The sequence below is a fragment of the Rhodobacter sp. P1_C2 genome, assembly GCF_056406375.1.
The window spans coordinates 274,999-329,601 of the sequence record NZ_JBFUAG010000004.1; the positions used below are offsets into that span (position 1 = coordinate 274,999).

55 protein-coding genes, 1 other RNA gene and 1 pseudogene are annotated in these 54,603 nt (G+C 66.1%); 24 read left to right on the forward strand and 33 right to left on the reverse strand.

What is annotated here, in order from left to right; all coding sequences use genetic code 11:
* Positions 1 to 86: 86 nt before the first annotated feature.
* The gene (locus tag AC1DZT_RS08465) at positions 87 to 1,244 is read left to right on the forward strand and encodes an MFS transporter (RefSeq protein WP_478006177.1); all 1,158 of its coding nucleotides are present in this window, start codon (positions 87 to 89) and stop codon (positions 1,242 to 1,244) included.
* Here the strand turns inward: AC1DZT_RS08465 and ruvB are convergent.
* Genes ruvB through ruvC form a run of 3 tightly spaced genes read right to left on the reverse strand, consistent with a single transcriptional unit; the run spans position 1,241 to position 3,447 of the window.
* Positions 1,241 to 2,266, reverse strand: a complete 1,026-nt coding sequence (gene ruvB, locus AC1DZT_RS08470) for a Holliday junction branch migration DNA helicase RuvB (RefSeq protein ID WP_478006178.1) — start codon at positions 2,264 to 2,266, stop codon at positions 1,241 to 1,243. The two genes, AC1DZT_RS08465 and ruvB, sit on opposite strands and share 4 nt — an antisense overlap.
* A complete protein-coding gene (gene ruvA / locus AC1DZT_RS08475) occupies positions 2,267 to 2,938 on the reverse strand; it encodes a Holliday junction branch migration protein RuvA (protein ID WP_478006179.1) in 672 nt (223 codons plus the stop codon). It abuts the gene before it with no gap.
* Positions 2,935 to 3,447, reverse strand: coding sequence for a crossover junction endodeoxyribonuclease RuvC (ruvC, locus tag AC1DZT_RS08480; RefSeq protein WP_478006180.1), 513 nt, complete (start codon positions 3,445 to 3,447; stop codon positions 2,935 to 2,937). The genes ruvA and ruvC overlap by 4 nt, the downstream gene beginning before the upstream one ends.
* A 302-nt stretch (positions 3,448 to 3,749) precedes the next feature.
* Between ruvC and AC1DZT_RS08485 the strand changes: the two genes are divergently transcribed.
* Positions 3,750 to 3,953 carry a DUF1127 domain-containing protein gene (locus AC1DZT_RS08485; protein ID WP_478006181.1) on the forward strand — a complete coding sequence of 68 codons (204 nt, stop codon included), beginning with the start codon at positions 3,750 to 3,752 and terminating at the stop codon, positions 3,951 to 3,953.
* Positions 3,954 to 4,085: 132 nt separating this feature from the next.
* Here the strand turns inward: AC1DZT_RS08485 and AC1DZT_RS08490 are convergent, their stop codons facing one another.
* A complete protein-coding gene (locus tag AC1DZT_RS08490) occupies positions 4,086 to 4,436 on the reverse strand; it encodes a hypothetical protein (RefSeq protein WP_478006182.1) in 351 nt (116 codons plus the stop codon).
* Between the two features lie 104 nt (positions 4,437 to 4,540).
* Positions 4,541 to 5,428, reverse strand: coding sequence for a 50S ribosomal protein L11 methyltransferase (locus tag AC1DZT_RS08495; RefSeq protein WP_478006183.1), 888 nt, complete (start codon positions 5,426 to 5,428; stop codon positions 4,541 to 4,543).
* A gap of 191 nt (positions 5,429 to 5,619) precedes the next feature.
* On the opposite strand from AC1DZT_RS08495, the gene AC1DZT_RS08500 reads away from it, so the two are divergent.
* Positions 5,620 to 6,294, forward strand: coding sequence for a TetR/AcrR family transcriptional regulator (locus AC1DZT_RS08500; protein ID WP_478006184.1), 675 nt, complete (start codon positions 5,620 to 5,622; stop codon positions 6,292 to 6,294).
* 25 nt (positions 6,295 to 6,319) lie between these two features.
* Here AC1DZT_RS08500 and msrA read toward each other — a convergent pair whose 3' ends face one another.
* Entirely contained in the window at positions 6,320 to 6,976 is a 657-nt protein-coding gene (gene msrA / locus AC1DZT_RS08505; protein WP_478006185.1) for a peptide-methionine (S)-S-oxide reductase MsrA, read from the reverse strand.
* Positions 6,977 to 7,221: 245 nt separating this feature from the next.
* Between msrA and AC1DZT_RS08510 the strand changes: the two genes are divergently transcribed.
* Positions 7,222 to 7,977 carry a hypothetical protein gene (locus AC1DZT_RS08510; protein WP_478006186.1) on the forward strand — a complete coding sequence of 252 codons (756 nt, stop codon included), beginning with the start codon at positions 7,222 to 7,224 and terminating at the stop codon, positions 7,975 to 7,977.
* A gap of 38 nt (positions 7,978 to 8,015) precedes the next feature.
* The gene (locus AC1DZT_RS08515) at positions 8,016 to 8,405 is read left to right on the forward strand and encodes a hypothetical protein (RefSeq protein WP_478006187.1); all 390 of its coding nucleotides are present in this window, start codon (positions 8,016 to 8,018) and stop codon (positions 8,403 to 8,405) included.
* Positions 8,406 to 8,544: 139 nt separating this feature from the next.
* Here AC1DZT_RS08515 and carB read toward each other — a convergent pair whose 3' ends face one another.
* Positions 8,545 to 11,874 (reverse strand): carbamoyl-phosphate synthase large subunit, encoded by a 3,330-nt coding sequence (gene carB, locus AC1DZT_RS08520; protein WP_478006188.1) that lies wholly within the window; start codon positions 11,872 to 11,874, stop codon positions 8,545 to 8,547.
* A 231-nt stretch (positions 11,875 to 12,105) separates the two neighbouring features.
* On the reverse strand, positions 12,106 to 13,665 hold the full coding sequence (locus AC1DZT_RS08525) for an amino acid permease (protein WP_478006189.1): 1,560 nt from the start codon (positions 13,663 to 13,665) through the stop codon (positions 12,106 to 12,108).
* A gap of 253 nt (positions 13,666 to 13,918) precedes the next feature.
* Here AC1DZT_RS08525 and AC1DZT_RS08530 point away from each other — a divergent pair, with 253 nt between their 5' ends.
* Entirely contained in the window at positions 13,919 to 15,049 is a 1,131-nt protein-coding gene (locus tag AC1DZT_RS08530) for an aminodeoxychorismate synthase component I (RefSeq protein ID WP_478006190.1), read from the forward strand.
* Positions 15,007 to 15,642, forward strand: a complete 636-nt coding sequence (locus AC1DZT_RS08535; protein ID WP_478006191.1) for an aminotransferase class IV — start codon at positions 15,007 to 15,009, stop codon at positions 15,640 to 15,642. Before AC1DZT_RS08530 ends, AC1DZT_RS08535 begins: the two co-directional genes overlap by 43 nt.
* Before the next feature lie 85 nt (positions 15,643 to 15,727).
* On the opposite strand, the gene AC1DZT_RS08540 is transcribed toward AC1DZT_RS08535, so the two are convergent.
* Positions 15,728 to 16,945, reverse strand: a complete 1,218-nt coding sequence (locus AC1DZT_RS08540) for an aminopeptidase P family protein (protein WP_478006192.1) — start codon at positions 16,943 to 16,945, stop codon at positions 15,728 to 15,730.
* Positions 16,946 to 17,367: 422 nt separating this feature from the next.
* On the opposite strand from AC1DZT_RS08540, the gene AC1DZT_RS08545 reads away from it, so the two are divergent.
* Positions 17,368 to 19,140, forward strand: coding sequence for a hypothetical protein (locus AC1DZT_RS08545; RefSeq protein ID WP_478006193.1), 1,773 nt, complete (start codon positions 17,368 to 17,370; stop codon positions 19,138 to 19,140).
* 136 nt (positions 19,141 to 19,276) lie between these two features.
* Entirely contained in the window at positions 19,277 to 19,762 is a 486-nt protein-coding gene (locus AC1DZT_RS08550) for a hypothetical protein (protein WP_478006194.1), read from the forward strand.
* 63 nt (positions 19,763 to 19,825) lie between these two features.
* Here the strand turns inward: AC1DZT_RS08550 and yghU are convergent, their stop codons facing one another.
* On the reverse strand, positions 19,826 to 20,668 hold the full coding sequence (gene yghU, locus AC1DZT_RS08555; RefSeq protein WP_478006195.1) for a glutathione-dependent disulfide-bond oxidoreductase: 843 nt from the start codon (positions 20,666 to 20,668) through the stop codon (positions 19,826 to 19,828).
* Positions 20,669 to 20,792: 124 nt separating this feature from the next.
* On the opposite strand from yghU, the gene AC1DZT_RS08560 reads away from it, so the two are divergent.
* Positions 20,793 to 21,059, forward strand: coding sequence for a TFIIB-type zinc ribbon-containing protein (locus AC1DZT_RS08560; protein WP_478006196.1), 267 nt, complete (start codon positions 20,793 to 20,795; stop codon positions 21,057 to 21,059).
* A gap of 40 nt (positions 21,060 to 21,099) precedes the next feature.
* Here the strand turns inward: AC1DZT_RS08560 and AC1DZT_RS08565 are convergent, their stop codons facing one another.
* The 6 genes from AC1DZT_RS08565 to AC1DZT_RS08590 form a co-directional block, all read right to left on the reverse strand.
* Positions 21,100 to 21,558 carry a hypothetical protein gene (locus AC1DZT_RS08565; RefSeq protein WP_478006197.1) on the reverse strand — a complete coding sequence of 153 codons (459 nt, stop codon included), beginning with the start codon at positions 21,556 to 21,558 and terminating at the stop codon, positions 21,100 to 21,102.
* Positions 21,559 to 21,562: 4 nt separating this feature from the next.
* Positions 21,563 to 22,261 (reverse strand): SDR family oxidoreductase, encoded by a 699-nt coding sequence (locus AC1DZT_RS08570; RefSeq protein ID WP_478006198.1) that lies wholly within the window; start codon positions 22,259 to 22,261, stop codon positions 21,563 to 21,565.
* 51 nt (positions 22,262 to 22,312) lie between these two features.
* A complete protein-coding gene (locus AC1DZT_RS08575; RefSeq protein ID WP_478006199.1) occupies positions 22,313 to 23,551 on the reverse strand; it encodes a mandelate racemase/muconate lactonizing enzyme family protein in 1,239 nt (412 codons plus the stop codon).
* A 155-nt stretch (positions 23,552 to 23,706) separates the two neighbouring features.
* Positions 23,707 to 24,489 (reverse strand): alpha/beta fold hydrolase, encoded by a 783-nt coding sequence (locus AC1DZT_RS08580; RefSeq protein ID WP_478006200.1) that lies wholly within the window; start codon positions 24,487 to 24,489, stop codon positions 23,707 to 23,709.
* 40 nt (positions 24,490 to 24,529) lie between these two features.
* Complete coding sequence (locus AC1DZT_RS08585) at positions 24,530 to 25,528, reverse strand: threonine ammonia-lyase (protein ID WP_478006300.1); 999 nt, start codon at positions 25,526 to 25,528, stop codon at positions 24,530 to 24,532.
* 20 nt (positions 25,529 to 25,548) lie between these two features.
* The gene (locus AC1DZT_RS08590) at positions 25,549 to 26,367 is read right to left on the reverse strand and encodes an alpha/beta fold hydrolase (RefSeq protein ID WP_478006201.1); all 819 of its coding nucleotides are present in this window, start codon (positions 26,365 to 26,367) and stop codon (positions 25,549 to 25,551) included.
* Positions 26,368 to 26,487: 120 nt separating this feature from the next.
* On the opposite strand from AC1DZT_RS08590, the gene AC1DZT_RS08595 reads away from it, so the two are divergent.
* Complete coding sequence (locus AC1DZT_RS08595; protein WP_478006202.1) at positions 26,488 to 28,275, forward strand: ABC transporter transmembrane domain-containing protein; 1,788 nt, start codon at positions 26,488 to 26,490, stop codon at positions 28,273 to 28,275.
* Here AC1DZT_RS08595 and AC1DZT_RS08600 read toward each other — a convergent pair.
* Complete coding sequence (locus AC1DZT_RS08600) at positions 28,247 to 28,753, reverse strand: hypothetical protein (RefSeq protein WP_478006203.1); 507 nt, start codon at positions 28,751 to 28,753, stop codon at positions 28,247 to 28,249. The two genes, AC1DZT_RS08595 and AC1DZT_RS08600, sit on opposite strands and share 29 nt — an antisense overlap.
* Before the next feature lie 148 nt (positions 28,754 to 28,901).
* Between AC1DZT_RS08600 and AC1DZT_RS08605 the strand changes: the two genes are divergently transcribed.
* The gene (locus AC1DZT_RS08605) at positions 28,902 to 30,788 is read left to right on the forward strand and encodes an acyl-CoA synthetase (protein WP_478006204.1); all 1,887 of its coding nucleotides are present in this window, start codon (positions 28,902 to 28,904) and stop codon (positions 30,786 to 30,788) included.
* Between the two features lie 128 nt (positions 30,789 to 30,916).
* Positions 30,917 to 31,438, forward strand: a complete 522-nt coding sequence (locus AC1DZT_RS08610) for a hypothetical protein (protein ID WP_478006205.1) — start codon at positions 30,917 to 30,919, stop codon at positions 31,436 to 31,438.
* A gap of 54 nt (positions 31,439 to 31,492) precedes the next feature.
* Here AC1DZT_RS08610 and dtd read toward each other — a convergent pair whose 3' ends face one another.
* The 9 genes from dtd to AC1DZT_RS08655 form a co-directional block, all read right to left on the reverse strand.
* A complete protein-coding gene (gene dtd / locus AC1DZT_RS08615) occupies positions 31,493 to 31,936 on the reverse strand; it encodes a D-aminoacyl-tRNA deacylase (protein ID WP_478006206.1) in 444 nt (147 codons plus the stop codon).
* The gene (locus AC1DZT_RS08620) at positions 31,936 to 32,859 is read right to left on the reverse strand and encodes a carbohydrate kinase family protein (RefSeq protein WP_478006207.1); all 924 of its coding nucleotides are present in this window, start codon (positions 32,857 to 32,859) and stop codon (positions 31,936 to 31,938) included. Before AC1DZT_RS08620 ends, dtd begins: the two co-directional genes overlap by 1 nt.
* 109 nt (positions 32,860 to 32,968) lie before the next feature.
* Positions 32,969 to 33,931 carry a phosphoribosylaminoimidazolesuccinocarboxamide synthase gene (locus tag AC1DZT_RS08625; protein WP_478006208.1) on the reverse strand — a complete coding sequence of 321 codons (963 nt, stop codon included), beginning with the start codon at positions 33,929 to 33,931 and terminating at the stop codon, positions 32,969 to 32,971.
* Positions 33,932 to 34,087: 156 nt separating this feature from the next.
* Positions 34,088 to 35,248: a TFIIB-type zinc ribbon-containing protein gene (locus tag AC1DZT_RS08630; protein WP_478006209.1), complete on the reverse strand. Its 1,161-nt coding sequence runs from the start codon at positions 35,246 to 35,248 to the stop codon at positions 34,088 to 34,090.
* 3 nt (positions 35,249 to 35,251) lie between these two features.
* Positions 35,252 to 36,358: an SPFH domain-containing protein gene (locus AC1DZT_RS08635; protein WP_478006301.1), complete on the reverse strand. Its 1,107-nt coding sequence runs from the start codon at positions 36,356 to 36,358 to the stop codon at positions 35,252 to 35,254.
* A 24-nt stretch (positions 36,359 to 36,382) separates the two neighbouring features.
* A complete protein-coding gene (locus tag AC1DZT_RS08640) occupies positions 36,383 to 37,282 on the reverse strand; it encodes a DUF2927 domain-containing protein (RefSeq protein ID WP_478006210.1) in 900 nt (299 codons plus the stop codon).
* A gap of 62 nt (positions 37,283 to 37,344) precedes the next feature.
* Entirely contained in the window at positions 37,345 to 38,562 is a 1,218-nt protein-coding gene (locus AC1DZT_RS08645; protein WP_478006211.1) for a toxic anion resistance protein, read from the reverse strand.
* A gap of 57 nt (positions 38,563 to 38,619) precedes the next feature.
* Positions 38,620 to 39,426: a 5-bromo-4-chloroindolyl phosphate hydrolysis family protein gene (locus AC1DZT_RS08650; protein WP_478006212.1), complete on the reverse strand. Its 807-nt coding sequence runs from the start codon at positions 39,424 to 39,426 to the stop codon at positions 38,620 to 38,622.
* 330 nt (positions 39,427 to 39,756) lie between these two features.
* Positions 39,757 to 40,872, reverse strand: a complete 1,116-nt coding sequence (locus tag AC1DZT_RS08655) for a pseudouridine synthase (protein ID WP_478006213.1) — start codon at positions 40,870 to 40,872, stop codon at positions 39,757 to 39,759.
* Between the two features lie 99 nt (positions 40,873 to 40,971).
* On the opposite strand from AC1DZT_RS08655, the gene AC1DZT_RS08660 reads away from it, so the two are divergent.
* The 3 genes and pseudogenes from AC1DZT_RS08660 (at position 40,972) to AC1DZT_RS08670 (ending at position 42,791) form a co-directional block, all read left to right on the forward strand.
* Positions 40,972 to 41,436, forward strand: a complete 465-nt coding sequence (locus AC1DZT_RS08660) for a nucleoside deaminase (RefSeq protein WP_478006302.1) — start codon at positions 40,972 to 40,974, stop codon at positions 41,434 to 41,436.
* Between the two features lie 52 nt (positions 41,437 to 41,488).
* Positions 41,489 to 42,168, forward strand: a pseudogene (locus AC1DZT_RS08665) (IS1595 family transposase).
* Positions 42,169 to 42,548: 380 nt separating this feature from the next.
* The gene (locus tag AC1DZT_RS08670; protein ID WP_478006214.1) at positions 42,549 to 42,791 is read left to right on the forward strand and encodes a hypothetical protein; all 243 of its coding nucleotides are present in this window, start codon (positions 42,549 to 42,551) and stop codon (positions 42,789 to 42,791) included.
* 2 nt (positions 42,792 to 42,793) lie between these two features.
* On the opposite strand, the gene AC1DZT_RS08675 is transcribed toward AC1DZT_RS08670, so the two are convergent.
* A complete protein-coding gene (locus AC1DZT_RS08675; protein ID WP_478006215.1) occupies positions 42,794 to 43,486 on the reverse strand; it encodes a metal-dependent hydrolase in 693 nt (230 codons plus the stop codon).
* A gap of 121 nt (positions 43,487 to 43,607) precedes the next feature.
* A complete protein-coding gene (locus tag AC1DZT_RS08680; protein ID WP_478006216.1) occupies positions 43,608 to 43,997 on the reverse strand; it encodes a YybH family protein in 390 nt (129 codons plus the stop codon).
* A gap of 107 nt (positions 43,998 to 44,104) precedes the next feature.
* Between AC1DZT_RS08680 and AC1DZT_RS08685 the strand changes: the two genes are divergently transcribed.
* From AC1DZT_RS08685 to AC1DZT_RS08705, 5 genes are all read left to right on the forward strand, one after another.
* Positions 44,105 to 44,818 carry a helix-turn-helix transcriptional regulator gene (locus AC1DZT_RS08685; protein ID WP_478006217.1) on the forward strand — a complete coding sequence of 238 codons (714 nt, stop codon included), beginning with the start codon at positions 44,105 to 44,107 and terminating at the stop codon, positions 44,816 to 44,818.
* A gap of 195 nt (positions 44,819 to 45,013) precedes the next feature.
* Positions 45,014 to 45,301, forward strand: a complete 288-nt coding sequence (gene gatC / locus AC1DZT_RS08690) for an Asp-tRNA(Asn)/Glu-tRNA(Gln) amidotransferase subunit GatC (protein WP_478006218.1) — start codon at positions 45,014 to 45,016, stop codon at positions 45,299 to 45,301.
* Complete coding sequence (gatA, locus tag AC1DZT_RS08695) at positions 45,301 to 46,788, forward strand: Asp-tRNA(Asn)/Glu-tRNA(Gln) amidotransferase subunit GatA (protein WP_478006303.1); 1,488 nt, start codon at positions 45,301 to 45,303, stop codon at positions 46,786 to 46,788. Before gatC ends, gatA begins: the two co-directional genes overlap by 1 nt.
* Positions 46,789 to 46,844: 56 nt before the next feature.
* Positions 46,845 to 47,669, forward strand: a complete 825-nt coding sequence (locus AC1DZT_RS08700) for a hypothetical protein (protein ID WP_478006219.1) — start codon at positions 46,845 to 46,847, stop codon at positions 47,667 to 47,669.
* Positions 47,666 to 48,328, forward strand: coding sequence for an N-acetylmuramoyl-L-alanine amidase (locus tag AC1DZT_RS08705; RefSeq protein ID WP_478006220.1), 663 nt, complete (start codon positions 47,666 to 47,668; stop codon positions 48,326 to 48,328). The genes AC1DZT_RS08700 and AC1DZT_RS08705 overlap by 4 nt, the downstream gene beginning before the upstream one ends.
* Here the strand turns inward: AC1DZT_RS08705 and AC1DZT_RS08710 are convergent, their stop codons facing one another.
* Positions 48,329 to 48,811, reverse strand: coding sequence for a DUF2938 domain-containing protein (locus tag AC1DZT_RS08710; RefSeq protein WP_478006221.1), 483 nt, complete (start codon positions 48,809 to 48,811; stop codon positions 48,329 to 48,331).
* 201 nt (positions 48,812 to 49,012) lie between these two features.
* On the opposite strand from AC1DZT_RS08710, the gene rnpB reads away from it, so the two are divergent.
* Positions 49,013 to 49,443: RNase P RNA component class A (gene rnpB, locus AC1DZT_RS08715), an RNA gene on the forward strand.
* 21 nt (positions 49,444 to 49,464) lie between these two features.
* Here the strand turns inward: rnpB and AC1DZT_RS08720 are convergent.
* Together AC1DZT_RS08720 and AC1DZT_RS08725 are read right to left on the reverse strand one after the other, a co-directional pair.
* The gene (locus AC1DZT_RS08720; RefSeq protein WP_478006222.1) at positions 49,465 to 50,520 is read right to left on the reverse strand and encodes a hypothetical protein; all 1,056 of its coding nucleotides are present in this window, start codon (positions 50,518 to 50,520) and stop codon (positions 49,465 to 49,467) included.
* Entirely contained in the window at positions 50,510 to 52,192 is a 1,683-nt protein-coding gene (locus AC1DZT_RS08725; protein ID WP_478006223.1) for an Hsp70 family protein, read from the reverse strand. Before AC1DZT_RS08725 ends, AC1DZT_RS08720 begins: the two co-directional genes overlap by 11 nt.
* A gap of 203 nt (positions 52,193 to 52,395) precedes the next feature.
* On the opposite strand from AC1DZT_RS08725, the gene rpmG reads away from it, so the two are divergent.
* Complete coding sequence (gene rpmG / locus AC1DZT_RS08730) at positions 52,396 to 52,563, forward strand: 50S ribosomal protein L33 (protein ID WP_264492037.1); 168 nt, start codon at positions 52,396 to 52,398, stop codon at positions 52,561 to 52,563.
* A gap of 69 nt (positions 52,564 to 52,632) precedes the next feature.
* A complete protein-coding gene (locus tag AC1DZT_RS08735; protein ID WP_478006224.1) occupies positions 52,633 to 53,325 on the forward strand; it encodes a VIT1/CCC1 transporter family protein in 693 nt (230 codons plus the stop codon).
* Positions 53,326 to 53,385: 60 nt separating this feature from the next.
* Here AC1DZT_RS08735 and AC1DZT_RS08740 read toward each other — a convergent pair whose 3' ends face one another.
* Together AC1DZT_RS08740 and AC1DZT_RS08745 are read right to left on the reverse strand one after the other, a co-directional pair.
* Positions 53,386 to 54,120 carry a Bax inhibitor-1/YccA family protein gene (locus tag AC1DZT_RS08740; RefSeq protein WP_478006225.1) on the reverse strand — a complete coding sequence of 245 codons (735 nt, stop codon included), beginning with the start codon at positions 54,118 to 54,120 and terminating at the stop codon, positions 53,386 to 53,388.
* 131 nt (positions 54,121 to 54,251) lie between these two features.
* Positions 54,252 to 54,485 (reverse strand): DUF1127 domain-containing protein, encoded by a 234-nt coding sequence (locus AC1DZT_RS08745; protein ID WP_478006226.1) that lies wholly within the window; start codon positions 54,483 to 54,485, stop codon positions 54,252 to 54,254.
* Positions 54,486 to 54,603 lie beyond the last annotated feature (118 nt).

The window sequence follows — 54,603 nt, forward strand, 5'->3', positions numbered from 1 at the left end:
CTTCCTGCCGGTCCGAGGAATCAAAGCATCGTCATGGCTTCTCCCCGCCGCAGCCGCCCGGTAGAAGGCGGAAAACAGGAGCAGACATGGACAGGCAGGCGATCCGGGGCCGGTGGGCGGTGGCGTCCCTTTTCTTCATCAACGGCTTCAACATGGGGTCCTGGGCGCCGCAGATCCCCCAGATGATGGAGCGGCACGGGATGCGCACCGGGCTGATGGGGGTGCTGATCCTGGTCATCGGGCTGGGCGCGGTCGTGGCGATGCTCTTTGCCGGCAAGCTGATCGCGGCCCATGGCTCGCGCCGGGTGCTGCTGACCTCGGCGGTCCTGTTCCTGCCGATCCTGCCGCTGATGGTTCTGGCGCCCTCACCCTGGCTGGCGATGCCTTTCCTCTTCCTGTTCGGTGGCTTTGGCGGCTGCATGGATGTGGCGGTCAATGCCAATGCGGTGACGGTGGAGCGCTCGCTCGGCCGGGCGATCATGTCCTCCTCGCATGGGTTCTGGAGCCTTGGCGGCTTTATCGGCGGCTCGCTTGGTGGGCAGGCGATTGCGACCTTCGGCTATGGCGCGCAGGCGCTGGGGGTGGCGGCGATCGGGGTGGTGGTCGTGGCCCTGGCCGCCCGCTTCATCGTCAGCGATCCGCCCCATGCGGCGCATGTCGAAAAGCCGCGGGCGCAGATGTTCCCGCGCGTGCCGATCCTTTACCTTCTGGGCGCCATGGCGCTTTGTTCGATGGTGCCGGAGGGCGCCGTGCTGGATTGGGCGGCGGTCTATGTGAAAGAGCAGCTGGGCGCAGATCTGACCCGGCAGGGGCTGGCCTTTGGCCTGTTCTCGGGTGCGATGGCGCTGGTGAGGTTCATGGGCGACGCGGTGCGCAACCGCTTTGGCGCGGTCCAGACGCTGCGACTGTCGGGCGGGATCGGCGCGGCAGGCCTGTTGATGGCCGCCCTTGCGCCGACCGATGTGGTGGCGCTGACGGGCTTTGCCCTGGCGGGCATCGGGGTGGCCAATATGGTGCCGATCATGTTCTCGGCCGCGGGGAACTATCCGGGGCTGCCGCCGGGATCGGGGATCGCGACCACGACGATGATCGGCTATTCGGGCTATATGCTCGCCCCCTCGATCATCGGCTTTGTTGCCCAGCATGTCGGCTTCCGTTTCACCTATGCGGTGGTGGCGGGACTGCTTTTCACCGCGGCCTGCCTTGCGACCAAGGCCGAGGCGGCGGATGGCGTGACCGCCTAACCCTCGAACAGGTCGGACTGGCCGGGCAGGCGCGGCGCCTCCATCCCCAGATGGCGCCAGGCCTTCTGCCCGAGCATCCGGCCGCGCGGGGTGCGCAGGATCAGGCCCTGTTGCAGAAGGAAAGGCTCGATCACCTCTTCGATCGCATCCCGCGCCTCAGACAGGGCCGCGGCGATGGTCTCCACCCCCACCGGGCCGCCGCCGTAATGTTCGGCCAGAAGGGTGAGGTAGCGGCGGTCGTTGCCGTCAAGGCCCAGGTGATCGACGCCAAGCCGGGTCAGCGCCCGGTCGGCAATGGCTTGGGTCAGGCGGCCATCGCCTTCGACCGTCACGAAATCCACCACCCGGCGCAAAAGGCGGCCGGCGATGCGCGGCGTGCCACGGGCGCGGCGGGCAATCTCCATCGTGCCGGCGGGGTCGCTTTCGACGCCCAAGAGCCGGGCGGCGCGGGTGACGATATGGTCCAGCTCGGCCTCGGTGTAGAACTCCAGCCTTGTCGGGATGCCGAAACGGTCGCGCAAGGGCGTGGTCAGCAGGCCAAGGCGGGTGGTGGCGCCGACGAGGGTAAAGGGCTGCAGATCGATCCGCACGGTGCGGGCGGCGGGGCCTTCGCCGATCACCAGATCCAGCGCGAAATCCTCCAGCGCGGGGTAGAGCACCTCTTCCACCACCGGGCTCAACCGGTGGATCTCGTCGATGAACAGCACGTCGCGCGGTTCCAGATTGGTCAGGATCGCCGCCAGATCCCCCGGCTTGGCCAAGACGGGACCGGAGGTCATCCGGAAGCCCACGCCGAGTTCGCGTGCCATGATCTGCGCCAGCGTGGTCTTGCCCAGACCGGGGGGGCCGTGAAACAGCGTGTGGTCCATCGCCTCGCCGCGTTGCTTGGCGCTCTGGATGAAAACGCGGAGGTTGGCGCGCGCCTCGGCTTGCCCCACGAAATCGTCAAGGCTTTGCGGGCGCAGCGCCCGGTCCATATCCTCGGGCTGCTTTTGCGGGCTGATCGGGCGTTTCTCGTCCATTTACTTGGGCGCCAGAAGTTTGAGGCTGGCGCGGATCAGCGTGGCGGTATCGGCCTCGGGCTGTTCGGCGGAGATGGTCATGACGGCCTGCGCGGCCTCGCCCTGACCATAGCCAAGGTTCACCAGCGCCGAAAGCGCATCGGCGCTGAAGGCGGCGCGGTTCGACACCGGGGGCGGTGCGGCTTGGGCGCGGCGCTTCGGGGCAGGGGCCTCGGGCGGCTCGATCACCTCATGCGCGGTGGCGGGCATGGTGCCGCCCAGCGTCATCATGCCGGGCGCCTTGGTCTTCAGCTCCAATATCACGCGCTGCGCCAGTTTCGGGCCGACGCCCTGCGCCGCCTGAATCGCGCGGGCATCGCCGAGGGCGATGGCGCGGGCGACACCTTCGGCGCTGAGGGCGCCAAGGATCGACATCGAGGCCTTGGCGCCGACGCCCTGCACCGTCATCAAAAGCTTGTGCCACTCGCGGTCCAGAAGGGTGAGGAAGCCGAAGAGCTGCAACAGATCCTCGCGCACCAGAAGGTCGGTATAAAGTGCCGCAGCCTCGCCCACCGGGGGCAGGGCGGCCAGGGTACGGTCGTTGACATGGACGATATAGCCCACGCCCCGCACATCCAGCAGCACCTGATCAAGGCCCTTCCAATCCACCACGCCCGAAAGTTTGCCGATCATCCTGCCGCCCTTCTGACCGCGGCCTCCAGCCGGCCCGCGCTTTGCAGATGATGCGCGTGGCAGATCGCGATGGCCAGAGCATCCGCGGCGTCCGGCCCGGCAATCTCCACCCCCGGCAGCTGCAGGCGCACCATGTGATCGACCTGCGCCTTGGCGGCATGGCCGACACCGACAACCGCCTTCTTCACCGCATTGGGCGCATATTCCCCGATGGTCAGCCCGGCCTGCGCCGGCACCAAGAGGGCGATCCCGCGCGCCTGGCCCAGCTTCAGCGTCGCCACCGCATCCTTGTTGACGAAAGTATGTTCCACCGCCGCCGCATCGGGGGCATAGCGCCGCAGCACCGCGGTCAGCTGCGTATGAAGCGAGACCAGACGCTGCGCCAGCTCGCCATCGCCGGCATCCGAATGGCAGATGCCATTTGCGACATGAGTGAGTCGCGCCCCTGCCACGTCGATCACGCCCCAGCCGAGGTTTCGCAAGCCCGGATCAATGCCAAGAACCCGCATCCCTACCCCTTTGTTTTTGTTGGCCCAAAGCTAGCACGAAAGAAGAACATCCGCCAAGGGCTTTCCGGCACTTGCTCCCAAGACGAAAGCGCCGCTCCGCCTGCAAAAAACGACACGATTGCACGTCTTTCAAGTTTTCGTTAATAAAAACAAAGGGAAGGCGCGCGAAGCTGTCATGCACGGCGCGCAAGGCGGCCTTGCTCAGGCTCATCTTGTCGAATGTTCGCACACCGACTATTTCCTGTGCACAAGAAGCGAATGACCGCTTCCACCTTATGCAGTTTTTGAAAGGACTACCCGCTATGGCCGCCTATGAGACGTCCCGCGCGGCGCCGTTCGGCGCCATCACCGTTTTCCGCATGGTCCAAACCGTGACCAATGCCGTCGAAGCGATGAAGGCCTGGAACTCGGCCCGCATCACCCGCAACTCGCTCAGCCGCCTGTCGAACCGTGAGCTCGACGATATCGGCCTGTGCCGCGGTGACATCGAGCTTATCGGCCGCTGAGCGCCCGATAATGATGTTGGTTCATGTTTAAGGCCGCTGCATCCGCAGCGGCCTTCTGCATTTCAGGGTCTTCTTCGCCAGCGACAGGGAAAACGCCCGCCCCGAATATGGCGACATCGGGGCAGCTACCATTTACTTGAGTTTCAGAAGCAGCGCCTCGATCTTGTCGGAGGTATAAAGGGTCAGCGGGTCCGCCTGCATCATCCAGCCGCCGACCTTTTCGACGCCGTCGCCGGCCATCAGATCTGCCACGCGGCTGTTATAGGTCACATCGCCAAGCTGCTGATACATCACACCTTTCAGCAAGATGGCGCAGAGCACGAGGAAAAGGCCCGGCACCAGCACGGACCTGCGGCGCGGCGCGGGTTTGAGGTAATGCGAACGGCCAAGGGTACCCTCGGCCTCGAACCCATAGCCCTTGGCGCGCATCTTTTCGATACGGGCGACCCGCCCGTAGAATTCGTTCATATTTGGGCCGGCCATCCCACGACTCCTGAATGCGGCCCCCACCGCAGACGAGGGTAAGATAGAATTGTGGCGGAAATGCGGCTTTTGCGGTGAATGCGACCCGATTTGGGCGGATCGCCTTAGTTTCGCCGCAAGACCAGCGCCGACCATTCGCCGAGGTCTTCGCGCGACACCGGGGTGAAGCCATTGGCGACATAGGCCGCGGTCACCGCCTCGGCCTGCACGACCAGAAGGCCGGAGAGGATGACGAGCCCGCCCGTCGCGGTGTTCTCGGCCATCGGCGGGGCAAGTTCGATCAGCGGGCCTTTCAGGATATTGGCGAAGACCAGATCGAAGGGGGCGGCCGCCTTGATCGCGGGATGGGCAAAGCCCGCCGCCTCCAGGCATTCGATCCGGCCTTCCATCCCGTTGATCGCGACATTGGCCTCGGCGACATCCACCGCCACCTGGTCGATGTCCGAGGCGATCACCCGGGCCTCGGGCAGAACCGCTGCCGCAGCCATGGCCAGAACCGCAGTGCCGCAGCCGATGTCGGCCACTTTGGCGGGGCGGAAGCCTTCCGCGTAAAGCCGGTCCCAGGCGCGCAGGCAACCCAGCGTCGTGCCGTGGTGGCCGGTGCCGAAGGCCACCGTCGCCTCGATCTGCAGGGCGATCCGGCCGCCTTGCGCCAGAACCTCGGGCACCTTGTCGGCGTCATGGCTGCCATAGACGTAGAAGCGCCCGGCCTCGACCGGCGACAGCTCGCGCCGGACCTTGGCGACCCAGTCCACCTCGGGCAATTCGGAAATCGCGAAGGGGCGGGCGTCGAAGGCGAGAGCAAAGACCTCGAGCATCACCGTATCCGGCGGCTCGAGGAAATAGGCGCCCACTTCCCAGAGGCCCGAATCGTCCTCGATCTCGAAGACGCCGACGCCGGTCGGTTCGGGGGTCATCTTTTCCATCGCTTCGGCAAGGGCGGTGGCTGCGTCTTCGCCCATCAGGGTGGTCAGCGCGGTATAGGTGGGCATGAGGCGGCCTTTCAGGCGAATCGAACTGTCGGACGGGCGTTAAGCCTCGCCGCGTCTTGCGTCAAGTTGCCAGATTCCACAGCGCCTCTGGCGGGATGATGGTTGACTTGGCGCGTCTCAAGGTTGAGAAAATTTGATCAGTAAAGGGCCGTCGCGATGCGGGGCCGAAGCGTGAAGGTTCGACTCAGTTGATGGATTCAGGACGGGAGCCGCCCGAGACGCCGCCCCGCAAAACCCGCAGGCCCCGGGGGCCGGCCCTTTCCATCAAACGGATCACGGGGGCGGCGCTGCTGCTGATCGACGAGGCCGGGCTGGAGGCCTTCAGCTTTCGCAACCTCGCCCGCAGCCTTGGCTGCCAGGCGATGAGCATCTACCACTATTTCCCCTCGAAGACCCATCTCTTCGAGGCGCTGGTCGATGACCTTCTGGCCGAGGCGATGATCTTCGGTCAGGCCGGCACCTGGCAGGAGCAGTTGCATGGCATCTCGGCCGCCTATCGGCAGATGGCGCTGAACCATCCGGGATTCTTCCAGTATTTCGCGACCTTCCGGCTGAACAACCGCGCCGGTCTGAGCTTTCTGGAGGTGATCGCGAAGATCCTCGAAAGCGCGGGGCTGAAGGAAGAGGCGCGGGCGCGGCATTTCCGCTTTCTGCGCCACTACCTCGTGGGCGCCTGCCTGTCGGAGACGACCTATCCGTTGCCGCGTTATTCGGCCACGACGCCCGTGCCCTTCGAGATTGCCCGGCGCGACTTTCCGGCCCTGATGGCGATCGGCCCGCATTTCGGGGCCGACCGCAATGCCGCGGCTTTCACCGCCGGGATTGACCTTCTGATCGCGGCCATCGAGGCCGATCTGGCCCGCTGACCGCGAAACAGCGTCACCCTCAGCTTCAGGCCGAAACCTTCAGCCCGATCGGGCAGGTGACCCCGGTGCCCCCGATACCGCAATAGCCGTCGGGGTTCTTGGCGAGGTATTGCTGATGGTAATCCTCGGCATAGTAGAAGGTCGGCGCCGGCAGGATCTCGGTCGTGATGGCGCCGAAACCCTTGGCGGTCAAAGCGGCCTGATACGCGACCTTGCTTTCCGCGGCCGCCTTGGCCTGCGCTTCGGAATAGGTATAGATCCCTGAGCGGTAGGTGGAGCCCACGTCATTGCCCTGCCGCATGCCCTGGGTCGGGTCATGCCCCTCCCAGAAGGTCTTGAGCAGTTCGGCGTAGGTTACGACCTTGGGGTCATAGATCACCCGGACCACCTCGTTATGGCCGGTCAGCTGGGTGCAGGTTTCCTTGTAGGTCGGGTTGGGCGTGATGCCGCCGGCATAGCCGGTCATCGTCAGCCAGACACCGGGAATGTTGTAGAACTTGCGCTCAACCCCCCAGAAACAGCCCATGCCGAACATGGCCTCTTCAAAGCCGTCCGGGACCGGGGACTTGAGTTCGATGCCGCTCAGAAAATGCGTGCGGGCAGTGGGCAGGGGTTCGGCCCGACCCGGCAGCGCCTTGTCAGGGGTGACCATTTCCATCTTGCGGCGGTCGAAGAGAAACATCGCAGCCTCCTTGTTTGGGATGAGCGGAATATAGGGAGCGGACCCTGCAGTTGGTAGGGGCCTCACGACCCTGTCACTGCATTTGCCTCAAAGCGCAGCCCTTTGCCCCGGATCGGGCAGCAAGGGGCCGCAAGCCGGGCCGCGCCCGCCCAACTGGTTGCCAGCCCGCAGCGGCCTTGCTAGCCTTGCCCCGATCGGTGCTGCGGACGGCGCGTGCATCTGCGAAATCGAGGCAAGGCCAGGCGATGAAACCAAATTATGTGATCTTGTCGCACGGCAGGGCCGGGACCAACTTCTGTTCGCAGAACATGCAGGACCATCCCGAAATCGCCGCCTTCATGGAGCCCTTCAACGGGGTTCCCGCCAACCGCACCAAGCTTGCCGGCGAGATCTGGGACGGCACGTCGAGTTCGATCGACTTCGCCCGCCGCCAATGCTTCGACAACCCTGACCTGCAGGACAAGGCGCGCGGCTTCAAGCTGTTCTATTTCCATTGTCGCGAGAACCGGGTCACCTCCGACATCTGGCGCGCCCTGCGCGAGGACAAGTCGGTCAAGATCATCTTCCTCAACAGGCGCAACCTGCTGAACAAATTCCTCAGCGACCAAAGGGCCAAGGCCTCTGGGGTCTGGCATCCCAACCGCAAGGACTATCTCTCCAGCCAATATGCCGAGGTGGTGGACCTGCAGGTCGATATCCCGGCCTGCCTGAACATGATGCAATACCTCTATGCCTCCTATAACCTGATCCGGCGCGAGTTTGCCCAGCACGATCACATCGAATGGTTCTACGAGGATCTGAAGGGCAGGGGCGACCAGTTCATGGGGGATATCTGTCGGCTGCTGAACGTGGCGCCGCATCACGTCAAGGTGCCGTTCCGCGCCGGAACCCTGTCGCCGGCCACCACGCGGATCACCAACCGCGAGCGTGTGCTGGATGTGATCGGCAGTTCGATCTTCGCCGATCAGGTGGCGGATTGCCCCCTGCTGATGCCCGGCTGACGGCCCAAGCCGCAGCGCCATTGCCCGAGGGAGAGAGAGTGCCGCCCGTCCTCATTGCCATCCTGCGCCGCATCGTCCCGGCCTATCTCTGGGTCTATGACCGCTGCCTGCCGCTTGGTCCGATCCTCGGGCCCGTCGTCCTCGGCTATGGCCCGATCCTTTTGGGCATCTGCGCATTCCTCGTGAAATCCCCGACGCTGGACCCTCTGATGGGCAACGGCGCCGCCACCTTCACCATCTTCGCCGTCTTCGCCCTCCTGGGCCCGCTGATGCATGTCGGGTCGAAGATCCTGGCCGAGACCCTGCACAAACGCCGTACCGGCCAATGGCCCCGAACCGGCCTGGTGGGGTTCGATACCGGCGGCCGCGCCAGCCCGACGATGGTCTGGGTGGAGATGGTGCGGGACTGGAGCAAGGATTCAGAATAGAACTGGCGGCCCTAGGCCGCGCCGGGGCCACGAGGTGCCAGAGATATGCGCCTGCCTCTTGCAGGCGAAAACCGGGACGCTTTGGGCGTCCCGGTGAGCTTCGACATCAGCGGGGCGAAAGGTGAGGATCGGCGCAGTCTCAGCCCTGCAGCGTCCGCACGCCGTAACCCTCACCCCTTGCCTTCATCGCCTCCACCGCGGCGATGCTTGCGGCGGCGGTGGTGAAGTAGGGGATCTTGTCCATCAGCGCCACGCGGCGGATGTCGCGGCTGTCGCTGATCGCCTGGGTGCCCTCGGTCGTGTTCATCACCAGGGCGATCTCGCCGTCTTTCAAGCGGTCCACGATGTTCGGGCGGCCTTCATAGACCTTGGCGACCGGGGTCGAGGTGACGCCCTGCGTGGAAAGCCAGGCCGCGGTGCCCTTGGTCGCCACGATCTCGAAGCCGAGCGAGGTCAGGCCCTGCATCGCTGCGGCGAAGGCCTCGGTCTTGTCCATGTCCTTGATCGAGACGAAGGCGCGGCCGGCCTCGGGCAGGGACACACCGGCGCCCATCTGTGCCTTCAGGAACGCCAGCGCAAAGGTGCGGTCCCAGCCCATGACCTCGCCGGTCGAGCGCATTTCCGGCCCGAGCATCGGGTCGACGCCGGGGAAGCGGGCGAAGGGCAGCACGGCTTCCTTGACCGAGAACCACGGGGTCTTCGGATCGGCCAGCGTCAGCGGGTCCATCAGGGGCAGGGGGGTGTCGGGGCCGACGCCGGCGGGATAGGCCGGGCGCATCGGGAAGTTGGCAAGCTTCTCGCCCGCCATCAGCCGTGCGGCGATCGAGGCGATCGCGCTGTCGGTGGCCTTGGCGACGAAGGGCACGGTGCGGCTGGCGCGGGGGTTGACCTCCAGCACATAGATCACGCCGTCCTTGATCGCGAATTGCACGTTCATCAGGCCGACGACGTTCAGGGCCAGCGCCATCTGCACGGTCTGACGCTTCAGCTCTTCGACGATGGCATCGGACAGCGAATGCGGCGGCAGGCAGCAGGCGCTGTCGCCGGAATGGACGCCGGCTTCCTCGATATGTTCCATGATTCCCGCGACATGGACCTCTTTCCCGTCGCTGAGCGCATCCACGTCAACCTCGATCGCCCCGGAGAGGTAGGAGTCGAGAAGCACGGGCGAGGAGCCCGAAACCTGCACGGCGGTCGCGATATAGCGTTCCAGCTGCGCATCGTCGCGGATGATCTCCATCGCGCGACCGCCCAGCACGAAGGAGGGGCGGATCACCAGGGGATAGCCGACATCCTTGGCGACCTTGAACGCCTCATCGCGCGACCGGGCGGTGCCGTTGTGCGGCTGCTTCAGGCCGAGCTTGTGGAGGAGCTGCTGGAAGCGCTCGCGGTCTTCGGCCAGGTCGATCGCATCCGGCGTGGTGCCGAGGATTGGGATGCCTTCCTTGTAAAGCGCATCGGCCAGCTTCAGCGGGGTCTGGCCGCCGAATTGCACGATGACACCGTGCAGCGTGCCGTTTTCCTGCTCGACCCGCAGGATTTCCAGCACATGTTCCAAGGTCAGCGGCTCGAAATACAGCCGGTCGGAGGTGTCGTAGTCGGTCGAAACCGTCTCGGGGTTGCAGTTGACCATGATGGTCTCATAGCCCGCCGCGGTCAGCGCATAGCAGGCATGGCAGCAGCAATAGTCGAACTCGATGCCCTGACCGATCCGGTTCGGGCCGCCGCCGAGGATGACGACTTTCTTGGCATTCGACGGCCGCGCCTCGCATTCCACGTCGCCCATCGCGGGGGCTTCGTAGGTCGAATACATATAGGGCGTCTGCGCCTCGAACTCGGCGGCGCAGGTGTCGATGCGCTTGAAGACGGCCTTGACGCCCAGATTGCGGCGGGCGCGGCGGACCTGGGCCTCGTCGCGGCCGGTCAGCTTGGCGAGGCGGGCATCGGTGAAGCCCATCATCTTCAGCTTGCGGATGCCTTCGGCGGTGACCGGCAGGCCGGCCTTCTTCACCTCGGCCTCGGCCTCGATGATCTCGCGGATGCGGGCGAGGAACCAGGGGTCGAAGGCGGTGATGGCGTTGATGTCGTCATCCGAAAGGCCGTGGCGCATGGCTTGCGCGATGTTGCGCAGGCGGTCCGGCGTGGCTTCCGACAGGGCCTTGGTGATGGCCACCCGGTCGGGCGCGCCGGGGATGGCGATCTCGTCGAAGCCGGAGAGGCCGGTTTCCAGAGAGGCGAGGGCCTTCTGCATCGATTCGTGGATGGTGCGGCCAATCGCCATGACCTCGCCCACCGATTTCATCGCGGTGGTCAGGTTCGGGACCGAGCCGGGGAATTTCTCGAAGGCAAAGCGCGGGATTTTGGTCACGACATAGTCGATCGAGGGTTCGAACGAGGCCGGAGTGACCTTGGTGATGTCGTTGTCAAGCTCGTCCAGCGTGTATCCGACCGCCAGCTTGGCCGCGATCTTGGCGATCGGGAAGCCGGTGGCTTTCGACGCCAGCGCCGAGGAGCGCGAGACGCGCGGGTTCATCTCGATCACCACCATGCGGCCATCGGCGGGGTTGATCGCCCATTGCACGTTGGAACCGCCGGTTTCCACCCCGATTTCACGCAGCACGGCGATGGAGCCGTTGCGCATGATCTGGTATTCCTTGTCGGTCAGCGTCAGCGCCGGGGCCACGGTGATGCTGTCGCCGGTATGCACGCCCATCGGATCGATATTCTCGATCGAGCAGACGATGATGGCGTTGTCGGCGGTGTCGCGCACCACCTCCATCTCGTATTCCTTCCAGCCGAGCAGCGACTCGTCGACCAGAACCTGCGCCATCGGCGAGGCTTCGAGGCCGGAGCGCACGATGGCCTCGTAATCGTCGCGGTTGTAGGCCACGCCGCCGCCGGTGCCGCCGAGGGTGAAGGCGGGGCGGATGATCGCGGGCAGGCCGACATAATCGAGCGCGGCAACCGCTTCGGCCACGCCGGCGGCGATGTCATATTTGCCGGAAGCCAGTTTCGGCGCGGCGATGATCGTGGCCTTCGGGTTTTCCAACCCGATGCGGTCCATCGCCTCGCGGAAGAGCTTGCGGTCTTCGGCCATCTCGATGGCGGCGCGCTTGGCGCCGATCAGTTCCACGTTGAACTTGTCAAGCACGCCAAGGTCGGCCAGGGCCAGCGCGGTGTTGAGGCCGGTCTGGCCACCCATCGTGGGCAGCAAAGCGTCGGGGCGTTCCTTCTCGATGATCTTGGCCACGACTTCGGGGGTGATCGGCTCGATATAGGTGGCGTCGGCCAGTTGCGGGTCGGTCATGATCGTCGCCGGGTTCGAGTTGACCAGGATCACCCGGTAGCCCTCTTCCCGCAGGGCCTTGCAGGCTTGCGCGCCGGAATAGTCGAACTCGCAGGCCTGGCCGATGACGATGGGACCGGCTCCGATGATCATGATGGATTTGATATCGGTTCTCTTCGGCATGGCGGCCCCCTTACGGCAAAACTTGCCGGGTTATAGCCATGCCGGACGGGGGCGCAAGGGGATTCCGCGGTGGCGCCCGTTGCTGGCGGCCGGGGAGGTTTCGCACCTCCCCGGACCCCTCCGCGGGATATTTGGATCTGGATGAAGGGGCAAGGAGAAGGGGCCGGAGATTGCGCTCCGGCCCCTTTTGCTTGCGATTTGTGACGGGCCCAGAGGCCCCGCGTCGCTGGATCAGGCTTTCTCGCCCACGGCAGCTTCGGCGGCGGCGATCACGGCCTTGCGGGCGGCGATCTTCTCGCCGGTCGGCGGGCCCTCGAAGCGGCGGTTTTCCACCGAGACCCACAGGATCAGGGCCAGGACGATGAAGCCCAGCACGATCCACAGCACCACCTCGTTCGGGGGCGCCACCGCGATGAAGAGGATCACCGCCATGCCGACCACCGACAGGACGGTGACCAGCTTGTAGAGGCCCTCGCTCATCGCCCAGGGGCCGGGCTTCGGCCATTTGGCGGTGCCATAGGCGAAGAAACCCGCCACCAGCGGCACGGTGAAGGAGAGGAACAGGAAGACGAGGGTCGAGTTCACCACGATGACATAGATCGAGGTGCCGCCGACCTTCACCAGCATGGCAAGCAGAACGTAGAGGATGCAGAGCACCGTCGCCGTCCAGATCGCGGTGACCGGCGTGCGGTACTTGGGCGAGACGGTGGAGAGCGCCTTCGAGCCCACCGGCATCCCGTCATCGCGCGAGAAGGCGAAGAGCATGCGCGAGGCCGAGGTGACGGTGGCCAGACCGCAGAGGAACTGCGCGATCAGGATGCCGATGTAGATGGCCAGCTTCAGGCCCGCGGGCAGGATGGCGTCCATCGTGGCGAAGAAGACGTTGAAGCCCTGCGCCGCACCGGCGTTCATGTCCGGGATCGCCAGCATGATCGCGCAGATCATGATCCATCCGATCAGCGAGGACCAGAAGACCGAGGTGACGATGCCGCGCGGCACCGACATGGCGGCGTTCTTGGTCTCCTCCGAGGTATGGGCCGAAGCGTCATAGCCGGTGATCGTATAGACCGGCAGCAGAAGGCAGAGCAGGAACAGGTAGCCCATGTTGCCCGATTGCGGGAAGACATTGCCGCCCGCCTCGCCCGAGTAGTTGGTGAAGGTCCAGAGACGGGTCAGGTCGATGGACGGCGCATAGAACAGGCAGCCCAGAACCAGGGCGGCGGTGGTCACGAAGATGATATAGCCCGAGATATCGGTCAGGAAGGTGGTGATCTTGATGCCGAGGTGGTTGAACAGCGCCTGGATGGCGGTGATCACGGCCACGAAGACCACGATCTGCGGATCGGTGCCGGTGAAGCCGAAGGCGGCGCCGAAGGTGCCGGTGAAGTAATAGGCCGTGCCGATGTTGATGGCGCCCAGAACCGTGATCAGCCCCAGGAGGTTCAGCCAGGCGGTCAGCCAGCCGAGGAACCGGTTGCCGAGGATCGAGCCCCAGTGATAAAGCCCGCCCGCCGTCGGGAAGGCCGATGCGATCTGCGCCATCGACAGGGCGAACATGGCGGAAAGGGCGCAGCCCACGATCCAGCCGATGCCAGCCCCCGCGCCGCCGATCGAACCTATCGCCTGCGCGAAGGAGTTGATCCCCCCCGACAGGATGCAGATGATCGAAAACGAGATGGCGAAGTTAGAGAATTTTGACATGGAGCGTGAAAGCTCCTGGGCATAGCCCATGCCATGCAGGACTTTGACGTCCTCATGGTGGTCCTTGTCGGTATAGTCGTCCGCTGCCATTGTGATCCCTCTCCGTGCCGTGGTGTTTGCACCATGGTCTTTTTGCCGTGTTCTTGTTGTGGGGCTGCGACTTGTTGTCCGCCCGCAACCAGAGAAGCGCTGATTTTACAGTCTGTCCAGCGCTGAATAGATATTTACAGAAGCGAAACGGGGCTTTGCGGGGCTGCGTGTCGTTTTCCTTGAAAAACCGGGCAAAAGCCGGGTGGCGTGAGGGCGTTTTCGGCACTAGGTGAAGGGCCAAAGGAGAGAGCGGATGATCCTTCTGGAACATGGCCCGCAGGGGCAGGCGGCGCTGTTCGACGGGGCCCGCGCCCGCGTGGTGGCCCATCGGGCCGCCGAGGTGGCGCCGGCGCTGGCCGCTCTGGACCAGGCGCGCGCCGCAGGCCATTGGGTCGCGGGCTGGATCGCCTATGAGGCGGGCTATGCGCTGGAGCCGCGTCTTGCAGCCCTGATGCCCGAACCTGCCGGGCCGCTTCTGGCCTTCGGGATCTATGACGGCCCCGGCGACGCCGGGCCCCTGCTGGCGCGGGCCGCGGCCAAGGTCAGGATTGCCCCGGTCACCCCCAGGATCACCCGGGCCGATTATGCCGCTGCCTTCGCCCGGGTGAAGGACTATATCGCGGCGGGGGATTGCTATCAGATCAACCTGACCTTCCCGATGCAAAGCGCGTTGATCGCGGGCACGCCTTTCGACCTTTACGCCGCCCTGCGCGCGCGGCAATCGGTGGGCTTTGGCGCCTTCGTCGATCTGGGGGCGGGGCTGCCCGTGCTGATCTCGCGCTCGCCGGAGCTTTTCCTGCGCACCGAGGCCGCGGGCCGCATCGAAAGCCGCCCGATGAAGGGCACGGCGCTGCGCGATGCCGACCCGGTGCAGGATGCCGAACTGGCCGAAGAGCTGCGCCTGTCCGAGAAGAACCGGGCCGAGAACCTGATGATCGTCGACCTTTTGCGCAACGACATCTCGCGGATCTCGCGGGTGGGCTCGGTCAAGGTGCCGCAGCTTTTCGCGGTGGAAAGCTATGCGACGGTGCATCAGATGGTCAGCCGGGTGGTGGGCCAGCTTGAGGCATCGCCCGCCATGGCGAGCCTGATGCCGGCGCTGTTCCCCTGCGGCTCGATCACCGGGGCGCCGAAGATCCGCGCGATGGAGATCATCCGCGAGGTCGAACCCTTCGCCCGCGGCACCTATTGCGGGGCGGTGGGTTGGATGGCACCGGAGGGCGACAGCTGCTTTTCGGTGGCGATCCGGACGCTGACGCTGAACGGCGCGCAGATAACGCTCAACGTCGGCGGCGGGGTGGTGCAGGATTCCACCTGTGACGGCGAATGGGAGGAGGCACATTGGAAAGCGCGCTATCTGACGGTTCTCTCGACCCCGGGCTGAGGCTGATCGAGACCATGCTCTGGGACGGCGCCGCGGTGCCGCGGCTGGCGCTGCATCAGGCGCGGTTGACCCGTTCGGCGCGGATGCTGGGCTGGCCCGAGGCGGGCGAGATCGCGCCGCTCCTGACCGGGCTTCCGGGCGAAAGCCTGCGCCTGCGCCTGACGATGGAAGGAAAGGGCGGCCTGCAGCTGGAACAGGCGCCGCTGCCGCAGGCCAAGGCGGACTGGGTGGTGGGCCTGGCCGAGGCGCGGCTTGACAGCGCGGACCCCTGGCTGCGGCTGAAGACCACGCGACGCGCCGCCTATGACAGGGCAAGGGCCGCCTTGCCGCCGGGGTTCGATGAGCTTGTCTTCCTCAACGAGCGCGACGAGGTCTGCGAAGGCACGATCACCACGGTCTTCTTCGACCGGGGAGAGGGGCTGCGCACGCCGCCCCTGACCTCGGGCCTTCTGCCGGGCGTCCTCCGCGCCGCGCTGGACGTGCCGGAGGAAGTTTTGCCGGCGCGCGATCTGGGCCAAGTGCAGCTTTGGCTGGGCAATAGTCTGCGCGGGTTGATCCGGGCCCGATTTTTCGCTGAAAAATCGGAAGGTTAAGGGCGGGCCCCACGATTTTTCTGCGAAAAATCAAGTTTGGGGCCCGGGCGACGCGAAAGTGATTTTTCGCCGAAAAATCGTGACCTCAGCCGACGACGTTGAACTCCGGCCCATAGGGATATTTGGTGATATCTTCGTTGCCGTCTTCGGTGATGATCAGGATGTCATGCTCGCGGTAGCCGCCCGCGCCCGGCTGCCCCTCCGGGATCGTCAGCATCGGCTCCATCGAGATCACCATGCCCGGCTCCAGCACCGTGTCGATATCCTCGCGCAGTTCCAGCCCGGCCTCGCGGCCATAGTAATGCGACAGAACCCCGAAGGAATGGCCATAGCCGAAGCTGCGGTATTGCAGGACCTGATGCTCCTCGAAGAAGGTGTTGAGCTTGGCCGTCACCTCCGAGCATTTCGCCCCCGGCACCAGCAGGCTCATCCCCAGTTCATGCGCCGCCACGTTGATCTCCCAGATCCGGCGCGAGGCGGCATCGACCTCGCCCACGAACATCGTCCGCTCCAGCGCGGTGTAATAGCCCGAGATCATCGGGAAGGTGTTCAGGCTCAGGATATCGCCGCGCTTCAGCTTGCGCGCCGTGACCGGGTTATGCGCGCCATCGGTGTTGATGCCGGACTGGAACCAGACCCAGGTGTCGCGGTATTCGGCATCCGGGAAGCGTTTGGCAATCTCCATCTCCATCGCATCGCGCCCCGCCATCGCGATGTCGATCTCGCGCAGGCCCGCCTGCACCGCCTCGCGGATCGCATAGCCGCCGACATCGGCCACCGCCGCCCCCTGGCGGATCAGCGCGATCTCGGCCGCGGATTTCGTCATCCGCTGCTCCATCGCGCCTTTCGAGATGTCGACCCCGCGCTTGGGCTTCAGGAAATGGTTCAACTTCTCGCTCTGCACCAGGGTCAGGTGATCTGCCTCGCAGCCGATCACCTTTCCCTCACCAGTGACCGAGGCCACGGCGCGCCAGTAATTGTCGCGCTCCCAATCGGTATAGGTGATGTTGTCGCCATGGCAGCGCCGCCAGGGCTGGCCCGCGTCGATCCCGGCCGAGATCGTCACCGACTGGTTGGCCGTCACCACCAGGCCATAGGGCCGCCCGAAGGAGCAATAGAGGAAGCCCGAGTAATAGGCGATCGAATGCATCGAGGTGAAGACGCAGGCGTCGATCCCCTGGATCGCCATCAGGTCGCGCAGACCCTCCAGCCTGTCGTCATATTCCTCGGGCGCGAAGGGCAGGACCCGGTCGCCCTGATGCAATCGGTACTGCTGCGGGCGGTTGGTGAGCTTGGATGTCATTTCAGACCTCATGATGGGGTCTGGCGCGCCGGACCCCGAAAGGTCCCGGCGTACAGGACGAAAGCGGGTGGGCCCCACAGGCTTTGGGGCGCACCCCCGGGACGACGCCATCGTCCCTGCCTGCGCCCATGATGACCTGAGCGCCCGGTTTTGGCAAGGCCCAGCCCCGCGCGGCGTTCGTCCGGTGGCAGGCCCGATCCGGCACCGCACCGCGAGGGCAGCCCCGGACCGCAGCCCGTGAAAATACAGGCCATGTTTGAAACAACTGAGCCCCGATTTTAGCGAAACTGAGGGCCGAGCTTTAGGAAAATCCACAAGATTTGGTGGGCCGTTTCGAGGCTGATCGCAACCTTTTGGTAGCCAAGCCATGGGATGTCTGGGGTGGCGCCCAGGCCCGGGCAGAGCTGGTTGCGGAGCGTTCCATGTCCTCTTTCATCATCTCGACCAACACCTCCGCCGGGCAACTTCTGGATTCGGGCGAGTTCGGCTTCATGGCGCCCGACGGGTCGATTCTGGCGCCGGTCGGCTCAGCCGTGATCCTGTCGGATACGGCGACGCTGATCTCCTATGGCGCCATGGCCTCGGCCACGGCGAGCGGGCTTTTGCTGAACGCGGTGGCCAATACCAGCGTCACGATCGCGGCCAGCGGGTCGGTCGTGACCGGCGGCGTCGATCTGGCGGCGGTTTCAGGCACCTTCAAGGGGTTTTTCGCGGTCCACAACGCCGGGATGATCAGCGGCGGGCAGGGCATCAGCCTGATGGCGGCGCAGGACCGGTCGCAGATCAACATCGCCAATGACGGCTCGCTTCAGGGGCTGGGTGTGTCGGCCGGGGCTGCGATTTCCCTCGTTCTGAACCAGACCTCGACCGGGGTCATCACCAACACCGGCACGCTCAGCACGGCCGGCATGGGGCCCACGGTCAATGTGATGGGCGGCGGCACCTTGACGCTGACCAACACCGGCAACCTGCTCAACGCCTCGGCCCTGCAATCGGCGATCCAGGTCGCGGGCGGCCTGACCCTGCGCAATGCCGGCCTGATCGAGGGCAATGTCACCGCCACCCAATCGGCCAATATCTTCAACTCCGGCCGGATCGAGGGGAACATCACCCTCAATTCCTACAACGATTATGTCCGGGTCAGCGGGCTGGTCATGGGCGACATCACCCTTGGCAACGGGGTGAATGCCTTCGTGCTGACCGGTGGCCATGTCATGGGCAATGTCATCGGCGGGCATGGCAACGACACCTACCGCGTCGACAGTTCCGATGTCGCGATCATCGATACCGGCGGGGGCATCGACCGGGTGTTTTCCAGCGCCGATTTCCGGCTGAGTTCGGGGGTGGAGAACCTGTTTCTGACCGGTGCGCATGGGCTGGTGGGGATCGGCTCGGCCCAGGCCAACCAGATCGTCGGTGACAAGGGCGACGATACGATCCGCGGCAGCGGCGGTGGCGATCTGCTCGACGGTGGCGAGGGCAACAACAAGATCAGCGGCGGTAGCGGCGACGACACCCTGCAAAGCGGCGATGGCGACGACTACCTCTGGGGCGGTTCAGGGGATGATGTCTTCAACATCAGCGGCGGCACCGACCGGATCTATGGCGGCCAGGGCAGCAATACCCTGTCCTTCGCCAATCTGACCGATCCGGCGGGCGTCTCGGCCAATCTGACCACCCACGCTTTCAGCTTTGCCGATGCCGGCAAGCTGCGCATCCGCGATGCCGAGAATCTGACCGGCTCCGCCTTTGGCGATACCCTGTCCGGCGATGCGCAGGACAATGTCATTTCGGGCGGTGGTGGGGCGGACCGGCTTTACGGCGGTCTGGGCAATGACCGGCTGATCGGCGGCGCGGGGGGCGACCTTCTGGGCGGCGGCGGCGACACGGACAGTTTCGTCTTCAAATCAGTGACCGACAGCACCACTGGCAGCGGTTCCGACACGATCCAGGGCTTCGAGGTGGCGGGCGATGTGATCGACCTTTCCGCCATCGACGCCGCGCCGGGGGGCGGCGATGATGCCTTTGTCTTCCTCGGCACCGGCGATTTCACCGGCAGCGCCGCCGAGGTCCGCTATACCCATGTCGGCGGCACAACCCTGGTCGAGGTGCGGCTGGCAGGCTCGGTCGTGGATGACATGCAGATCGTCGTCAACGGCGTCTGGGAACTGACCCCTGACAACTTCGACCTCTGATCTTCCGACCAAAGTCTGCGCCAAGGCCCCGATTAACCACGAAGCGCCAGCCCTTGGTCCGTGTCCAGAAGCGCCCTGATCGGCGATTCTGGCTTCGGGATGAACGACTGGCCTCACCAGAACCGGAGATCGAATCATGAAACTGCTTTCCACCTTCGCCTTTGTGACCCTGACCGCCCTGAGCCTTGGCGGCACGGCGCAGGCAAAGAACTTTGGCGAGAAACTGGCCGCCGCCTATACCGCCGCCGGATACGAGAATGTCACCGTGACCCATCAGCATGGCGAATGGTCGGTGACCGGCACGCTGGACGGCGTGACGCAAAGCTTCACCGTGGACCACAAGACCGGCAAGCCGCAGCCCGCCGGCACCAAGAGCCACCGCCACGGCGGCAATGATGACGGCGCGGGTCACGATGCGGGCGATGACAACGGCGGCCATGGTGCGGATGATGGCGCGGGTCACGACGTGGGCGACGACCACGGCGGCCATGGCGCGGATGATGGCGCGGGCCACGATGCGGGCGATGACCACGGTGGCAATGGCGGCGGCCATGGCGGCGACGATGGCGCGGACCATGACGCGGGCGATGACCACGGCGGTCATGGCGGCGCGGACGACTGAGCCTGCCTCACCGAGCCTAATCAAAAGGGCGGCACCTCGGTGCCGCCCTTTCTTCATCGTTGATTAGACCTTGCCGGCGAAATCCGCCGCCGAATGGCGTTCGGGCAATTGCGCGGCCTCGTCGCCCCAGTTCTTGTTGACGATCCGGCCGCGCTTGACGGCAGGGCGGGCGGCAATCGCATCGGCCCAGCGTTTCACGTTGGTATAGATGCCGACATCAAGGAACTCGGCCGAATTGGCATAGCTCGACCCCAGGACCATATTGCCGTACCAGGGGAAAATCGCCATGTCGGCGATCGAATATTCCCTGCCGACATATTCGGCATTTGCCAGGTGGCGGTCCAGAACGTCGAGCTGGCGCTTGACCTCCATCGCATAGCGGTTGATCGCATATTCAATCTTTTCCGGGGCATAGGCGAAGAAATGCCCGAAGCCGCCGCCCAGGAAGGGCGCCGAACCCATCTGCCAGAACAGCCAGCTCAGCACCTCGGTCCGCGCCGGACCGGAGGCGGGCAGGAAGGCGCCGAACTTTTCGGCCAGATGCATCAGGATCGCGCCGGATTCAAAGACCCGGACCGGCTCGGCCCCGGAATAATCCATCAGCGCCGGGATCTTGGAGTTCGGGTTGACCTCGACAAAGCCCGACCCGAACTGGTCGCCGGCAGAGATCTTGATCAGCCAGGCGTCATATTCGGCGGCAAACCCGGCCTCGAGCAGCTCTTCGAACATGATCGTCACCTTGACGCCATTCGGCGTCGCCAGCGAGTAAAGCTGGAACGGATGCGACCCGCGCGGCAGCACCTTGTCATGGGTGGCCCCGGCAATCGGCCGGTTGATGCTGGCGAACTGGCCGCCATTGGCCTGATCCCAGGTCCAGACTTTCGGGGGAATGTAGGGGGTGGTCATCGCCTGATCCTTCGGCATGGAATTGCCGATAAAACCTATGCACTGTGCCACGCCCCGACAATGGGTCTTGTCCGAAACTCTCCCGCCCCCATCTCGGTCAGGCAGTCACAAAGAGGAGAGAGCGATGCAATGCCCGATTGACGGCGAAAATCTGGTGATGAGCGAGCGCAGCGGAGTCGAGATCGACTATTGCCCGAAGTGCCGCGGCGTCTGGTTGGACCGGGGCGAGCTGGACAAGATCCTCGAACGCTCCGCACCCGAGGCACCGCGCCAGACCGCCGCCCCGCGCCGCAGCGATGACGACGACCGCCGCTATTCCGGCGACGACGACCACCGCTATGGCAAGCGCAAGAAGCGCGAGGGCTTCCTGGGCGAGTTGTTCGATTTCTGACAGCGGTCTGCCCTGGCGTCAGGGCCAGGTCCCGGCCAGATCAGCGCCAGGCGTGATCGCGGCCGGGAAAGGCCACCGACCGGAAGGGAAATGTCGCAACGAGGCTCCGGAAGGCGGTGCCGATCTCTGCGTCGATCGCCCGATCCCGTCCCCAATAGGTGGCGAAAACCTCATATTCCGCCCAGTCCGAGGGGTTGATGTAGCAACAGCCCAGGCACCGGCTTTCGTCGTCGTTCATCACCGTATAGGCGAAGGAATGGCGCAGGATGAACTCGCGCTGATGCCAGCCAAGGTCGACCAGGTTGCCCTCCAGCGTCAGACCCGCGGGCCAGATGGAGCCGGGGCGGGTCACCTCGCGCAACAGCGGGGCCGCGGCCATCACGGCGTCGAAATCCTTCACGAGGTCATGGATCGTCAGCATGCGCAGGTGAAACCCCGGCCCGTCCCAGCGGGCGGGGGGCGTGAAATCGGCCGGGACGATCGGGCGCTTGTAGGACATGGGATTACACCGACCGCGTCACACCGCCATCGACCCGCAGGTTCTGCCCGGTGATATAGCCTGCGCCCTCCGAGGCGAGGAAGGCCACGGTGGCGGCAATCTCCTCCGCCCGGCCATAGCGGCCCATCGGCACCGACTTGGCGCGCGCTTCGGTCGCGGGCAGGCTGTCGATCCAGCCGGGCATGATGTTGTTCATCCGGACGTTTTTCGGGCCGAAGTCGTCGGCGAAGATCTTGGTATAGCTCGCCAATCCGGCCCGGAACACCGCCGAGGTCGGGAACATCGCCGAGGGTTCAAAGGCCCAGGCGGTGGAGATGTTGATGATCGCGCCGCCGCCCTGCGCCACCATGATCGGCGCGACCAGACGGGTCGTGCGCAGGACGGGCATCAGGTAGACCTCCATCCCCTTGTGCCAATCCTCGTCCGAAATCTCCAGCAAGGGGGCGCGCGGCCCGTGGCCGGCGGAGTTCACCAGCACGTCGATCCGGCCAAAGCGCGCCATCGCGGCATCGACCACGCGTTTGACATCCTCGCCCGACTGGTTCGACCCGGTCACACCGACGCCGCCCAGTTCCAGCGCCAAAGCCTCGCCCTTGCCGGAGGAGGAGAGGATCGCCACGCCGTAACCGTCAGCGGCCAGCCGTCGCGCCGCCGCCGCCCCCATGCCCGAACCGCCCGCGGTGATGAGTGCCACTTTCTGCATCGTTCTCTCCTGTTTCGGGCAGGCTGCCACCTTGCGCCCGCCACCGCAAGCTTACTTGGAGGGCGCCGGCGCCCCGCCCTCGAACCGGTTGCCGTGGCGATAATCGCAGGCCGCCTCCTGCATCTGCAAATGCAGGCCGGTGCCGGTGAAGGGATGGGCGCGGGCGAGGTCCTCGTCGAACTCGATGCCAAGGCCGGGGGCCTCGGGCGGCAGGATATAGCCGTCCTCCCATTTCAGGCTGTTCTTGATCAGCGCAAGGTGGAAGGCCCCGCCGGTCTGGATGGTTTCCGCCATCAGGATATTGGGGATCGAGACGGCCAGATGGATATTCGCCGCCCATTCGACCGGCCCGGCGTAAAGATGCGGTGCGACTTGGGCGTTGAAGATCTCGGCAATCGCCGAAAGCTTCTTCGCCTCCAGAATGCCGCCCAGACGCCCCAGCGCCGGTTGCAGGATCTTCACGCCACCGGCGCGCAGCAGGGTGCCGAATTCGGCCTTGGTGGTCAGCCTCTCGCCGGTGGCGAGCGGAATGCGGACATGGCGCGCCACTTCGGCAAATTCCAAGAGGTTGTCCGGCGGGATCGGCTCTTCGTACCAGAGCGGGTCATAAGGCTCCAGGGCGCGGCCCATCCGGATCGCGCCGGGGGTGGAGAACTGGCCATGGGTGCCGAAGAGAAGATCGGCCTTGTCGCCCACTGCCTCGCGGATCTTCTTGCAGAACTCGACCGAACGGCTGATGTCCGACCCCGCAGGCTCATGCCCGCCGCGGATCGTATAGGGGCCGGCGGGGTCGAACTTGACCGCGGTGAAGCCCTGTTTGACAGCGCGGGCGGCGGCTTGCGCGGTCATGTCGGCATTGACCCAGAACTCGGCCGCATCCTCGCCCGGTTCGGGGTAAAGATAGGTATAGCTGCGCACCCGCTCGTTCATCTTGCCGCCGAGCAGGGCCCAGACCGGACGGTTCCGCGCCTTGCCGAGGATGTCCCAGCAGGCGATCTCCAGCCCGGAAAAGGCGCCCATCACCGTGGGGTCCGGCCTTTGCGTGAAGCCCGAGGAATAGGCCCGGCGGTACATGAGTTCGAGGTTTTCCGGGTTCTCGCCCAGCATGTGGCGTTCGAACACATCCTCGATCACCGCGATCATCGCCTTGGGGCCGACGGTGGAGGCATAGCATTCACCATAGCCCACGATACCATTGTCGGTCGTAAGCTTGGTGAAGATCCAGTAGCGGCCGCCCCAGCCGGGCGCGGGCGGGGCCACGACGAAGATGTCCAGATCCTTGAGCTTCATGCGCGATCCTCCGATTTTGGCGCCAGATTAGGGCAGAGCGCGGCGAATTTCTGGCGGTGCGCGACATTCGATGTCGGAAAGGGGCGCTGCCCCTCGGCCTGCGGCCTCACCCCGGAGTATTTTGAAAGGAGCAAACGGGGGGTGCGGGGGGGATTTCAGAAGTGGCCGATGCTGATGAGGAAGTCTTTGAGGAGGGCGGCGTATTCGGCGGGTTTTTCGACCATCGGGAAATGGCCGGTGCCGCGCATCAGTTCGAAGCGGTGGCCGGGGATCAGCTCGGCGGTTTCGCGGACGAGGTCGGGCGGGGTGGTGCCGTCGTTCGATCCCGCGATAGCCATGGCGGGCAGGCGCAGGCTGGCGGTGGTGGTGTAGAAATCGGTGCCGCCGATCGCCGCGGCGCAACCGGCCCAGCCTTCGGGATCGGTGGCCATCAGGATGCGTTCCAGATAGGCGCGGTGCGGGCTGTCTTCCCAGCGGTTGCCCAACTGGCGTTGCAGGGCAGAGGGGGCATAGGCGGCGAGGCCCTCGGTCCGGATCTGCGCGGTGCGGGCGGCCCAGATCTCGGGCGTGGCGATCCGGGCGGCGGTGTTGGACAGGACCAGCCCGCGCACCAGATCCAGCCGTTTGACCGCCAGCCCCTGCGCCACCATCCCGCCAAGCGAGACGCCGATGAAGACCGCCTCCTTCATGCCGAAGTAATCCATCAGCCGTTCGGCATCGCGCACCAGCGTGCCCATCGCATAGGGCGCCTTCGGCACGTCCGACAGGCCATGGCCGCGCTGGTCATAGGTCAGGGTGCGGTAGCCGGTCAGATGTTCCAGCACGCCGTCCCAGATCGACATGTTGGTGCCCAGGGCATGGGAGAAGACCAGCGGCGGCGCCGAGGCCGGGCCTTCGACGCGGGTTTGCAGGCGGACATCGGGCAGAAAGACCAGCATGTTGCAAAACTTCATGGCTCGGGGGCGAACCGTCAGGTTCTTACGGCCAGAATGTCGGATATTCCCACTTCGTTGCAAGCAGTTCCAGCGCCCGGGTGAAGGTTTCCGGCTCCACATTCCCGCCAGAGGCCGTGCAGATCACGGTTTCGGGCAGGTCGTGTCGGAAGAGGGCGGCGGCCAGCGCCACGGCACCGCCCGGCTCGATCACGATGCGCAGGTGGGTGAAAGCCAGGGCCATCGCGCGCAAGGCCTCGTCATCCGTGACCACAAGGCCGGGGCCGCAGAGGCGTTGCAGGACGGGGAAGGTGATCTTGCCAGGCTCCGGCGTCACGATCGCATCGCAGATCGAGCCGCTGGCCGTGGCATTGCGCTGCACCTGGCCGGAAGCGAGCGAGCGGGCGGTATCGTCAAAGCCCGCAGGCTCGGCCGGGCGGACACGCAGGCCGGGGGCGCGGGCCTCCAGGGCAAGGGCGATCCCGGCGGTCAACCCGCCACCGCCGCAGCAGGTGATCACATCGGCCGAGGTGATCCCGGCAGCGGCGGCTTGCGCCGCGATCTCCAGCCCGACGCTGGCCTGACCCGCAATCACCAGAGGCTCGTCATAGGGGCGGATCAGGGTCAACCCGCGCGCCTGCGACAGGGTCTGGCCGATCGCCTCGCGGTCCTCGTTCACCCGGTCGTAAAGGACGACCTCGGCGCCATAGGCCCTTGTGTTGGCGATCTTCACTGCCGGGGCATCCTCTGGCATCACGATCACCGCTGGGGCACCCAGAAGCGATGCGGCATAGGCCACGCCCTGCGCATGATTGCCCGAAGAGAAGGCGATCACGCCCTTTTGACGCGCCTCCGCGCTCAGGGCGGTCAGGGCCGACCAGGCGCCGCGGAACTTGAAACTGCCGGTCCATTGCAGGCATTCGGCCTTCACGAAGATCCGCCGCCCGGCCAGACGGTCCAGAAGCGGCGCGTTCAGAAGGGGCGTCAGGCGGGCGTGGCCTGCCAAGCGGGCCTCGGCGGCCTCTATCATCGCAAGATCGGGCATCGCGATATCGGGAGCAAGGCTCATCCGACAGCCTCCTGAAACTGTTGCAGGGCGGCGAGCGCCTCGGGTTCATCGAGAAAGGGCACATGGGCGCGGTCGGGCACGGTGGCCGCAATCAGCCCGGGGTGCCGCAGCGCCATCTCGGCCACGGTCTGCGCGCTCAGAAGATCCGAGTTCTCGCCCCTTATCACCGCCATCGGCATGCCGGCGCACAGGTCGAACAGCTGCCAGGCATCGCCCGAAGGGGCGGCCAGCGAGGCAAGGAAGCTTTCGCGCAAGGCCGGGTCATAGGTGATCTGCAGCCCGGAAATCCCCATTTTCGCATGGATATGCGCCTCTTCCAGCCAGCGCGATTCCGGCACATTGGCAAAACCGGGGGAGTTCTGTTCCAGCACGGCGGCAAAAGCCTCGTGGCTGCGGGCCGAGGGGCTGCGCCCGACATAGGCCGAAATCCGCTCCAACCCGCCGCGTTCGATCACCGGGCCGATGTCGTTGAGGCAAAGGCCCAGCAGCCTGTCCCGCGCCATATGGGCCAGGACCAGCCCGATCAGCCCGCCGCGCGAGGTGCCAAGCACGGCGAAACTGTCCACCCCGAGGTGATCCATCAAGGCCAGCGCATCCTGCGCCTCTTGCACGACATTATAGCTCGCCGCCCCGGTCCAGGAACTGAGGCCACGGCCCCGGTAATCCATCCGGATCACCCGTCCGGTCAGATGCGGCAGCACATAGCCGAAATCGCGCATCGTCCGGGTCAGGCCGGGCAGGCACAAAAGCACCGTGCCCTGACCCTGATCGTCATAGGCTAGGCGGGTTCCGTCGGGGAGGATGAAATACTGCATGGCCGCGACCTAAGCAGGAAAGCCCGGCGCTGGGAAGAGGCCGAAAGTCGCATCGGTGACGCGGCGCTTGCCTGTCGGCGGTCCCCGGCTTAGACGGTTGCCGATCACGAGGAGCAGGACATGGCGCAGCTTGACATGCAGGACCGGGCGAAATCGCGCAGGGTCGGGGCTTTGGCAGGGCTGGCGCCCTTTCTGGCGCCGTACCGCGGCATGGCCGTGGTGGCGGGGCTGGCGCTGATCGTCACGGCCTCGGTCAGCCTGATCCTGCCGCTTGCGGTGCGCCGGGTGATCGACGGTTTCGGGCTGGAGCGGGCGGCGATGCTCGACCAGTATTTCGGCGCGGCCATGGCGGTAGCGGCGGTTCTGGCTCTCGGCACCGGGGTGCGCTACTACTTCGTCACAAGGCTGGGCGAGCGTGTGGTGGCCGATATCCGCCGCGCCCTGTTCGACCGGGTGATGGCGATGAGCCCGGCCTATTTCGAAGGCATCATGACGGGCGAGGTCCTGTCGCGCATCACCACCGACACCACGCTGATCCAGTCGGTGATCGGCTCCTCCGTCTCGGTCGCGCTGCGCAACGTGTTGATGTTGCTGGGCGGCATGGTTCTCTTGATGCTGACCTCGACCAAGCTCACGCTCCTGGTGCTGCTGATCGTGCCCGCCGTGGTGGTGCCGATCGTGGTGCTGGGCCGGCGTCTGCGCGCCTCGAGCCGGGAAAACCAGGACTGGATCGCGCAATCCTCCGGCAAGGCGTCCGAGGCCCTGTCGGCGGTGCAGATCGTCCAGGCCTTCACCCATGTCGGCGCCACCCGCGCCGAATTTGCCCATGTGACCGAGAAAAGCTATGGCGCGGCGCTGAACCGGATCGGGCTGCGGGCCGTGATGACCTTTCTGGTCATGTTCCTCGTCTTTGCCGGGGTGGTCGGCGTCCTCTGGATCGGCGCGCATGATGTCCGCTCGGGCGCCATGACGCCTGGAGAGCTGGTGCAGTTCGTCATCCTCGCCGTCATGGTGGCGGGTGCGGTCGGTGCGCTTTCCGAGATCTGGGGCGAGTTGCAGCGCGCCGCCGGCGCCACCGAACGCCTGGTCGAGATGTTGCAGGCCGAAGATCCGGTGCAGGACCCGGCCCATCCCAAGGCCCTGCCGCAGCCGGTGCAGGGCGCGCTGGCCTTCGAGAATGTCAGCTTCAAATACCCCTCGCGGCGCGAAATGCCGGCGCTGGCGGGCTTTTCGCTGACCATCGCCCCGGGCGAGACGGTGGCGCTGGTCGGCCCCTCGGGTGCGGGCAAATCCACCGTCTTCCAGCTGCTCTTGCGCTTCTTTGACCCGACCACGGGCCGGATCACGCTGGAAGGCGTCGATCTGCGCGATCTAGAGCGCGAGACCCTGCGCCGCCAGATCGCCCTTGTGCCGCAGGATTCGGTGATCTTCGCCGCCTCGGCCCGCGACAACATCCGCTTCGGCCGCCCCGATGCGACCGATGCCGAGGTGGAGGAGGCAGCCCGGGCCGCCGCCGCGCATGACTTCATCATGGCCCTGCCGCAGGGCTATGACACGTTCCTTGGCGAGCGCGGGGTGATGCTGTCGGGCGGGCAGAAGCAGCGCGTCGCCATCGCCCGCGCCATCCTGCGCGATGCGCCGATCCTTCTGCTGGATGAGGCGACCTCGGCGCTAGACGCCGAAAGCGAGCGTCTGGTGCAGGAGGCCGTCGACCGACTGGCCCAGGGCCGCACGGTTCTGGTCGTGGCGCACCGCCTGGCCACCGTCAAGCGCGCCAGCCGGATCGTCGTGCTGGACAAGGGCAGCATCGTCGCCATGGGCACGCATGACGAACTCGTGGCGCAGAACGGGCTTTACGCCCGGCTGGCCCGGCTGCAATTCACCGACGGGGCCGCAACCGCGCCCTGAGATCGGCGAGAAAGCCGCGCACCGCGCGGGGCAGGGGCCCTTCCTCATAGGCGGCAAGGCTCGCCTCGGTCTGGCGCGCCTCGACATCGACCTCGGCCAGCAGGTCCAGCCGCCGGGCCTCTTCGCCCGCGGTCAGGGGCAGGCTGGCGGCGCTGGCAAGAAGCGCGTGATCCTCGTGCAGCCGGCGCATCGCGCGGAAGGCGGCCTCCATCGGCAGGGCAAGGTCGGGCTGGCTGCGCCAGCTTTTGCCCGAGAAGACCTCCTGCGTCACCCTTTGCCCGGCGCCAAGGCAGTCATAGCGCAGGCAGCCCGAGAAGCCCTGATCCGCCAGCGCGGCATGGATGCCGCAGGCATGGCCCGACAGGTGGCGGCAGGGCAGGCCGCCCGGCTTGTCAAAGGCGAAGTCCGCGCCGGCATCGAAAGGCAGCATCACGCAACACAGGGCCACGCAGTCTTCGCATCTCGGGCTCAGATCCAAGGCATCTCTCCAGCCGCATCCTTTGGGGACTATCGCCGAAAACCTTGCGCCCGCAACCCGGTCTTGCATCCGGTCCTTGGCAAAGCCGCGCTTTGGCTTCATCTTGGGGCCAAGCCCTGGCAAAAGGGCGGGATCAGGGGAGGGGACCATGGCCGCATTCCGCACGCGGGAGGATATCGCCGCGATCGAGGCCGAGATGCCCTGGGACGCCCGCGATGTCGGTCACAGCCTGCACGACTTCCTCTCCCGCACCGCAAGGGCGCATGGCAGCCGCCCCGCCGTCAGCTTTCAGCTGACCTCGGGCGCGCAGGACAAGGCCAAGACGCTGACCTGGGCCGAGATGCTGGATCAGGTGAGCCAGGCCGCCAACCTCTTTAGGTCGCTCGGCATCGGGCCGAAGGATGTGGTGGCCTTCATCCTGCCCAATGCGCTGGAAACTTCGGTGACGCTGCTGGCCGGGGCGGTGGCGGGGATCGTCTGCCCGGTCAACCCGCTGCTGGCGCCTTCCCAGATCGCCGGCATCCTGCGCGAGACCGGGGCCAAGGTCCTGGTGACGCTGAAAAGCTTCCCCCACAGCGACTTGGCCCAGAAGGTCGGCGAGGCCCTGGTCGAGGCGCCGGGCGTGCAGACCGTGCTGGAGGTCGACCTCGCCCATTACCTGCCGTTTCCGAAATCGCTGATCGTCAAGCTGATCCGCCCGAAGAACCCGCGCGCCCACAAGGCCAGGGTGATGGGCTTTGCCGAAAGCCTCGCCCGCCAGCCGAAGACGCTCGCCTTCGCCGACCCGCCCGAGGACCGCATCGCCGCCTATTTCCACACCGGCGGCACCACCGGCATGCCCAAGGTGGCGCAGCACCGCGTCTCGGGGATGATCTACAACGGCTGGCTCGGCCACAAGCTTCTGTTCCGCGAGACGGATGTGGTCCTCTGCCCGCTGCCCCTGTTCCATGTGCTGGCGGCCTATCCCGTGCTGATGTCGATGGTGGCCTCGGGCGCGCATGTGGTCTTTCCCACGCCGCAGGGCTACCGGGGCGAGGGGGTCTTCGACAACCTCTGGAAGCTGGTGGAACGCTATGGGGTCACCTACCTCATCGCCGTGCCGACGGCGCTTTCGGCACTGATGCAGCGCCCGGTCAATGCGAAGATTGGCACGCTGCGCGGCACCTTCTCCGGCTCGGCCCCGCTGCCGGTGGAGCTGTTCAACCGTTATGAGCGGGCGACGGGGGTGCAGGTGCTGGAAGGCTACGGGCTGACCGAATGCACCTGCCTCGTCGCGGTCAACCCGCCGGATGGGGTCAAGAAGATCGGCTCGGTCGGGCTGCCCTTGCCCTATACCCAAGTCCGCATCCTGACCCGCGATGCCGCGGGCCCGCGCGCGTGCGGCGTCGACGAGGTCGGCGAAATCTGCGTCCACAGCCCCGGCGTCATCCCCGGCAGCACCTATGTCGAGGCGGGCCGCAATGACGGGCTTTTCGCCGAAGGCACCTATCTGCGCACCGGCGATCTGGGCCGGATCGACGCCGAGGGCTATCTCTTCATCACCGGGCGGGCCAAGGATCTGATCATCCGCGGCGGCCACAACATCGACCCCGCCCTGATCGAAGAGGCGATGATGGCCCATCCCGCCGTGGCCTTCGCCGGGGCGATCGGCCAGCCCGATGCCCATGCCGGCGAAATCCCTTGCGTCTATGTCGAACTGGTCAAGGGCGCTTCGGTGACGGTCGAGGACCTTGCCGCCCATGCCCATGCCCGTATCACCGAACGCGCCGCCATCCCCAAACATGTCGAGATCCTGCCCGCCCTGCCCAAGACCGCCGTCGGCAAGGTCCTGAAGCCCGAACTGCGCAAGATGGCCATCGCCCGGGTCTTCGATGCGACCCTGGCCGAGGCCGGCCTTTCGGCCAGCGTGGCAGAGGTGATCGAGGACCGCAAGCGCGGCCTTTTGGCGCGGCTTTCCGGCCGTCTGCCCGCCGAGGAGGCGAGGGTGGCCGAGGTTATGGGAGACTTCTCAACCCCTTGGGAGTGGGCGGCCTGAGCCTGCCACGCGCCGGGCTGCGGGTCATGCTTGCGGGAATGTCCAGAAATTCCTTGCGTTTTCGGTTGCGGGAATCGCGCCGCTCGCTCAAATCTGATGTCAAATCACATTGGGCGGAGGAATTGGTGATGCGGTTCGGGCTGGGTATTCTGGTGGCTTTGGGTCTGGGGGCTGGGGCCGTGCCGGCCTTGGCGGAACGCACGGATGTGCTTTACTCCTACAAAAGCTGGCAGGTCGAGGGCGTGACCTTCGACGATGACACCTATGCCTGCCTCGCCGAAGTCTCCGACCCGGGCGAAAGCTTCTCGATCTGGATCTTTCCGGATCAGGCGATCCGGCTGGTGTTCTTCTCGGAAGACTGGGAATTCGGCGAAAGCGACAGCGCGGATCTGAAGGTGGAGATCGACCGCCGCGGCGCCTGGCTGGTGCCCGATGCCACGCTGAGCGGCAGCACCGTGATGTATGAACTGCCCGAGGGCAAGGAAAGCGTCAACTTCGTGCTGGAGGTCGCCAAGGGCGCAATGCTGCACCTGCGCTCGAAGGACGGCAGCGGCGTCAAGGATTACTCGCTGGCAGGCTCCGCCGCCTCGATCAGCAAGTTGCTGGACTGCGGCGAGGCGATCAGCGGCAAGTCCAATCCCTTCAACTGAGGCGGGTTCGGGGTTCGGGCCACGATTTTTCTGCGAAAAATCAACACGGCGGCCTTACAGGCTCGCCGTGTCCATCCAGATGGTGACCGGCCCGTCATTGTTGAGGGCGACGTCCATATCGGCGCCGAAGATGCCCTTTTCGACCGGAATGCCCTCGCCCGCGATGCGGGCGGCGAAGTATTCGTAAAGCTTCTGGCCCTCGGCCGGGGCGGCGGCATAGGAAAAGCCGGGCCGGTTGCCGCGCAGATCGGCGGCGAGGGTGAACTGGCTGACCACCAGCGCGGAGCCTGTGATGTCGCGCACCGAGAGGTTCATCTTGCCGGCCTCATCCTTGAAGATGCGCAGCTTGGCGATCTTGGCGGCGAGCTTGTCAGCCTCGGCCGTGGTGTCGCCCTGCATCGCGCAGACCAGGATCAGCAGGCCGGGGCCGATCTGCCCCACGACCTTGCCCTCCACCGTGACCGAGGCCTGCGAGACCCGTTGCAGCAGCGCCCGCATCAGAGCTCGTGCCGCCAGGGCGGGTTGGCGCCGGGACGCGAGACGGTGACGCCCGCCGACCGCGTGCCGAGGCTGAGCGCCGCATCCAGTTCGGCATCGGTCAGGGCGGCGATCCGCGCCTTGGTCAGCGCCCCCGCCTCATGCAAGGCGCAGAGGGCGCCTGCGTTGAACGTGTCGCCCGCGCCGACCGTATCGGCCACGGTGACCTTCTGGGCCGCCACGAAACGGTCCTGCGTCGCGGTGACGGCGCGCGCGCCTGCCGCCCCTTCGGTGATGAAGACCACCTTCGGCCCCTTGGCCACGATCGCCCGCGCCAGCTTGGTCAGATCGCCCTTGCCCGACAGCCAGTGCAGATCCTCGTCCGACAGCTTGACGATATCGGCCCGCGCGATCATCCGCTCGATCCGGGCGCGGTAGGGGCCCTCCTTGCCGGCGATGAAGCCAAGCCGGATGTTGGGGTCGATCATGGTGACCCGGGTGGCCGCCTCGCGCGCCTGCAAGGCCTCGTAGGTCGAGGCCGCCGGGTCATTGACCAGCGAGATGCCGCCGAAGAACAGCGTGTCGACCTCGGCAGGCAGGGTCGGCAGCTGGTCCTGCGACAGCATCACCCCCGCCGTGCCCTCGTCGTAAAAGGCATAGGTCGCCTGGCCATCCACCAGCTTGACGAAAGCCACCGTGGTCGGCCGGCCCGAGCGCGCGCAATACCGCGTGTCGACCTTCGAGGCCGCCAGCGTATCGGCCAGGATCTCGCCCAGCATGTCGGTCGAGACGCCAGAGAAGAAGGCCGAAGGCGCACCTAGCCGCCCCAGGGCGATCGCCGTGTTGAACACCGCTCCGCCGGCATAGGGCGCAAAGCAGGCCTCGCCCGCCGTGCTGGTGCGCGGCAACATGTCGATCAGGGCTTCGCCACAGCTGAGAATCATTTCACCCTCCCGAGGTTTTCAGGGACCATAGCGGAAATCGTCCCGTTAGCGCAAACACTCCGCCTGCCAAGGGCCGAGGTCCGTCCGGTAGGATGGGCAATCTGCCCATCTAGCCGAAATAGGGCGTCAGGGCCGTGCGGATCCGGTCTAGCGGGGTGGCGCCCGAAAGGTCGGGCACGAAGGGGGCGCCGGTGATCGCCTCAAAGGCCTGGATATAGACCTTGCTGGTGGCTTCGATGATCTCGGTGGGAATCTCGGGGATCGGGTCCTTGTAAGGATCGCAGCGCGCCGCCACCCAGGAGCGGATCACATCCTTGTCGAAGCTCGGCGGCCGCCCGCCAGTGGCAAATGCTTCCGCATAACCCGAGGCGATCCAGTAGCGGCTGGAATCCGGCGTGTGGATCTCATCCGCGATCAGGATGCGGCCTTTGCTGTCGATGCCGAATTCATATTTCGTATCAACCAGGATCAGCCCGCGCTCCGCCGCCATCTTCTGCCCGCGGGCGAAAAGCGCCAGCGCTGCGGCGGAAACCTCGTCCCATTGCGCCTGGGTCAGAAGGCCCTGCGCGATGATCTCGGCCTCGGTCAGGGGCTCGTCATGGCCGCCGTCGAAGGCCTTGGAGGTCGGCGTAATGATCGGCGCCGGCAGGACCTCGTTGTCGCGCAGACCCTCGGGCAGGGTATGGCCATACATCTCGCGCTGGCCGGCCCGGTAACGGGTCAGGATCGAGGTCGAGGTGGTCCCGGCCAGATAGCCGCGCACCACGACCTCGACCGGCAGGATGGTCAGCCGCTCGCCGATCACCACATTCGGATCGGGGTAGGCCAGCACATGGTTCGCGATGATGTCCCCGGTGCGTTCGAACCAGAACTTCGCGATCTGGGTCAGGACCTGGCCCTTGTAGGGGATGGCGGCGAGGATCCGGTCGAAGGCCGAGATCCGGTCGCTGGCGATCAGGATGCGGCGGCCATCGGGATGTTCCGCATCGGCGGGCAGGTCGTAGCAATCGCGGACCTTGCCGAAATAGGGATTGGGCAATTCGGGAATGCGGGCATGGGGCAGAACGCGCATGGGGCCTCCGGAAGGGATGGGTTCCCCAATGCCCGGGGAGGGGGGGAGAGTCAACTGGGGGGCGCTCGGCGGACCCGGCTGGGTGGGCTGCCGCCCCCCCAGACCCCCCCGCGAGTATTTGGAAAGGAGCAAAGGGTAAGGGGGCGGGACGCCGGGTCAGCCGCCGTTCTGGGCCTTTTGATAGAAGTAGAAGACGACGCCTGCGACCACGGCGGCGGCGAGTGTGGCGAAGGCGATCTTCCAGACGCTCCACGGGCGTTCGCCCTGCACTTCGCCGGTCTGGCCATTGACGAGGAAACGGTAGCTTTTGCCGTTGTACTTGTAGGCCGCCATCCAGACCGGCAGCAGGATGTGCTTGAAGGTCTCGGCGGCATAGCTGGTGTCGATATGGTCCACCCGCTGCTCGTCGCCGCCGATGTCCTGGCGGACATCCTGATAGATCACCTGCTCCATCTTGCCCTTGGCGGTTTCATGGCCATCGGCCAGCGCCACGGTGTAGCCCTCGGCCTGGAAGCCGGCGAGGTAGTCGGGGGTATAGGGCTCCAGCCGGGAAAGGTCCCAGGGCTCCAGCCCGTCACCAAGGTGGGTGGGCAGGGCGGTGGCGGCGATGGTCAGCACATCGTCGAAATCGCGGGCGACGGTGCCCGCGGCGGGATACCAGCGGGTCTTCTGCACCTGTTCCTGGCGCTGTTCGTTGCGGCCGTTCACATTCACCGTGACGGTGCGGGTCTCGTAGTAATGGATGCCCTTGGCGCCGCTGTAGCGGCTGGTGGTCTCGGCGTCGAAGGTCCAGTAGGGCACATAGACCCCATTGAGCGCCCGCCCGGCGCGGGTGAATTCCAAAAGCCGGTTGGGCGCGAACCACAGGCTGCCGAGCCAGGAAATCAAGGCCTTGCGCGCCGTGCTTTCATCCAGCGCGAAGGGGACCAGCGCCTGCGGCTTGATCTTGCGCTCCGACCCGGTGTCGATCACCACGGGCGAGGCGCAGAAGGGGCATTCGGTGGCATGGGACGCGCCCTGAAACTCCACCACCGCGCCGCAGTTCGGGCATTTGGTCGAGCGCACCTCGACGCTGGCACTGGCGGGGAGGTCGTCCGACAGGCCCTGCGCCAGGGGATGTTCCTGAAAGGCCCTGGCCTTGGCGGCGCGGGCGGGCTTGGCCCAGGGGCCGGCGGAAGGGTCCGCCGCGCCGCCGGGGGTGATCGTCTGCACGAAACCGCAATGGTCGCATTTCAGCACCGTCTGGCCCGGCGCAAAGCGCAGCTCGGCGCCGCATTGCTGGCAGGGCCAGCGGTGTTCCTCGCTGACGCTGGCCATAGGTTACTGCCCCGGGGCCGGGGGCGGCGGGGGCGGCGGGACCATGGCGAAGAGCTTGGCAAGCTCGGTCTCGCCGGCGGCCTTCCAGCCGTCCTGCCCGGCGGTCCAGACCATGCTGCCGCGGGACAGCGCGCCCGAGGCGGCCATGGCGGCCAGATCAGCCTCGCCATAGGGCCCCTTGGTCGCGCCGTTTTCGGCGACATGCCATTGCCGTGCCGCGGCGGGCGGCGGTGGCGGCGCTGCGGGAGCGGCAGGCGCAGCCCCCCAAGGGCCAACCTGCGCGCCCATGTTGAAGCCCATGCCAGCGCCCATCGCGGCCCCCATCGTGGCGCCCATGGCGGAGCCCGGCTGCGCCATCCCCTCGGCGGCATTGAACTGCATGTATTTGTTCAGATCCCCGGCAATCCCCATCGAGGTCCGCTTGTCGAGCACCTTTTCCACCTCGTCGGGCAGCGAGATGTTCTCGATGTAGAACTCCGGCAGGGCGAGGCCATAGGCCGCCACCGTCGGCGCAATCGCGGTATTGACCAGTTTCGCCAGATCCATCGTGTTGGCCGCCATGTCGAGCACCGGAATCCCGGACTTCGCCAGGGCCTGGCTCATCTGCTGGACGATCACATTGCGGATCTGGATCGAGATTTCATCCGAGGTGAACTCGCCATCCGTCCCCACGACCTCCTTCATGAACAGGCCCGGATCGGTCACCCGCATCGCATAGGTGCCAAAGGCGCGGATGCGGACCGGGCCGAACTCCGGATCGCGGCACATGATCGGGTTCTGGGTGCCCCATTTGAGGTTGTTGAACCTTGTCGTGTTGACGAAATAGATCTCGCATTTGAAGGGCGACTGGAAGCCGTGGTCCCAGTGCTGCAAGGTCGTCATGATCGGCATGTTGTTGGTCTGAAGCTCATAAAGCCCCGGGCCGAAGACATCGGCCAGCTGACCCTCGTTGATGAAGACCGCGGCCTGACCCTCGCGCACCGTCAGCTTCGCGCCATATTTGATCGCATTGTCGCGCCGTTCAAAGCGCCAGACCATCGTGTCGCGGGTGTCATCGGTCCAGGAGATGACATCGATGAACTCGCCCTTCAGAAATCCGAAAACCATGATCTACCTCCTCCGCAGGCTTGCGGCTTAACTGTTGCCGTCCATCAGGCGGCTTGCAAGGGATTGGACGATGGGCCGCGCTTCCGCCTCGGTCATGCCGGGGCGCAGCGCGGGGTCGTAAAGGATGCGCAGCATCAGCTCGTCCTGCTTGGTCAGCAGGGCAAATTCCTGATCGTCGTTGAAGATCGAGGGCCGGGCCGCGTTGCTGTCATTGGGCAGGCCAAGCGCCTGGGCCAGTTCCTCGTGGAAACAGGCCAGACGCATCAGGTCGGGGTGTTCCGAGGGGATGACGGCCACGGCGCGGGCATAGGTCGAGCTTGCCTCGTCGGTCTGGGTCAGGACCTGGCAATAGGTCGTGTCGTCCATATGGGTGACCGAGCCGATCTGCCCGGCGGTCAAGCCCGGCATCTCGGCCTCCAGAACCGGGGCCAGGCCTGCGCGTTCGTCAACCGTCGCGATGTGGACCCAGAAGTTCGGGTTCTGGGTGGTCAGGATGATCGGATGGCCGCTGACCCGGGAAAGCCGCGCGAAGTAAGAGGCGACGCGGGCACGGTCCGCCGCCACCTGCGCCTTGGGCACCGCCGGGCCGAAGAGGACCGAGACCCGGATCGGCGCCACCCAGCGTTGCAGGGGTATCGGCGCGCCGCTGCGCCGCATCGAGATCTGGCCGCCGGAATATTCCTCGTGCATCGCGATCATCAGGAAATTCTCCATCAGATTGCGGTCGGTGAAGGGCGCATCATAGGGCGCCATTTCGGTGCGCAGCAGACCTTCGGAAAGCAGAGCCGTCTGCACCCGCAGGTAATGCGCCTTCAGCGCCGCACTGGCCGGGGTTTCCGGCTCCGGGGCGGTGACGACGGGGGCGGGGGGTGGCGCGGGCTCCGGCGCCGGCGGGGGCGGCGGCGCGGTGCAGGCGGCAAGCGCCAACGCCGCTCCAAGAGCTGCCCCCTGAAGCCTCTGTCCGACCCTGAACCCCACCCCTTGCCGCATCAGCCCCGCACTGCGCCCCCGATATTGTCACCCGAGCCGGTGGCCTTGGCATGGGCCGCCGACAGGGTGTCGCGCAGGGCGCCTTCCATCTTGATCAGCTCGGCCTCGGCCGCGGCCCGCTTGGCCTTGCCCTCGTCGGCGATGGCGAGGCTTTCCTCGATCGTGGCAATCAGGGTGGCGTTGGCCGATTGCACCGCCTCGATGTCGAAGACGCCACGCTCCATCTCGGTGCGGACGATCTTGTTGCTTTCCTGCAGGTTCTTGGCATTGGCCGTCAGCAATTCGTTGGTCAGGTCATTGGCGCCCTTGATCGCCTCGGCCGCCTCGCGCGACCGCTGGATGGTCACGGCCTGCGCCAGCTGGGTTTCCCAAAGCGGCACGGTGTTCATCAGGGTCGAGTTGATCTTGCCGACGAGGGACTTGTCGTTTTCCTGCACGAGGCGGATCGAGGGCAGGCTCTGCATCGTCACCTGACGGGTCAGCTGCAGGTCATAGACCCGGCGTTCCAGATCGTCGCGGGCGGCGCGCATGTCGCGCAGGATCTGCGCCTGTTTCACCTGATCATCCGGCGCCGCGGCCTTGACCGCCGCATCCAGCGCCGGGATCGTCGTGGCGTCCAGCTCCTTCAGCTTGGCCTGACCGGCGGCGATGTAAAGGCCAAGCTCGTCATAGAAGGTCAGGGTCTTGGCATAAAGCATGTCCAAAGCCTTGATATCCTTCAGAAGCATCGTCTCGTGCATCAGAAGGTTGTCGGTGATCCTGTCGATCTGGCCCTGCACCTCTTCATAACGCGCCATGAAATTGGCCAGGGGGGCGGCGGCCCCGGTCAGCTTCTCCCACCAGCTGCGCTCGCGCCCGGCGTCAAGCTCGGAGCCCGAAAAACCCCGGATGGTGGAGACGATATCGGCCAGGGCCTGACCCGCCGGCCCCACATCCTTGTTGCGCACGCCGGTCAGCATTTCCTGGCTGATCGTCTGCAATTCGCTTTGCGCGCCCGCCCCGAAAGAGATGATCGACTGGGTGTTGCCCATGTCGATCTCGGCCATGCGCCGGGTGATCGCCTCGGCCTGGGGCGGGCTGGCGGCCTCCAGCGTCACGATCGCATTGGCGGGTTCGGGCATGAGGGTGGCCGTGACTTTTTCCACTTCCGCCAGGGCATTGGCGGCGGCGGCAGCGGTGACAGAGGTGCTTGCGGAAGGCGTTACGGGTTCGGTCATGGTGGCCTCACTCTGGGAAGGAATTGGGGGGAAAGATAGGTGCGAATTGGGGATGGGCTAGCCTTCCAGTTTCAACCGGTCGCGCAGGACACTGATTTCGACATCGAGGCTGGTGTGGTCGTTGGACAGAAGCGCCTGGGTGCGGCTGGCAAAATTGCGCTCCAGATCGGTCAGGAGGGATTCGTAGTCCGCCCGCGCCGTGGCCGAGCGGCTGGCGGCATAGACATCGGCGAACTTCACCGTCGCGTCGCGGGCGCTCATCAGATAGACCGACATGTACTTGCGCGCCGAGGTCAGATCGCCGGGGTCGTTCTCGACCTGGCGGAAGAGGGTGCGGGCGGTTTCGGCAAAGCGGTCGACCTGGGACTCGAGGGCGCCGTCATTGGCGCGCAGGATCGCATCCTTCATCTGGGCGAGAAAGCCTTCCCCCTCGGTCACGGCGCGGGCAACGCGGTCGGTCTGGAAGGCATCGACCCCCTCCATCCCCTTGGCGCGCATCGGGTCAAGCCCGAAGCTGCCCAGATGCAGCACCGCCCCGATCATGCCGATGGCCAGAAGCGCGTAGCTGTTGGTCTCCCACAGGGCCGCGCCGGTCATCAGCCCGGCCCCGGTCAGCGCCGCGCCGAACAGCTTGCGCGGAATGGCCGGACGGCGGGCGATCTTGCGCGCGTCGAAGGCGGCATGAGCCTTGACCCCCTCGCGGGTCAGCCAGGCCGCCAGCAGCAGGATGCCCCCCGCGCCAAGGCCAGAGAAGAGGGCGGCGGTGGTCCCGGCAAAGGCCTTGATCAGAAAGGGAAAGGCCAGAAGAAACGCGAGGTTGGCCCGCAGCATGGCCCCGCCCGGCGGCGCGGGCGTCTGGATCACCACCGCCTCCGCCTCCGCACCACTCCCGCTCTGGTTCGGGGAATATTTGCCCACCACCCGCCGCGCCATCAGCGGCCACCGCCAAGCGCGACATAGAGCGTCAGCCCGAAAAGAAGGACGAAGGACAGGGTCTGAAGCGCTTTGGCCGACATGGGTCAGGCTCCACCGGAGGGAAAACTCGCGACGGAGTATAGGCGAGGGCCGGGGGGCTGGCTATAGTCAGCCCCCGAGATTGATTGGGAAAATACCGCAATATTCCCCGCCCCGCCCCCCTTGCGCAAAACCCCGCCGGGACAGGTTTGGCCGGCGCGGGTCTGGCCGGGGCAGGGATCAGCCGGGCCGCCGCGGCCGCGCCGGGCGGGGACCATCGGATTTCGGACCCTCCCCGCGCGGACCCTCGCCACGCGGGCCACCCTTGGCGGGATAGGGCTTGGCGGCAAAGGGCTTGCCCCCGGCAAAGGGCTTGTCGCCCCGCGGCTTGGGCGCCTCGGCCTCGCCCCGCCCTTCGGCCCGCGGCTTGGCGCGCACCGGGCCGTGGCTGACCGTGCGCGGCACCCCGCCCGGGCCACGCGGCGCGCCTTTCGGCATCGGCTTCTGCGGCGCCTCTTCCTCGGCCATCGGGTCCAGCCCCAACTGGTCGCGCAACACCCGCGGCTTGACCTCCTCGACCTGACCCTCGGTCAGATCACCAAGGCGGAAGGGGCCATAGCTGACGCGGATCAGCCGGTTCACATAAAGGTCCAAAGCATTGAGTGCCCGGCGGATTTCCCGGTTCTTGCCCTCGCGCAAGCCGATCGTCAGCCAGGCATTCGCCCCCTGGATCCGGTCCAGCACCACCGACATCGGCTGAAACCGCTCGCCATCCACGACGATGCCCTTGCGCAGCGGCTCCAGATCCGGATCGGTCGGATTGCCGTTGATCCGCACCCGATACTTGCGCAGCCACCCGGTCGAGGGCAGCTCCAGCCGCCGCTTCAATTCGCCATCATTGGTCAGGAGCAGCAGGCCCTCCGAATTGAGGTCGAGCCGCCCGACCGACATCACCCGCGGCAAATCCGGCGGCAGATTGTCGAAGACCGTGGCGCGGCCCTTCTCGTCCGATTCCGAAGTCACCAGCCCCTCGGGCTTGTAGTACAGCCAAAGCCGCGCCGGTTCCGCCGGGGCCACCGGCTTGCCGCCGACGGTGATCTTGTCGCGCGCGGTCACATTCAGCGCGGGCGAGGTGATGACCTTGCCATTCACCGCCACTTCGCCGATCTCGATCAGCCTTTCGGCCTCCCGGCGCGAGGCGATGCCGGCCCGGCTCAGCACCTTGGCAATCCGGTCGCCCTCGGGCGCGGTGGTCGCCGCCTCGGCGGGTTTGGCCGCAGCAGGTTTGGCAGCATGGGGCCGCGGCGCCTTCGGCGGCTGATAGGGCTTTGCGGGAGGGGTTGTCTTTTCGGCCATCACGGGCATCCTTCATACGGGAATTCGCCCAAACTCGGGCGGGTGGCGCGCGTCCTGCGGGCCAGACCTTCCCATAGGCAGCGGGGCGACCAGATGCAAATGAATTTCCGCTCCTTCATGGAAGAGGCCCTTGCCGAGGCCCGTGCCGCAGGCGCCCGGGGCGAGGTTCCGGTGGGCGCCGTGGTGGCGCAGGGCGGCCAGATCATCGCCCGCGCCGGCAACCGCACGCGTGAGCTTTGCGACCCCACCGCCCATGCCGAAATCCTCGCCCTGCGTGCCGCCTGCGCCGCCGCCGGGTCCGAGCGCCTTCCCGGCCACGACCTCTATGTCACGCTGGAGCCTTGCCCGATGTGCGCCGCCGCCATCGCCAACACCCGCATCGCCCGGCTTTACTACGGCGCCGCCGACCCCAAATCCGGCGGCATCGCCCAAGGCCCGCGCATCTTCACCCATCCGCAATGCCACCATGTGCCGGAGGTCTACGACGGCATTTCCGCCACGGACTCCGCCAGCCTCCTGCGCGCCTTCTTCGCCGAAAGGCGCGACCCTGGCCCGTCATCCTGATTTTTCGCAGAGGGTCTTGACTAGCAGAGGTCCATGAAAGTGGCCTAATGCTATGAAAGAGCTGAGGAATCGCTACGCAAAAAGTTCGAAACTTTCTGAGGCCCAATTTCGGGCCTTCATTCGGCTCGTCGCGGCCGATCTGACGGCCTCCCAGATCGCTCAGGTTTCGGGTCTGAACCGCAACACGGTCAACCGGTTTCTCGGTCTCCTACGCCAGCGGATGGCCCTCTGGTGCGCCGAGCAATCGCCCTTCTCGGTGTGGTCGAGGCCGACGAAAGCTACTTCGGCCCGCGCCGCGTCAAGGGCATGACGGGACGCGGCGCGGGGCGGAAAACCATCGTTTTCGGCATCTTCGAACGCGGCGGCTAGGTCTGGTGCCAGGTGGTCCCGGATGTCTCAATGCGTTCATTGCAAAGGGTAATCCTGGAACGGGTGGAGCCGTCCTCCGTGATCAACACCGACCGGTGGCGCTCGTACAACCACCTCGGAGACTTCGGTTATGCCCATGTCCGCGTCGACCATGGCCGCGACGAATTCGTGCGCGGCGAGGTCCATATCAATGGCATCGAGGCCTTCTGGGGCTATGCCAAGACTCGCCTCGCCAGGTTCCGCGGCATCAGCCCCGCCACCTTCTCTTTGCACTTGAAGGAGTGCGAGTTCAGGTACAACAATCGGGGCGAGGATCTCACCCGGCTTCTCCTCAAAATCTGCCGGAAAAACCCCCTCTGCTAGTCAAGACCCTTCGCCGAAAAATCGTCTGACCGGCCCTGGCCCCGATTTTTCTGCGAAAAATCACCTTGCCCGCCCCCGTTCCGATTTTTCGCAGAAAAATCGCCTCCCCCCTTAAATACCATTTTGCGAATTTCAAGAGCCGTGCTATCCGATCCGCGTCCAACACGCCAAAGAGGGAGGGACGCAGATGACTGTTTACGCACTCGCCCCGAACCGCGGCCTGACTGGACTGGGCGCTTTCCGCCGCTCGTAAGGCCTTTGGCCCGAGCGTCTGACGCGACCCCGACTGCCTCATAGGCATCCCCTCACCGCAAACCGTCCGCCCCAGACGCCCTTGGTCTGTCTCGGCTCCGGACCCCCATTCACAGGAGCGCGCTGCCATGAGCAGCCCGAACATCTACATGACGTTGAACGATTCCAATGACTTGCCTCTGCCAAGCCTGCAGGCGCTGATCGCGCGCCACGGGGCGCTGGCGGTGGGCTTCGCCTATCTGCGGGCCGCCATCACCCGGCGCAAGCATCCCCCGGATCAGCCCGTGGCGGATCTGAGCGACCATATCCTGCGCGACATCGGCCTCGGGCCGCGCCCGCAACGGATGCAGGGGCGCGGCTGGGATTTCTGATCCTAGAGCGTGATCGGGTCCATCACTTCGGGCTCGATCACCTCCACCCCCGGCAGGCCCGCCTTCAGCACATCGGCGTTCTGTGCCAAGAGCGGGAAGGTGCGGTAATGGCAGGGGATCACGGTCTTGAAGTTGAAATAGCGCTTGGCGGCATAGGCCGCCCGCGCCATGTCCATGGTGAAATGCCCGCCCGCCGACAGGATGCCGATGTCGGGCTTGTGGTAATCGCCCATCCAGTCCATGTCGGCCATGATGTCGGTATCGCCCGACAGATAGATCGTATGGCCCTCTCCCGCGATCATGAAGCCGCCTTCCGATCCCACCGCGACCGGCCCGTTCGGCCCCGAAGTCGAGGAGGAATGGCAGGCATTGACCAGCGTCACCTTGGCCCCGCCGCAATCGATCGTGCCGCCCTTGTTGAAGCCCGTGATCTTCACCCCTTCCGAGGCCTCGAGATAGGTCGCAAGGTCATAGATCCCGGCAATCGCCACATCCTTTTCCTTGGCAATCGCACAGGCATCGCCGGTGTGGTCGCCATGGCCATGGGTCAGAAGGATATGGGTGACCCCTGCAATCGCCTTGTCGCGCATCAGCGCCGGGAACATCGGGTTGCCGGTCAGCCAGGGGTCGATCAGCAGCACCGCCTGTTCGATTTCGATCCGAAAGCCGGAATGGCCAAGCCAGGTGATTTTCATGGGGGTCTCCTTTGATCCTGGGCAAAGTCTAGCGCGGCCCGCCTCTTTTGCCACCACCCTCGCGCAAAAGTGCCTGAGGCGGGGGGCAATGCCTCGGTTTTCGGCGGCCGGAGCGCGGACTTCAACCGGCCGGATGCAGCACGCCATCGCCGAAGGGATGGTCGATCACCATTTTCCATACGCGCTCACCTCCGCCCGCTGCCTGGCGCCGCAGCACCGCCACCGAAAGCGCGGTCATCGGACCGGCGGGGGTCGGCGCGGTCCATGCCATCAGGTGCAGGGCAAGATCGCCCGCCACCACGACCTCATGCCCGCCATAGGCAAAGGCCACGCCCTGCGCCATATAGCCGGCGAACATCTGGCGCAGCGCGGCCTCGCCCGCCACCGGCTGGCCGGGCTGGCCCATCACGCAGGCGCCCGGCTCATAGGTCGACAGGATGGCGTCGATATCCCCCGCCGCAAAGGCCGCTGTCATCGTGTCGATCGTGTTCAGAATTGCTGTCTTGTCCATGGCTCTCTCCATCTGGCCCCGTCCCGGGGCGTTGACTTTGCCGGACTAACCCGGCCCAGTGTCAGAAAGTGGCAGGGGCGCCAGAGGGGGCGGCAGAGGAGTCGGGAATGCGGGTCTTTCGTCTGCTTCGCCTTCTCGACCAGTTGCGCCTGCGCAGCCGCCCCGTCACGGCCCAAGAGCTGGCCGGGCTGATGGCGGTGTCCCTGCGCACCCTCTACCGCGACATTGCCGACCTTCAGGCGATGGGCGCGCCGATCCGGGGCGCGGGCGGTCTCGGCTATGTGATGGAGAAGGGCTATTTCATGCCCTCGCTGTCCTTCGATGCCGAAGAGCTGGCGGCCCTTGCCCTTGGCACGCGTCTGGTCGCGGCCCGCAGCGGCGAGACCCTGGCCGCCGCCGCCCAAAGGGCTGCGGCCAAGATCGCCTCGGCGCTGGGCGACAGCGCGCGCGAGGGCATGCTGCAAAGCCCGCTCGCCGCCGGACCCAGCGCCGCCGCCCCGGATGCCGCGGCTGCGGCACTGCAAGACGCACTGTGCCGGTCGATTGCCCGGCACGAGACGCTGCAGATCACCTATACCAGCCTGTCCGGCGCGACTTCCGAGCGGATCGCGCGGCCGCTCGGGCTGACGGTGTTCGATCGGGTCTGGCTTTTGACGATCTGGTGCGAGGCCTCGGATGCCTTCCGCCACCTGCGGCTGGACCGGATCGGGCAGGCCGAACCCACCGGACAGCGCTTTCGCCCGGAACGCGGCAAGCGCTTTGCCGATGCGCTGGACGGTGAGGCCGGATCGCAGGAGAGGGCGATGCGGGACGGACCATAGGCGACGGGTCATAAGCGACGGGCCGCAGGGCGGTCGGATCGCGGCGCGGTGCCGGTTTTTCCACCCTCCGGCTGCCTTGCGGCCCTGCTTGCCCCGCCGACCGGCTTGCAGGGCGGGGCGTGCGCGGCTAAAGGGAAAGCCGCAATCAGGGGCCCCGGCCTGCCGCGGCGCCCCTCATCCAAAGGACCTAGCCCCATGTCGATCGACATCGCAACGGCGCGCAAAGTGGCCAAACTCGCCCGGATCCGGGTCGAGGAGGCCGATCTGCCGAAACTGGCCGAGCAGCTTTCCGGCATCCTGGGCTTCATGGAGCAGCTGAACGAGGTCGATGTGGACGGGATCGAGCCGATGGTCTCGGTCACGCCGATGCGTCTGGCGCGGCGGGTCGATGTGGTGACGGATGGCAATATCCAAGAGCAGATCCTGAAGAACGCGCCCGATGCGCGGGAAGGTTTCTTTGCGGTGCCGAAGGTGGTGGAATGATGACGAACCCGAACGAACTCACCATCGCCGCCGCCCGCGACGCCCTGCGCGCCGGGGATCTGTCGGCGGTCGACCTGACCATGGCCTGCCTCACCGCGATCGACGCGGGCGATGCGCTGAACGCCTTTGTCCACAAGACGCCCGAGATCGCACTGGAACAGGCCCGCGCCGCCGATGCCCGCCTGAAGGCCGGCGATGCGCCCGACCTCTGCGGCATTCCCCTCGGGATCAAGGATCTCTTCTGCACCAAGGGCGTGCCCTCGCAGGCCGCTTCGAACATCCTCAAGGGGTTCAAGCCGGAATACGAATCCACCGTGACCACCAAGCTCTTCGAGGCCGGGGCGGTCATGCTGGGCAAGCTCAACATGGACGAGTTCGCGATGGGGTCGTCCAACGAGTCCTCGGCTTACGGCAATGCGATCAACCCCTGGCGGCGCGGCAATGACACGACGGCGCTGACGCCGGGCGGGTCGTCGGGCGGCTCGGCGGCGGCGGTTGCGGCGGACCTTTGCCTTGGCGCCACCGGCACCGACACCGGCGGCTCGATCCGCCAGCCTGCGGCCTTCACCGGCATCACCGGGATCAAGCCGACCTACGGCCGCGTCTCGCGCTGGGGCATCGTGGCCTTCGCCTCCTCGCTCGACCAGGCGGGGCCGATGACCAAATCGGTCCGCGATGCCGCGATTTTCCTCTCGGCCATGGCGGGCCATGACCCGAAGGATTCGACCTCGGCCAACCTGATGGTCCCCGATTTCGAAGCCGCCCTGACCGGCGACATCCGCGGCAAGAAGATCGGCATTCCGAAGGAATACCGGATGGACGGCATGCCGGCCGAGATCGAGGCGCTCTGGCAGAACGGCATCGCGATGATGAAGGATGCGGGCGCCGAGATCGTCGATATCTCGCTGCCGCACACCAAATACGCGCTGCCCGCCTATTACGTCATCGCCCCGGCGGAGGCTTCCTCCAACCTCGCCCGCTATGACGGGGTGCGCTATGGCCACCGCGCCAAGCTGGCGGCTGGCGACGGCATCACCGAGATGTATGAGAAGACCCGCGCCGAAGGCTTTGGCGCCGAGGTGCAGCGCCGGATCATGGTGGGCACCTACGTCCTCTCGGCGGGCTTCTATGACGCCTATTACAACCGCGCCCGCAAGGTCCGCGCCCTGATCAAGCGCGACTTCGAACTGGCCTTTGCGGAAGGCATCGACGCGATCTTGACCCCGGCCACGCCCTCCAGCGCCTTCGGTCTGGGCGAGATGGCCAATGCCGATCCGGTCGAGATGTACCTCAACGATGTCTTCACCGTGACGGTCAACCTCGCGGGGCTTCCGGGCATCTCTGTCCCGGTCGGCACCGATTCCAAGGGCCTGCCTTTGGGGCTGCAACTGATCGGCAAGCCCTGGGATGAGGCAGGTCTGCTCAATCACGCTTATGTATTGGAGCGTGCGGCAGGCTTTGTTTCCAAGCCTGCGAAATGGTGGTAAGGCCAGCGAAAAGCGGTCAGGCGGGGCAAGAAACGATGCGCACGGCGTATGTGGGAATGATGTTTGTGGCAGGTCTTTCGGCCTGCGTGTCCAGCGTGCCCGACTCGGGCCCGGCGGGCGTGCAGGACTATAACACCTATCTGCAGACCCATTCGCAACCGGGCGCAAGCTCTGACATGTCGGGCACGATGGCCCCGGCGGCCCCGAGCCAGGGCTTCTCGCCCGAAGGTGCCGCGGCGGCGATTGCGGCTGCCGAAGGCGGCTCTGCGACCGGGGCAACGACTGGCCCGCAGACCGGCGCCCTGATCGGTTCCGGCGCCACCCCGGGCGCGCCGCTGGACCCGACCGGCCAGCTCGGCGCCACGACCGGCCAGGCCACCGGCCCCGTCACCAGCCCTTCCGCCATGCCACCGATCAATGCCAACGCCTGCGCCGGGCGCGGCAATGCCTTTGCCGGCATCGCCGAAACTACCTCCGAGATGAACTATGCCAGCGGCGGCGTCTCGGACGAGCAGGACTTCAACGCGGTCAAGTCGCGCGAATCCATCGCCTCGGACGCCCAGCGGATCGAGTGCAACCGCGAGCAATATGTCGTGGTCCAACCCGGCGCCCTGCCGACGCGTTCCGGCGCCGAAGGCCCGAACATCGCGGAATATGCGCTGCAGACCACCAACCCGCCGGGGGTCAAGCTGTATTCCCGCCCGCCCTTCTACCTGACCAACCCGGAAAAGGCCTGCGCCGCCTTCGCCTCGCCCGATCTGGCCCAGCAGGCCTTCCTCGCCGCAGGCGGCCCGCAGCGTGACCGCAAGGCCCTGGACCCGGATGGCGACGGCTTCGCCTGTTCCTGGGACCCGCGCCCCTTCCGCAACGCGAAGAAGTGAGCGTTTCGCCCAATCACGGGGTGCGGCGCGGTGGCCTGACGCCCCGGCTGATCGTGCTGCATTACACCGGGATGCCCAGCCTCGCCGAGGCGCGGGCCCGGCTTTGCGACCCGTTCCACGAGGTTTCGGCCCATTGGCTGCTGGACCTCGACGGCAGCGCCGAGGCCCTGGTGGACGAGGACCGGCGCGCCTGGCATGCCGGGCAGGGGGCCTGGGGCGGAGTGAGCGATGTCAACTCCGCCTCGATCGGGATCGAGATCCAGAACCCCGGCCACATGCCTTTCCCCGAACCTCAGATGGAGGGGCTGGAACGCCTGCTGACCGCGATCATGGGGCGCTGGGCCATCCCGGCCTCGGGCGTCATCGCCCATTCCGACATGGCGCCGACCCGCAAATCCGACCCCGGCCCGCATTTCGACTGGCGGCGCCTGGCGCTTGGCGGCTTCGCGGTCTGGCCCGAGGTCTCTGCCGCCCCGCAAGCGGCTCTGCCCGACTTCATCGCCTCCGCCCGCGCCTTCGGCTACCCCGAGGCGGATGAGGCGACGCTGCTCCACGCCTTCCGCCTGCGCTTTCGCCCCTGGGCGAAGGGCCCGCGCGATGCGGTGGATGATGCGCTGGCCGCCGATCTTGCGGCGCGGTTTCCGGCCCTGTCCGCCTGATCAGAGCCCCTTGATCAGCAGCGCCGACAGGTAAAGCCCAAGGCCAAACACCACATGCGCCGCAAGGCCCAGAAGCCGGGCCTTGGTCGGGTTGGGCGTCTTGCTGGCCGCGATGCCCGCGCCCATGCCCGGCGCCATCAGGAACCAGCCGGCCGAGATGGTGATGATGCCGACGAACAGCGCCGGTCCCAGCGTCGGCGCCTTGGCCCAGCCAAGGCCCCAGATCGCGAGCAAGGCGGCGGCGTAAAGGACGCCGATCGCGTAATGCCCGATCCAGCCCAGCAGAGTCTCGTTCGGGATGGCCTCGGCGCGCGCGATGTCGTCATGCCAGACCTTGCCGCCCGCGACATGGCCGAACCAGCGCCCGCCCATCGTCCAGCTTGGCCGCGGCAGGCCGAAGGCCAGATGCAGCGCAAGGCCCCAGAGGTCGAACAGCGCCGTGGCCCCGATGCCGATGAAAAGGCTGCGTGTGATGAACTCCACCGGATTCTCCCTTGGCTCTGGCCCGGGCGCACCGTGACGCCTGCGGCGGGAAAACGCAACCTCTCCTCCGGGGTGAAATTCTGAACGAAAGGTTAAGGCGAATTGCCAAGCCCTTGATGTCACGCCGCTTTCCCCCGATTGCACGCGTGCAAGCTTGCGGCCATTGACGGCGGGGCGGCTTGGCCCTATTCCCCCTCTCGCGCGGATGGCTGGATGACCGCGGGGCGGGCGACCGTTTCGAGGAAAGTCCGGACTCCATGAAGTAAGGGTGCCGGGTAACGCCCGGCGGGGGCAACCCCAGGGAAAGCGCCACAGAGAAGAGTCTGCCTTGGTGCCGGGCCTCGCCCGGCGTCAAACCAAGGTGAGGGTGAAACGGTGGGGTAAGAGCCCACCACGGACCTGGCAACAGGGACGGTATGGCAAGCCCCACCCGGAGCAATGCCGAATAGGGGCCTTGCGCGGAAAGGTCCGGATCCACACCTGGCAACGGGTGCCGGATACCTCCGCGGGGTGACTTCAACCCAGAGGCCCGGGTTGGCAGCTTGACCGCCCTGGTAACAGGTGCGGCAGAGGAATGGTCATCCAGAGGCGCAAGCCTTGGACAGAATCCGGCTTACAGGCCATCCGCGCAAACTGGCCCCAGACTTGAAGGGTCACCGCCAGGACCAGCGGCGCATCTCCTTGAAAAGCCAGATGGCGAGCCAGACCGACAGGACGAGCGCGGTGATGGCAAGCCAATGGTAGCCCGGATGAAACACCGGCGACGCCGGCCCGCCGCCGGTCGGCACATCCAGTGACAGAACGCCAAGGCCAAGCCAGCCGCAGATCACCGGCGCCATCTGGCGGAACTTTCCGTGCCGAAGCTTCAGGTAAAGGTAGGCAAGCCCGATGGCGGCAACCCCGTGCAGCAGCAGGACCTCGATCTGATCCGCCTGATTCGATGTGCGCAAATGGGTGGGGCCCAGATGGGTCAGAACCATCAGCCCCAGAAACAGCCCATAGCGGCCCGGACCATGGGTGAAGAGCGAATCCAGCGTGCTTTCAAAGCGGCTCCGGCGGCGCGGAGGGGCGGCGGTCGGTGGCACCGGAGCGGGGAAGGCGCGGCTGGCCATGATTTCCAGAAGCTCGTAATCGTTGCCGAAATCGCGGCTGAAGGCGGCGTAATCGCTGAGCCAGCCATAGCGCAGATCCAGCCAATAGATCAGCGGGCCGTCGAGCGAGACGGGCAGGTTGCGCTCGGACAGGCCGGGTTGGCTGGCCTGACGGATCGCCTGCGCCACGGCCCGCCGCAGGGCCTCGGCATTCTGCGGGGCGAGGGAGAGCTGGTCGCCGAGCACCGTCTTCACCCGCTCCGCCAGGGTCGTGCCCGGCTTCGACGGGTGCAAAAGCGCCAGCAGGGCCGCGGATTGGGCCAGGTCGGCGTCGGTCAGATCTGGTTCGGGTGGGTCAGGCTGGGTCGGCTCTGGCTGGGCCAGGTCCTGTTGCGGCGCGACCGGGGCGGGGGCCGGGGGCGCGGATTTCGGGGTCAGGCTCTCCCTCAGGTCCAGCGCCACGGCATAGGCCTCGCGCAGCGCGTCGAAGCGGGCGATCTCGGTCTTCTGGTCGATCTGCTTCAGCTGGCGGGCATAGGCGCGGCGGATCTCTTTCGGGTCTTGCGGCGCCTCCTGCAGCCCCAGAAGCGACCAGGGCCATTCCCCCTCAGCGGACATGATCGGCCTCATAGGCATCGAGATCGGCGTGGAGCCTGTCGCGCAAGCTGGCGAGGGCCTGCTTGTCCTGCGCCTCGATCGCGGTGTCCAGCTGCAGCAGAAGCCCGGTCACCCAGTCGCGCGCCGGGCCGCGGGCATTGGCATAGGTGGCCTCGATCCGCGCGCGCAGATGGATGTTCGCCGCCTCGTCGCGGGGATGCACCTTGAGGCGGGCCATCTTGGCCACGGCCTCGGATATCTCGGCGGCGGACATCTCTCCGGCCAGTTCGGTCACCACCAGCCGCGCCTGATGGCCGGTGGACATGACCTTCACCTCAACCTCCAGCAGGCCCGAGACATCATAGGTGAAGCGGACCATGATCGATTCGTGTTCGGCCAGGTTGCGCGGCACCGGCACCTCGATCTGCCCCAGGCTGAGGTTGTGCGCGACGAGCGGCGCCTCGCCCTGATAGATGCCGAGGCGGATGTTCTCCTGCCCCAGATACGCCGTCGAAAACATCATCTCGCGTGAGGTCGGGATGACCGCGTTGCGCTCGATGATGGGAGAGTAATAGCCGCCGCGCACCACGCCGCCGATCCGATGGCTGATGTCGACGCCGAGGGTGAAGGCGGAAACATCGGTCATCACCACATCGCCGAGGGCGGCATCCTCGGCCACCAGCGCCGCCTGCACCGCAGCGCCAAGCGCCACCACATGGTCGGGGTCCAGCGTCATGGTCGGGAACTGCCGCAGGCGCCGCGCCGCCAGCGCCCGCGCCGCCCCCATCCGCGAGGCGCCGCCCACCAGCACGACGCGGTCGATCTCTTCCGCCCCAAGCCCCGCATCGGTCAGCGCCCGCTCCAAGGGCGCGTTGAGCCGGGTGACCAGGGGCGCCGTCACCGTCTCGAACCGCTCGCGCGTCAGGTCCAGCGCCAGGGCCTTGCCCTGCACCTCGGCCTCGATCCGGACCGAGGTTGCCTCGGTCAGGCCGCGCTTGGCCGTCTCGGCCAGATGCAGAAGCTGGGGCCGCAGGGCGGGATCGTTGAAGTCGAGCGCCGATTGGCTGGCGATGTATTTTGCCAGGCTCTCGGTGAAATCCTCGCCGCCCAGAAAGGCGTCGCCGGCGCTGGCCTTCACCTCGATCACGCCTTCGAAAAGGTCGAGGACCGAGACATCGAAAGTGCCGCCGCCCAGATCAAAGACGAGGATCTTGGCCTCGTCCCTTTCGTGCAAGCCATAGGCGAGCGCGGCGGCGGTGGGTTCGTTGATCAGCCGTGTGACGTTCAGCCCGGCGATCTGGCCCGCGCTGCGCACCGCCTTGCGCTGCAGCTCGTTGAAATAGGCCGGGACCGAGATTACCACGTCGCGGACGACGCAGCCCAGATGCGCCTCGGCATCCTGTTTCAGGCTTTGCAGAATCATCGCCGAAAGCTCGGGCGCGCCATAATCCGTGCCGCCCAGACGATAGCGCCGGTCGGTGCCCATGGCGCGCTTGAAGACCGAGGCCGCGCGTTCGGGATGGGCCAGCGCCACCTCGCGCGCGGCGCGGCCGGTCAGGAGATGGCCCTCGTGCAGGGCCACGACCGAGGGGGTCAGCACCTCGCCCAGGGCATTGGGGATCAGTTCCGGCGCGCCATTGCGGAAGACGGCGATCAGCGAATGGGTGGTGCCAAGGTCAATGCCGAACTGCAAAACGGGGCCTCATCAAGGATTTCGACCATGGAACACGCCGCCTTGGCGCCGGACAAGCCGGAAGTGGCGCGGGCCTTCAAAAAGTCCCGCGGCGCCCGTGATTCCTCGGGATACGCGGTTGACTCTGCCGTCGTGATGGGTAAAAGGCGGGCTCAAGGATTTTGCGGGGCGGCGTGCGCTTCCCCGATGCAGGAGAGATGACTATGGCCAAACCGGCGACGATCAAGATCCGTCTGAACTCGACGGCTGGCACCGGGCACTTCTACGTGACGAAGAAGAACGCCCGGACCATGACCGAAAAGATGACGGTCAACAAGTATGACCCCGTCAAGCGGGAGCATGTCGAATACAAGGAAGGCAAGATCAAGTAAGATCTGCCAACCGGATGTACGGTCAAGCCGCGCCCCTTCGGGCGCGGTTTTGCTTTTGGAGGTCTGCCGATGGAACGAAATCACCGCGAGGAGCACTATATCGCCCGGGTCGGCTGGCTCAGGGCGGCGGTGCTGGGGGCGAATGACGGAATCATCTCCACCGCCTCCTTGATCATGGGGGTGGCCGCCGCCTCGGGGCGGGCCGAGGTCATGGTGGCCGGCGCGGCGGGGCTTGCCGCCGGGGCGCTGGCGATGGCGGCGGGGGAATATGTCTCGGTCTCCTCGCAGGCCGATACCGAGGGCGCCGATATCGCGCGCGAGCGGGCCGAGATCGCCGCCGATCCGGAGGAGGAACTCCGTGCCCTGGCCGGGATTTACGCGGATCGCGGGCTGGAGCCGGCCCTCGCCCTGCAGGTGGCCACCGCGCTGCATGCCAAGGACCCGCTGGCCGCCCATGTCCGCGATGAACTTGGCCTTTTCGCGCATAACGAGGCCAACCCGCTGGTCGCCGCTGCAGCCTCTGCCGCGACCTTTGCCACCGGGGCGGCCCTGCCGCTGGCCGCGGCGGCGCTGGTGCCCGAGGCGCAGATCACCCTTTGGGTCACCGTGCTGTCCTTGGCCTTCCTCGCGTTGCTGGGGGCGGTTGGTGCGCGGGCCGGCGGCTCTTCGATGCTGCGCGGGGTGTTGCGGGTGACCTTCTGGGGGGCGGTTGCGATGGGGGTGACGGCCATGGTCGGCAAGATCTTCGGCGCGGTGGTCTGAGCCTAAGCAAAAGGGCCGGGGAGATCCCCGGCCCTTTGTCTTCATATCCGTCCGGTCAGGTCAGCGGCGATCGCCCATGAACTGCAGCAGGAAGGTGAACATGTTGATGAAGTCGAGGTAGAGCTGCAGCGCGCCCATGATTGCGGACTTGGCCATCCACTCTTCATTGCCGGCGCGGGCATTGGCGATGTAGTTGCCCTTGATGGTCTGCGTGTCATAGGCGGTCAGGCCGGCAAACAGCAGCACCCCGATCACCGAGATGGCGAACTGCAGGGCCGAGGATTGCAGGAAGATGTTGATCAGCATCGCAACCACGATCCCGATCACGCCCATCATCAGGAAAGAGCCCATGCCCGACAGGTTCCGCTTGGTCGTATAGCCGTAAAGGCTCAGACCCGCGAAGGCGGCGGCGGTGGCCAGGAAGGTCGAGGCGATCGAGGCCCCGGTGTAGACGGCGAAGATGAAGGACAGCGACAGGCCCATCGCGGCGGCATAGACGTAGAAGAACAGCTGGGCAGCGCCCACCGACAGACGCGGCAGCAGCGCACCGAAGGCCATCACCATCACCAGGGGCAGGAAGGTCACGATCCAGCCGAGGATGTTGAGGTGGTAGGTCACCGGGTTGATGAAGGCCTGCAGCAGGGCGGGCGTGGTGCCCACGGCCCAGCTGACCGCTGCCGTCACCAGCATGCCCACGGACATCGTGCCGTAGACCTTTGTCATATGCGCGCGCAGGCCCTCGTCGATGGCAAGGCCGGCGGTGGCGCCGATAGTACGCGTCTGAAAGTCAGCCATGAAAGCCTCCGTTGTCTGGCAGGCCGGTTTTCGCCCGGCACTTGCAAGGAATATCGGCATTGCGGGCCGCCAGTTCAAGGATTTCATGGAACAAAAGCCGTCTTCGCGGCTTTTTGATCCCGCAGACCTCGTCAGTCGCGCTTCAGCCAGCCCGAAGGGGCGTCCCAAAGCGGGCGCAGCGCCTCTTTGCGGGCCTGATCGGGGGTGAGGCCGATGTCGCAGAGCAGATGCGCGTCCAGCGCGCTGAGGTCGCGCCGGGTCTTGCGCAGGGTGAAGGCGCGGTGCAGGGCGCCGATCAGGCGATGCAGGGACAGGGGGGCTGCGCGGCGCGCCGGCAGGGACAGCGGGGCAGGGGAGCGCGACATGGTCTGGCCTTTCATAACGGTTTGTGATGTGATTCCACGGGGCATCATCGGACTTGATCCTTGTCGCATGATCTGGCACAACACGAAAATGAATGATTGTGGCTCTATGTATCAGGAA

Excerpts from the sequence above, each read along its gene's own strand:
- AC1DZT_RS08465 (WP_478006177.1), top strand. The coding sequence starts at position 87 with ATGGACAGGCAGGCGATCCGGGGCCGGTGGGCGGTGGCGTCCCTTTTC.
- ruvB (WP_478006178.1), bottom strand. The coding sequence starts at position 2,266 with ATGGACGAGAAACGCCCGATCAGCCCGCAAAAGCAGCCCGAGGATATG.
- ruvA (WP_478006179.1), bottom strand. The coding sequence starts at position 2,938 with ATGATCGGCAAACTTTCGGGCGTGGTGGATTGGAAGGGCCTTGATCAG.
- ruvC (WP_478006180.1), bottom strand. The coding sequence starts at position 3,447 with ATGCGGGTTCTTGGCATTGATCCGGGCTTGCGAAACCTCGGCTGGGGC.
- AC1DZT_RS08485 (WP_478006181.1), top strand. The coding sequence starts at position 3,750 with ATGGCCGCCTATGAGACGTCCCGCGCGGCGCCGTTCGGCGCCATCACC.
- AC1DZT_RS08490 (WP_478006182.1), bottom strand. The coding sequence starts at position 4,436 with ATGGCCGGCCCAAATATGAACGAATTCTACGGGCGGGTCGCCCGTATC.
- AC1DZT_RS08495 (WP_478006183.1), bottom strand. The coding sequence starts at position 5,428 with ATGCCCACCTATACCGCGCTGACCACCCTGATGGGCGAAGACGCAGCC.
- AC1DZT_RS08500 (WP_478006184.1), top strand. The coding sequence starts at position 5,620 with ATGGATTCAGGACGGGAGCCGCCCGAGACGCCGCCCCGCAAAACCCGC.
- msrA (WP_478006185.1), bottom strand. The coding sequence starts at position 6,976 with ATGTTTCTCTTCGACCGCCGCAAGATGGAAATGGTCACCCCTGACAAG.
- AC1DZT_RS08510 (WP_478006186.1), top strand. The coding sequence starts at position 7,222 with ATGAAACCAAATTATGTGATCTTGTCGCACGGCAGGGCCGGGACCAAC.
- carB (WP_478006188.1), bottom strand. The coding sequence starts at position 11,874 with ATGCCGAAGAGAACCGATATCAAATCCATCATGATCATCGGAGCCGGT.
- AC1DZT_RS08525 (WP_478006189.1), bottom strand. The coding sequence starts at position 13,665 with ATGGCAGCGGACGACTATACCGACAAGGACCACCATGAGGACGTCAAA.
- AC1DZT_RS08530 (WP_478006190.1), top strand. The coding sequence starts at position 13,919 with ATGATCCTTCTGGAACATGGCCCGCAGGGGCAGGCGGCGCTGTTCGAC.
- AC1DZT_RS08540 (WP_478006192.1), bottom strand. The coding sequence starts at position 16,945 with ATGACATCCAAGCTCACCAACCGCCCGCAGCAGTACCGATTGCATCAG.
- AC1DZT_RS08545 (WP_478006193.1), top strand. The coding sequence starts at position 17,368 with ATGTCCTCTTTCATCATCTCGACCAACACCTCCGCCGGGCAACTTCTG.
- AC1DZT_RS08550 (WP_478006194.1), top strand. The coding sequence starts at position 19,277 with ATGAAACTGCTTTCCACCTTCGCCTTTGTGACCCTGACCGCCCTGAGC.
- yghU (WP_478006195.1), bottom strand. The coding sequence starts at position 20,668 with ATGACCACCCCCTACATTCCCCCGAAAGTCTGGACCTGGGATCAGGCC.
- AC1DZT_RS08560 (WP_478006196.1), top strand. The coding sequence starts at position 20,793 with ATGCAATGCCCGATTGACGGCGAAAATCTGGTGATGAGCGAGCGCAGC.
- AC1DZT_RS08565 (WP_478006197.1), bottom strand. The coding sequence starts at position 21,558 with ATGTCCTACAAGCGCCCGATCGTCCCGGCCGATTTCACGCCCCCCGCC.
- AC1DZT_RS08570 (WP_478006198.1), bottom strand. The coding sequence starts at position 22,261 with ATGCAGAAAGTGGCACTCATCACCGCGGGCGGTTCGGGCATGGGGGCG.
- AC1DZT_RS08575 (WP_478006199.1), bottom strand. The coding sequence starts at position 23,551 with ATGAAGCTCAAGGATCTGGACATCTTCGTCGTGGCCCCGCCCGCGCCC.
- AC1DZT_RS08580 (WP_478006200.1), bottom strand. The coding sequence starts at position 24,489 with ATGCTGGTCTTTCTGCCCGATGTCCGCCTGCAAACCCGCGTCGAAGGC.
- AC1DZT_RS08585 (WP_478006300.1), bottom strand. The coding sequence starts at position 25,528 with ATGCCCGATCTTGCGATGATAGAGGCCGCCGAGGCCCGCTTGGCAGGC.
- AC1DZT_RS08590 (WP_478006201.1), bottom strand. The coding sequence starts at position 26,367 with ATGCAGTATTTCATCCTCCCCGACGGAACCCGCCTAGCCTATGACGAT.
- AC1DZT_RS08595 (WP_478006202.1), top strand. The coding sequence starts at position 26,488 with ATGGCGCAGCTTGACATGCAGGACCGGGCGAAATCGCGCAGGGTCGGG.
- AC1DZT_RS08605 (WP_478006204.1), top strand. The coding sequence starts at position 28,902 with ATGGCCGCATTCCGCACGCGGGAGGATATCGCCGCGATCGAGGCCGAG.
- AC1DZT_RS08610 (WP_478006205.1), top strand. The coding sequence starts at position 30,917 with ATGCGGTTCGGGCTGGGTATTCTGGTGGCTTTGGGTCTGGGGGCTGGG.
- dtd (WP_478006206.1), bottom strand. The coding sequence starts at position 31,936 with ATGCGGGCGCTGCTGCAACGGGTCTCGCAGGCCTCGGTCACGGTGGAG.
- AC1DZT_RS08620 (WP_478006207.1), bottom strand. The coding sequence starts at position 32,859 with ATGATTCTCAGCTGTGGCGAAGCCCTGATCGACATGTTGCCGCGCACC.
- AC1DZT_RS08625 (WP_478006208.1), bottom strand. The coding sequence starts at position 33,931 with ATGCGCGTTCTGCCCCATGCCCGCATTCCCGAATTGCCCAATCCCTAT.
- AC1DZT_RS08630 (WP_478006209.1), bottom strand. The coding sequence starts at position 35,248 with ATGGCCAGCGTCAGCGAGGAACACCGCTGGCCCTGCCAGCAATGCGGC.
- AC1DZT_RS08645 (WP_478006211.1), bottom strand. The coding sequence starts at position 38,562 with ATGACCGAACCCGTAACGCCTTCCGCAAGCACCTCTGTCACCGCTGCC.
- AC1DZT_RS08655 (WP_478006213.1), bottom strand. The coding sequence starts at position 40,872 with ATGGCCGAAAAGACAACCCCTCCCGCAAAGCCCTATCAGCCGCCGAAG.
- AC1DZT_RS08660 (WP_478006302.1), top strand. The coding sequence starts at position 40,972 with ATGAATTTCCGCTCCTTCATGGAAGAGGCCCTTGCCGAGGCCCGTGCC.
- AC1DZT_RS08670 (WP_478006214.1), top strand. The coding sequence starts at position 42,549 with ATGAGCAGCCCGAACATCTACATGACGTTGAACGATTCCAATGACTTG.
- AC1DZT_RS08675 (WP_478006215.1), bottom strand. The coding sequence starts at position 43,486 with ATGAAAATCACCTGGCTTGGCCATTCCGGCTTTCGGATCGAAATCGAA.
- AC1DZT_RS08680 (WP_478006216.1), bottom strand. The coding sequence starts at position 43,997 with ATGGACAAGACAGCAATTCTGAACACGATCGACACGATGACAGCGGCC.
- AC1DZT_RS08685 (WP_478006217.1), top strand. The coding sequence starts at position 44,105 with ATGCGGGTCTTTCGTCTGCTTCGCCTTCTCGACCAGTTGCGCCTGCGC.
- gatC (WP_478006218.1), top strand. The coding sequence starts at position 45,014 with ATGTCGATCGACATCGCAACGGCGCGCAAAGTGGCCAAACTCGCCCGG.
- gatA (WP_478006303.1), top strand. The coding sequence starts at position 45,301 with ATGACGAACCCGAACGAACTCACCATCGCCGCCGCCCGCGACGCCCTG.
- AC1DZT_RS08700 (WP_478006219.1), top strand. The coding sequence starts at position 46,845 with ATGATGTTTGTGGCAGGTCTTTCGGCCTGCGTGTCCAGCGTGCCCGAC.
- AC1DZT_RS08720 (WP_478006222.1), bottom strand. The coding sequence starts at position 50,520 with ATGTCCGCTGAGGGGGAATGGCCCTGGTCGCTTCTGGGGCTGCAGGAG.
- rpmG (WP_264492037.1), top strand. The coding sequence starts at position 52,396 with ATGGCCAAACCGGCGACGATCAAGATCCGTCTGAACTCGACGGCTGGC.
- AC1DZT_RS08735 (WP_478006224.1), top strand. The coding sequence starts at position 52,633 with ATGGAACGAAATCACCGCGAGGAGCACTATATCGCCCGGGTCGGCTGG.
- AC1DZT_RS08740 (WP_478006225.1), bottom strand. The coding sequence starts at position 54,120 with ATGGCTGACTTTCAGACGCGTACTATCGGCGCCACCGCCGGCCTTGCC.
- AC1DZT_RS08745 (WP_478006226.1), bottom strand. The coding sequence starts at position 54,485 with ATGTCGCGCTCCCCTGCCCCGCTGTCCCTGCCGGCGCGCCGCGCAGCC.